General features: G+C 62.9%; 54 protein-coding genes and 1 pseudogene (2 of these 55 running past the window's edge). 15 read left to right on the top strand and 40 right to left on the bottom strand.

What is annotated here, in order from left to right; translation table 11 throughout:
* The 6 genes from RCO31_RS10930 to RCO31_RS10905 form a co-directional block, all read right to left on the bottom strand.
* Nucleotides 1–269, bottom strand: the beginning of a protein-coding gene (locus RCO31_RS10930) for an FCD domain-containing protein (protein WP_308968350.1). It extends 502 nt beyond the left edge of the window; only the first 269 of its 771 coding nucleotides appear in the window; its start codon is at nt 267–269; the stop codon falls past the left edge of the window.
* Between the two features lie 10 nt (nt 270–279).
* Nucleotides 280–1,086 carry an enoyl-CoA hydratase-related protein gene (locus RCO31_RS10925; protein ID WP_308968349.1) on the bottom strand — a complete coding sequence of 269 codons (807 nt, stop codon included), beginning with the start codon at nt 1,084–1,086 and terminating at the stop codon, nt 280–282.
* Nucleotides 1,087–1,114: 28 nt separating this feature from the next.
* The gene (locus RCO31_RS10920) at nt 1,115–2,380 is read right to left on the bottom strand and encodes an acetyl-CoA hydrolase/transferase C-terminal domain-containing protein (RefSeq protein ID WP_308968348.1); all 1,266 of its coding nucleotides are present in this window, start codon (nt 2,378–2,380) and stop codon (nt 1,115–1,117) included.
* Between the two features lie 79 nt (nt 2,381–2,459).
* Entirely contained in the window at nt 2,460–3,332 is an 873-nt protein-coding gene (locus tag RCO31_RS10915) for an ABC transporter permease (RefSeq protein ID WP_308968347.1), read from the bottom strand.
* Nucleotides 3,322–4,062 (bottom strand): ABC transporter ATP-binding protein, encoded by a 741-nt coding sequence (locus RCO31_RS10910; protein ID WP_308968346.1) that lies wholly within the window; start codon nt 4,060–4,062, stop codon nt 3,322–3,324. Before RCO31_RS10910 ends, RCO31_RS10915 begins: the two co-directional genes overlap by 11 nt.
* Before the next feature lie 56 nt (nt 4,063–4,118).
* Complete coding sequence (locus RCO31_RS10905) at nt 4,119–5,543, bottom strand: MmgE/PrpD family protein (RefSeq protein ID WP_308968345.1); 1,425 nt, start codon at nt 5,541–5,543, stop codon at nt 4,119–4,121.
* 202 nt (nt 5,544–5,745) lie between these two features.
* Here RCO31_RS10905 and gcvA point away from each other — a divergent pair, with 202 nt between their 5' ends.
* Nucleotides 5,746–6,669 carry a transcriptional regulator GcvA gene (gene gcvA / locus RCO31_RS10900; protein ID WP_308968344.1) on the top strand — a complete coding sequence of 308 codons (924 nt, stop codon included), beginning with the start codon at nt 5,746–5,748 and terminating at the stop codon, nt 6,667–6,669.
* Between the two features lie 267 nt (nt 6,670–6,936).
* Here the strand turns inward: gcvA and RCO31_RS10895 are convergent, their stop codons facing one another.
* From RCO31_RS10895 to RCO31_RS10865, 7 genes are all read right to left on the bottom strand, one after another.
* Nucleotides 6,937–8,127, bottom strand: coding sequence for a CoA transferase (locus tag RCO31_RS10895; protein ID WP_308968343.1), 1,191 nt, complete (start codon nt 8,125–8,127; stop codon nt 6,937–6,939).
* 6 nt (nt 8,128–8,133) lie between these two features.
* On the bottom strand, nt 8,134–9,636 hold the full coding sequence (locus RCO31_RS10890) for a tripartite tricarboxylate transporter permease (protein WP_308968342.1): 1,503 nt from the start codon (nt 9,634–9,636) through the stop codon (nt 8,134–8,136).
* Entirely contained in the window at nt 9,633–10,097 is a 465-nt protein-coding gene (locus tag RCO31_RS10885; protein WP_308968341.1) for a tripartite tricarboxylate transporter TctB family protein, read from the bottom strand. Before RCO31_RS10885 ends, RCO31_RS10890 begins: the two co-directional genes overlap by 4 nt.
* A 55-nt stretch (nt 10,098–10,152) precedes the next feature.
* Entirely contained in the window at nt 10,153–11,124 is a 972-nt protein-coding gene (locus RCO31_RS10880; protein WP_308968340.1) for a tripartite tricarboxylate transporter substrate-binding protein, read from the bottom strand.
* A 221-nt stretch (nt 11,125–11,345) separates the two neighbouring features.
* On the bottom strand, nt 11,346–12,200 hold the full coding sequence (locus RCO31_RS10875) for a MaoC/PaaZ C-terminal domain-containing protein (protein ID WP_308968339.1): 855 nt from the start codon (nt 12,198–12,200) through the stop codon (nt 11,346–11,348).
* A gap of 38 nt (nt 12,201–12,238) precedes the next feature.
* Complete coding sequence (locus RCO31_RS10870) at nt 12,239–12,688, bottom strand: OB-fold domain-containing protein (RefSeq protein ID WP_308968338.1); 450 nt, start codon at nt 12,686–12,688, stop codon at nt 12,239–12,241.
* Nucleotides 12,685–13,869: an acetyl-CoA acetyltransferase gene (locus RCO31_RS10865; protein ID WP_308968337.1), complete on the bottom strand. Its 1,185-nt coding sequence runs from the start codon at nt 13,867–13,869 to the stop codon at nt 12,685–12,687. Before RCO31_RS10865 ends, RCO31_RS10870 begins: the two co-directional genes overlap by 4 nt.
* Nucleotides 13,870–14,109: 240 nt before the next feature.
* On the opposite strand from RCO31_RS10865, the gene RCO31_RS10860 reads away from it, so the two are divergent.
* Genes RCO31_RS10860 through RCO31_RS10845 form a run of 4 tightly spaced genes read left to right on the top strand, consistent with a single transcriptional unit; the run spans nt 14,110 to nt 17,594 of the window.
* On the top strand, nt 14,110–15,069 hold the full coding sequence (locus RCO31_RS10860; RefSeq protein WP_308968336.1) for an SDR family NAD(P)-dependent oxidoreductase: 960 nt from the start codon (nt 14,110–14,112) through the stop codon (nt 15,067–15,069).
* Nucleotides 15,070–15,080: 11 nt separating this feature from the next.
* Entirely contained in the window at nt 15,081–16,094 is a 1,014-nt protein-coding gene (locus RCO31_RS10855) for an ABC transporter substrate-binding protein (RefSeq protein WP_308968335.1), read from the top strand.
* Between the two features lie 34 nt (nt 16,095–16,128).
* Nucleotides 16,129–16,803: a nitroreductase gene (locus tag RCO31_RS10850; RefSeq protein ID WP_308968334.1), complete on the top strand. Its 675-nt coding sequence runs from the start codon at nt 16,129–16,131 to the stop codon at nt 16,801–16,803.
* Nucleotides 16,800–17,594, top strand: coding sequence for an enoyl-CoA hydratase/isomerase family protein (locus RCO31_RS10845; RefSeq protein ID WP_308968333.1), 795 nt, complete (start codon nt 16,800–16,802; stop codon nt 17,592–17,594). Before RCO31_RS10850 ends, RCO31_RS10845 begins: the two co-directional genes overlap by 4 nt.
* A gap of 151 nt (nt 17,595–17,745) precedes the next feature.
* On the opposite strand, the gene RCO31_RS10840 is transcribed toward RCO31_RS10845, so the two are convergent.
* From RCO31_RS10840 to RCO31_RS10830, 3 genes are all read right to left on the bottom strand, one after another.
* Nucleotides 17,746–18,939 carry a CoA transferase gene (locus RCO31_RS10840; RefSeq protein ID WP_308968332.1) on the bottom strand — a complete coding sequence of 398 codons (1,194 nt, stop codon included), beginning with the start codon at nt 18,937–18,939 and terminating at the stop codon, nt 17,746–17,748.
* A gap of 49 nt (nt 18,940–18,988) precedes the next feature.
* Nucleotides 18,989–21,340 carry an acyl-CoA dehydrogenase gene (locus RCO31_RS10835; RefSeq protein ID WP_308968331.1) on the bottom strand — a complete coding sequence of 784 codons (2,352 nt, stop codon included), beginning with the start codon at nt 21,338–21,340 and terminating at the stop codon, nt 18,989–18,991.
* A gap of 105 nt (nt 21,341–21,445) precedes the next feature.
* Nucleotides 21,446–22,423 carry a tripartite tricarboxylate transporter substrate binding protein gene (locus RCO31_RS10830; RefSeq protein WP_308968330.1) on the bottom strand — a complete coding sequence of 326 codons (978 nt, stop codon included), beginning with the start codon at nt 22,421–22,423 and terminating at the stop codon, nt 21,446–21,448.
* Nucleotides 22,424–22,687: 264 nt separating this feature from the next.
* Here RCO31_RS10830 and RCO31_RS10825 point away from each other — a divergent pair, with 264 nt between their 5' ends.
* The 5 genes from RCO31_RS10825 (at nt 22,688) to RCO31_RS10805 (ending at nt 28,368) form a co-directional block, all read left to right on the top strand.
* Nucleotides 22,688–23,332, top strand: a complete 645-nt coding sequence (locus RCO31_RS10825) for a TetR/AcrR family transcriptional regulator (RefSeq protein ID WP_308968329.1) — start codon at nt 22,688–22,690, stop codon at nt 23,330–23,332.
* A gap of 213 nt (nt 23,333–23,545) precedes the next feature.
* Nucleotides 23,546–24,817: an ABC transporter substrate-binding protein gene (locus tag RCO31_RS10820; RefSeq protein WP_308968328.1), complete on the top strand. Its 1,272-nt coding sequence runs from the start codon at nt 23,546–23,548 to the stop codon at nt 24,815–24,817.
* A gap of 40 nt (nt 24,818–24,857) precedes the next feature.
* The gene (locus RCO31_RS10815) at nt 24,858–25,748 is read left to right on the top strand and encodes a branched-chain amino acid ABC transporter permease (RefSeq protein WP_308968327.1); all 891 of its coding nucleotides are present in this window, start codon (nt 24,858–24,860) and stop codon (nt 25,746–25,748) included.
* A 170-nt stretch (nt 25,749–25,918) separates the two neighbouring features.
* Nucleotides 25,919–27,634 (top strand): branched-chain amino acid ABC transporter ATP-binding protein/permease, encoded by a 1,716-nt coding sequence (locus tag RCO31_RS10810; protein ID WP_308968326.1) that lies wholly within the window; start codon nt 25,919–25,921, stop codon nt 27,632–27,634.
* Nucleotides 27,635–27,636: 2 nt separating this feature from the next.
* On the top strand, nt 27,637–28,368 hold the full coding sequence (locus tag RCO31_RS10805; protein ID WP_308968325.1) for an ABC transporter ATP-binding protein: 732 nt from the start codon (nt 27,637–27,639) through the stop codon (nt 28,366–28,368).
* A gap of 62 nt (nt 28,369–28,430) precedes the next feature.
* Here RCO31_RS10805 and RCO31_RS10800 read toward each other — a convergent pair whose 3' ends face one another.
* From RCO31_RS10800 to RCO31_RS10775, 6 genes are read right to left on the bottom strand one after another with little or no spacing between them, the layout of a single operon-like run.
* Nucleotides 28,431–28,877, bottom strand: coding sequence for a PaaI family thioesterase (locus RCO31_RS10800; protein ID WP_308968324.1), 447 nt, complete (start codon nt 28,875–28,877; stop codon nt 28,431–28,433).
* Nucleotides 28,874–29,638 carry an enoyl-CoA hydratase/isomerase family protein gene (locus RCO31_RS10795; RefSeq protein WP_308968323.1) on the bottom strand — a complete coding sequence of 255 codons (765 nt, stop codon included), beginning with the start codon at nt 29,636–29,638 and terminating at the stop codon, nt 28,874–28,876. The genes RCO31_RS10800 and RCO31_RS10795 overlap by 4 nt, the downstream gene beginning before the upstream one ends.
* A gap of 3 nt (nt 29,639–29,641) precedes the next feature.
* Nucleotides 29,642–31,723 (bottom strand): acetate--CoA ligase family protein, encoded by a 2,082-nt coding sequence (locus RCO31_RS10790; RefSeq protein WP_308968322.1) that lies wholly within the window; start codon nt 31,721–31,723, stop codon nt 29,642–29,644.
* Entirely contained in the window at nt 31,716–33,122 is a 1,407-nt protein-coding gene (locus RCO31_RS10785; RefSeq protein WP_308968321.1) for an MmgE/PrpD family protein, read from the bottom strand. The genes RCO31_RS10790 and RCO31_RS10785 overlap by 8 nt, the downstream gene beginning before the upstream one ends.
* A 2-nt stretch (nt 33,123–33,124) precedes the next feature.
* Nucleotides 33,125–33,919, bottom strand: coding sequence for an enoyl-CoA hydratase-related protein (locus RCO31_RS10780; protein ID WP_308968320.1), 795 nt, complete (start codon nt 33,917–33,919; stop codon nt 33,125–33,127).
* Nucleotides 33,920–33,952: 33 nt separating this feature from the next.
* Nucleotides 33,953–35,179, bottom strand: coding sequence for a CaiB/BaiF CoA-transferase family protein (locus RCO31_RS10775; protein WP_308968319.1), 1,227 nt, complete (start codon nt 35,177–35,179; stop codon nt 33,953–33,955).
* A 245-nt stretch (nt 35,180–35,424) separates the two neighbouring features.
* Here RCO31_RS10775 and RCO31_RS10770 point away from each other — a divergent pair, with 245 nt between their 5' ends.
* From RCO31_RS10770 to RCO31_RS10755, 4 genes are all read left to right on the top strand, one after another.
* Nucleotides 35,425–36,360, top strand: a complete 936-nt coding sequence (locus RCO31_RS10770) for a hydroxymethylglutaryl-CoA lyase (protein WP_308968318.1) — start codon at nt 35,425–35,427, stop codon at nt 36,358–36,360.
* A complete protein-coding gene (locus RCO31_RS10765) occupies nt 36,357–37,103 on the top strand; it encodes an enoyl-CoA hydratase/isomerase family protein (protein ID WP_308968317.1) in 747 nt (248 codons plus the stop codon). The genes RCO31_RS10770 and RCO31_RS10765 overlap by 4 nt, the downstream gene beginning before the upstream one ends.
* 29 nt (nt 37,104–37,132) lie before the next feature.
* The gene (locus RCO31_RS10760) at nt 37,133–37,912 is read left to right on the top strand and encodes an enoyl-CoA hydratase/isomerase family protein (RefSeq protein WP_308968316.1); all 780 of its coding nucleotides are present in this window, start codon (nt 37,133–37,135) and stop codon (nt 37,910–37,912) included.
* A gap of 78 nt (nt 37,913–37,990) precedes the next feature.
* Nucleotides 37,991–38,701: a TetR family transcriptional regulator gene (locus RCO31_RS10755; RefSeq protein WP_308968315.1), complete on the top strand. Its 711-nt coding sequence runs from the start codon at nt 37,991–37,993 to the stop codon at nt 38,699–38,701.
* A 296-nt stretch (nt 38,702–38,997) separates the two neighbouring features.
* Here the strand turns inward: RCO31_RS10755 and RCO31_RS10750 are convergent, their stop codons facing one another.
* The 18 genes and pseudogenes from RCO31_RS10750 to RCO31_RS10665 form a co-directional block, all read right to left on the bottom strand.
* Nucleotides 38,998–40,353 carry an MmgE/PrpD family protein gene (locus RCO31_RS10750; protein WP_308968314.1) on the bottom strand — a complete coding sequence of 452 codons (1,356 nt, stop codon included), beginning with the start codon at nt 40,351–40,353 and terminating at the stop codon, nt 38,998–39,000.
* A 20-nt stretch (nt 40,354–40,373) separates the two neighbouring features.
* Nucleotides 40,374–42,371: an ABC transporter ATP-binding protein gene (locus RCO31_RS10745; protein WP_308968313.1), complete on the bottom strand. Its 1,998-nt coding sequence runs from the start codon at nt 42,369–42,371 to the stop codon at nt 40,374–40,376.
* Nucleotides 42,372–42,380: 9 nt separating this feature from the next.
* Complete coding sequence (locus RCO31_RS10740) at nt 42,381–43,280, bottom strand: ABC transporter permease (protein WP_308968312.1); 900 nt, start codon at nt 43,278–43,280, stop codon at nt 42,381–42,383.
* Complete coding sequence (locus RCO31_RS10735) at nt 43,280–44,200, bottom strand: ABC transporter permease (RefSeq protein ID WP_308968311.1); 921 nt, start codon at nt 44,198–44,200, stop codon at nt 43,280–43,282. Before RCO31_RS10735 ends, RCO31_RS10740 begins: the two co-directional genes overlap by 1 nt.
* Before the next feature lie 4 nt (nt 44,201–44,204).
* Nucleotides 44,205–45,818 carry an ABC transporter substrate-binding protein gene (locus tag RCO31_RS10730; protein WP_308968310.1) on the bottom strand — a complete coding sequence of 538 codons (1,614 nt, stop codon included), beginning with the start codon at nt 45,816–45,818 and terminating at the stop codon, nt 44,205–44,207.
* Nucleotides 45,819–45,942: 124 nt separating this feature from the next.
* Nucleotides 45,943–47,064, bottom strand: coding sequence for an LLM class flavin-dependent oxidoreductase (locus RCO31_RS10725; protein WP_308968309.1), 1,122 nt, complete (start codon nt 47,062–47,064; stop codon nt 45,943–45,945).
* 26 nt (nt 47,065–47,090) lie between these two features.
* Entirely contained in the window at nt 47,091–47,219 is a 129-nt protein-coding gene (locus RCO31_RS10720) for a hypothetical protein (RefSeq protein WP_308968308.1), read from the bottom strand.
* Between the two features lie 367 nt (nt 47,220–47,586).
* Nucleotides 47,587–48,111: an Rrf2 family transcriptional regulator gene (locus RCO31_RS10715; RefSeq protein WP_308968307.1), complete on the bottom strand. Its 525-nt coding sequence runs from the start codon at nt 48,109–48,111 to the stop codon at nt 47,587–47,589.
* Between the two features lie 64 nt (nt 48,112–48,175).
* Nucleotides 48,176–48,363, bottom strand: a pseudogene (locus tag RCO31_RS10710) (LLM class flavin-dependent oxidoreductase); the annotation flags it as partial.
* A 42-nt stretch (nt 48,364–48,405) separates the two neighbouring features.
* On the bottom strand, nt 48,406–49,251 hold the full coding sequence (locus tag RCO31_RS10705; RefSeq protein ID WP_308968306.1) for a CmcJ/NvfI family oxidoreductase: 846 nt from the start codon (nt 49,249–49,251) through the stop codon (nt 48,406–48,408).
* A gap of 130 nt (nt 49,252–49,381) precedes the next feature.
* Nucleotides 49,382–49,747 carry an SDR family NAD(P)-dependent oxidoreductase gene (locus RCO31_RS10700; protein WP_308968305.1) on the bottom strand — a complete coding sequence of 122 codons (366 nt, stop codon included), beginning with the start codon at nt 49,745–49,747 and terminating at the stop codon, nt 49,382–49,384.
* A 272-nt stretch (nt 49,748–50,019) separates the two neighbouring features.
* Nucleotides 50,020–50,547, bottom strand: a complete 528-nt coding sequence (locus RCO31_RS10695) for an Lrp/AsnC family transcriptional regulator (protein ID WP_308968304.1) — start codon at nt 50,545–50,547, stop codon at nt 50,020–50,022.
* Nucleotides 50,548–50,763: 216 nt separating this feature from the next.
* A complete protein-coding gene (locus RCO31_RS10690) occupies nt 50,764–51,624 on the bottom strand; it encodes an ABC transporter permease (protein ID WP_374991462.1) in 861 nt (286 codons plus the stop codon).
* Entirely contained in the window at nt 51,621–52,442 is an 822-nt protein-coding gene (locus RCO31_RS10685) for an ABC transporter ATP-binding protein (RefSeq protein ID WP_308968303.1), read from the bottom strand. The genes RCO31_RS10690 and RCO31_RS10685 overlap by 4 nt, the downstream gene beginning before the upstream one ends.
* On the bottom strand, nt 52,423–53,433 hold the full coding sequence (locus RCO31_RS10680) for an ABC transporter substrate-binding protein (protein ID WP_308968302.1): 1,011 nt from the start codon (nt 53,431–53,433) through the stop codon (nt 52,423–52,425). The genes RCO31_RS10685 and RCO31_RS10680 overlap by 20 nt, the downstream gene beginning before the upstream one ends.
* A 47-nt stretch (nt 53,434–53,480) precedes the next feature.
* Nucleotides 53,481–54,434 carry an aliphatic sulfonate ABC transporter substrate-binding protein gene (locus tag RCO31_RS10675; protein WP_308968301.1) on the bottom strand — a complete coding sequence of 318 codons (954 nt, stop codon included), beginning with the start codon at nt 54,432–54,434 and terminating at the stop codon, nt 53,481–53,483.
* Between the two features lie 199 nt (nt 54,435–54,633).
* Complete coding sequence (gene epsC, locus RCO31_RS10670; RefSeq protein WP_308968300.1) at nt 54,634–55,584, bottom strand: serine O-acetyltransferase EpsC; 951 nt, start codon at nt 55,582–55,584, stop codon at nt 54,634–54,636.
* 12 nt (nt 55,585–55,596) lie between these two features.
* Entirely contained in the window at nt 55,597–56,181 is a 585-nt protein-coding gene (locus RCO31_RS10665; protein WP_308968299.1) for a flavin reductase family protein, read from the bottom strand.
* Nucleotides 56,182–56,632: 451 nt separating this feature from the next.
* Here RCO31_RS10665 and RCO31_RS10660 point away from each other — a divergent pair, with 451 nt between their 5' ends.
* A protein-coding gene (locus RCO31_RS10660; protein ID WP_308968455.1) for an LLM class flavin-dependent oxidoreductase crosses the window boundary here: on the top strand, nt 56,633–57,318 show its 5' portion. Its footprint extends 445 nt past the window's final position; only the first 686 of its 1,131 coding nucleotides appear in the window; it begins with the start codon at nt 56,633–56,635; the stop codon falls past the right edge of the window.

The raw sequence follows: 57,318 nt of genomic DNA, 5'->3' as shown, positions 1-57,318 counted from the left end.
GCAAGCGTTGCAATGCTCGGTCGGCGCAGAATGATGCCGCCGCCGGGGCCCGGCCTGAGCTCCAGCACGCCCTGATGCTCGAGGATTCGCAGGCTCTCGCGCAAGGTCGGCCGGCTGACCTTGTACTGCGCCAGCAATTCAGCCTCGGTGGCAAAGCTCTCTCCCTGCTTGAGGTCCGACGCGATGATCCGCTGCAAGAGCTGGTGCGCGACATGGTCGCCCTTGCTCTTGTGAACAGACTCCGAGGGATCGATCGCTCGTTTATCCACTGGCTCTCACCTAGGCTGCAAAATTCGGCGGGCGCTTTTCCGCAAAGGCGGCCAGACCTTCCGCATAGTCCGCCGAACTGAATATCTCCGAAAGCGCCGTCCGCTCAACAGCCAATCCGTGCTCGATCGGATGCTTGAGCCCTTCATACACAACGCGCTTCAGTAGTTTCGCGGAGCGAACCGAGCGTGAGGCGAGAATGCCGGACAGCCGTTCGACATAAGCGTCGAGCTCCTCCGCCGGCAGCGCCGCGTTGACCAGTCCGATCTGCTCGGCACGCCGGGCCGTAATCGGCTCCCCCGTCAGCATCAGTTCGAGCGCCCGCGAGGCACCAATGAGGCGCGGCATCCGCTGCGTTCCGCCCGCGCCCGGGATTGCGCCGATGCGCGCCTCGGTCAGTCCGATCTGTGCCTCCTGCGCGGCGATGCGCAGGTCGCAGGCAAGAGCAAGTTCGCAGCCGCCCCCGAGCGCAAGCCCGTTGATGACGGCGATCGTCGGCACTGGACACGCCGCGACCGCATCGACGGCGGCATTGATCGCACGATTGTGGCGAAGCCGTTCGGCTTCGCCCATTGTCCTGCGCTCCTTCAGGTCGGCGCCTGCGCAGAAGCCACGTCCGGTTCCGCGGAACAGCACCACGCGCGCGCCCGACGCGATCGCATCCTCGACCGCCCGCTTCAGCTCCTCGACCATACCGAGGCCAAGCGCATTCAATCGTTCGGGCCGGTTCATCCTGATCTGACACACGCCGGGCCGCGGCGCTTCCACGATGACCTCAGAGCCTGCGGCCGGCTGCGTGTCGTTGCTCGTCTGGTTCATTGCGCTTTGAGGCCTTCGTTGCGGGAGATCATCGGCTCACACCGGCAACTGCGGGGCTTTTTGTCTCACCAGCGGGCCGATCGAGGGATTCGCGGTGATCTGGATGAGCGATGGCAATGAGCTTGCGCTTGCGTTCTGTTAACGAGGCGCCGCGCAGTTCCGCGACGCCGAATTCGGTGACGACCGTATCGACGTCTGCGCGGGCGGTGGTGACCGGGCCGCGCCCAAGAGACGTCACGATGCGCGATTGCTTGCCATCCGGCGTGACCGCGCTCATCGCGATGATAGAGCGGCCGCCTTCGGAGGCCTGCGCGCCGCGCACAAAATCCGCCTGCCCTCCGACCGCGCCGAGATAGCGGCCCGCTGCCGATTCCGCGTTGACTTGTCCACTGAGATCGATCTCGATCGCCGAATTGACGCTGTGAAGACGGTTGACCTGCGCCATGACCGCGACGTTATGCGTGTGGCTCAACGCGCGCATATGGATCGCCGGATTGCCGTCCGCGAAATCGAACAGACGGCGCGTCCCGAACAGACCGCCGGTCACCGTGCAGCCCGCGTCCAGTCCCTTGCAGGCATTGGTGACGACCCCCTTCTCGATCAGGTCGGCGACGGCGTCCGAAATGACACCGCTGTGGATACCGAGATCCTTGTGGCCGACGAGCGCCGCGGCTACGGCGGCGGGCAAACCGCCAATACCGAGCTGTACGGTGGCGCGGTCCGGAATCAGACCAGCCACATGGTTGGCGATCGACCGATCGCTCGCCGACGGCAGCGGATCCGGCATCGAGATCTCCGCTCCATCAGCATCGACCAGAATATCGATCGCCGATTGAGGCAGCAGCGCATCCTGCGACGTGACGGGCAAACGCATGTCGAGTTCTGCCACGACGACTCGAGCCGCCTTCACCATTGCCTGGGTGTAGTCACACATCACGCCAACCGTGAAGTAGCCCGGCGTCGGATGCGGTCGGACGCGAAGCAACGCAATGTCGATGGGTACCTTGTCGGCCGCAATCAGCGCGGCAATCGACGAGACATGCGCCGGGATGATGTCGAGAACGTTGGCCGCAGTCAGCCTCCTGTTGGTCCCCGCACCGTTCAAGCCGCGCAGCGTGAAGCTGTCCGCATGTGCGGGAGACAGCGTTTCGCTCGCGCTCAGGCCGATGAAGATTCCCGCGCGCGGCAACTCGTGCCGTTGCGCCACGAGCCGCCCCGTCAGTCCCAAGGGCTCGCCCGGCCCCTGCGGCCACGCGACGACATCACCCTTCCGAATGATGGTCCTGAAATCCAATGCTGAACTTGCTGGCCGGCTCACTGTCTTCGCATTTCTGTCGCTATGTCACTTGTTTGGATATGACGGACGAAACCGGTCACGGCACAACGCCGTCCATCGAATTATGCACCTGCCAACGCAACGCACGCCGCTCAATCAGCTTGAGTGCACCGAGCAGCACGAGACTGATCGCCATCAGCACGATCAGCCCCGCAAACACGCCAGCCGTGTTGAAGAACGCCGTCGATTCCTTGATCCGGAAACCAACGCCGGCCTCCGCGGCGACGAACTCGCCGACGATCGCGCCGATCAACGAATATGGCAGGCCGATCCGGATTCCGGTGAAGACCCACACAGCCGAATAGGGAATTGCGATCTTGGTCCAGATTCCGAAATTGCTCGCGCCGAGCAACCTCGCATTCTCGACGAGTTCGCGATCCACCTGCCGGGTCCCTTGAAATGTCGTAAAGAAGACCATGAAGAACACCAGCATGGCCGAGAACATGATCTTGTTGATCGCGCCGATCCCGAACCAGAGGACGAACAGCGGCGCAAGCGCGATTTTCGGAAGCGTGTAGATCGACAGAATAAACGGCTCGAAGAAATCGCCGAGCCGCCTGATCCAGCCCAGCACGAAGCCGACGAGGCCGCCGAGCGCGCTGCCGATGACGAAACCTATGCCGGCCTCCATCAGTGTCAGCTTCAGATCGGTCCACAAGAGACCGGAATTGGCCCAGTTCACAAGTTCTTGCGCGATCGCCGACGGCCGGCTCGTCCAGAAATCCGTGCCGAAGTAAATCGCCGAGCATTCCCAGATCGCGAACACCGCGATGAGAAAGGCGATCTGCAGATAAATGTCGATGCGCCTCGGATTGAAGAACCGCGTCGATCCTCCGCGTTTCTCCGCGACATTGCCGCTGTCCGCGGACGGACGTTCCAGCTCGTCACCTGTGGCACGCTCAATGGACATCGAGGGCATCCCATAGCTGCTTGAAGTACGCGCCGAACCTGGGATCTGATTGCAGGTCGATGACGTCGCGCGGCCGCGGCAGGTCGATGTCGACGACGAGCTTGATGCGACCGGGTCGCCTGCTGATGACCACGACGCGATCGGCCAGCGTGATCGCTTCGTGCAGGTCATGCGTCACGAACACGAAGGTCGATCCCGTCTGGTGCCAGAGCCGCATGATCTCCTCATGCATCCGCAGTCGCAACTGCGCGTCGAGACTTCCGAACGGCTCGTCCATCAGATAGGTGTCGGGCGCGTAAGCGAGGGTGCGGGCGATCGAAACCCGCTGCAGCATGCCGCCGGATAACTGCCGTGGGTAGGATTTCTCGAAGCCTGCAAGCCCCACCTGCTGCAACACGCTGGTGACCCGGCTTGCAATCTCTCCATTTGGATAGCCGCGGAACTCGAGCGGCAGCCTTATGTTGCCCTCGACGGTTCGCCACGGCAGGCAATGGTTCTTCTGAGTAATGTAGCCGATCTCGCGATTGACGCCGTCCACCGGCGCACCGCGATAAAGCACCTCGCCTCCGGCCGGCTTCAATGTTCCGGCGACAAGATTGAGCAGCGTCGACTTTCCACAACCGCTCGGGCCGATAACGGCAAGAAACTCGCCGCGCTTCACGCTCAGACTGACCGGGCCGATGGCGTCGAGACTGCCGAATCGGACGCGCGTGCCCTTGAATTCGATCATCGGCGCCGTTCTGTCCCGCGACCGCTGCGCCGCATCTGGCATTGACAACACGTTCCTCATTGCAGGGCTGCCGGACGCAAGGCGTGGATCAGCGGCAGGACGCTGTTTGACTGCTCCAACGTATCGACCAGCAGCCGCAGCCGACTGGACGCGTCGGCCGCAAGCGGCTCGGCGCTGAAACCGATGCAATCCGTGAGTTTCGCCTCGACGTCCTGTGCCGTCATCGGAAAGCGGGTATGGCCGCGCGGCAGATCGACACGGGATTCGAAGACCGTGCCGTCCGTCAATTCCAGGAGAACATGCGACGGTGAAATGTTGCGACCCCAGTCGCGCTCAATCTCGTCATCAACGCGCCCGTCGATCCGCGCGGCAAGCGACAACACGTCGGCACGGCGAATCCCCTCCTCGGTGAAGTGTCCGAGACCGACACCCCCGTCGATCAGCGCGCAGGCGACGGTGTAAGGAATGCTGAACTGGGCCTGCACGATCGTCTTCGGCCGTTTGCGCATGTCGAGCGGCGTGCAGACTGCCTCGAATGCCTGACGGTTCATGCCGACCTGCGCGCGACGGACCTTGCCGACATCGAAGCCGTCGCGCGCCCTGATCTGCAGTGCGGCGTCGATCGCCGTATGGTCGAAGCGGCAGCACGGGTACGGCTTGTAGCTCAGCTCGCAGAATTCGTATCGCTCACCGAGCCCATCGCGCAGCGCCTGCGGGTCGACGCGATCGCGCAGATAGGTGCGGAACAGGCCGTCGATTCCATCGAACGTGTTCTGCGCGCCGCGGATGCCACGCTCGGTGAGCTGAACCGAAACGAGCGCCGCCTTCGCGGCAAAGCCGGGCTGCATGCGTTTCGTCAGCGCGGCGTCGCGGGTGACCTGATGCGTGCCCGCGACCTGGCTGTAGGCAACGCCGAGAGCATTGACGGTCTCTTCTGCATCCAGGCCCATCACGCGCGCCGCCGCTGCGGTCGCGCCGAAATAACCGAACAGCGAGGTGTAAATGAAGCCGCTCTCGATGATGCCGATGGTGGTGCCGATCCCAAGTCGCGAAATCAGTTCGAGCCCCACAGCGACGCCCGCAAGCAGATCGGCACCGGTTGCATCGCCCTTCAGTTCGGCGGCGGCCAATGCGGCAGGCACGACCGAGACGCCGGCGTGAAGCACCGCGGCGTCATGCGTGTCGTCGTAATCGCGCGCATGCGCCATCATTCCGTTGACCCAGGCTGCGTGATGTGCCGGCACGCGGCTGTCCGATCCCCAGATGGAGGCTTCACCGGCCCCGCCCCACTTGCGCACGAGGTCCGCGACCTCATCGACGCCCGGCGCCGAAGAGCCGGCGATGGCGCAGGCGAGCGTATCGAGGAGATTGGTCTTGGCGGCGTTGAGCGCCGCCTGCGGCAGGGCATTTGCGTGCAGGCCGGACGAGAAGGCCGCATAGATGCTCGCGAATTCTCCGGAAGCCGGGGTTGTTGTCGTCATGGCAGCTTCCACCATCCCGAACGCCTCCCTTGCCTGAGCTTGTTCTTGACCCGATCGGGCGCTTATCGCACCAATCTCTTATATTCATTTAGATCATTTGCAAAGACCCATTTTTCTCCTATGCTGATGCCCAATCCGACAACGCCGCGCCGGCGCGGTTGATAAGAACAGATCGACGGAGGAAGCAGTTATGAAGCGACGCATGCCGCCCCTGAATCATCTGCGAGCCTTTGAGGCTGCCGCCCGTCACGAGAGTTTCACCAAGGCCGCCGACGAATTGAACGTCACGCAAGGCGCGGTCAGCCGTCACATCCGGACTCTCGAAGACTATCTCGGCTTCGAATTGTTCGATCGCGGCACCAGCGGCGTGCATCTATCGGACGCGAGCCGGCAGTTCGCCGGCGTGCTGACGCGCGCCTTCGACAACATCGACAAGGCGACCGAAACGCTCGCAAAGGATCGCCGCCGGACGATCCTCGAGATCCGCGGATACACGAATTTCCTGGTGCGCTGGCTGCTACCGAGGCTGCCGGATTTTCAATCGTCGCATCCCCATATCGAAATCAAGCTTTCAAGTGGACGCGAGGAGCTCGAATTCGGAAAGGACGGGCCCGACGTCGCGATCCGCTACGGGCACGGCCAATGGGACGGCCTGCACGCAGACCTGCTCTTTGAGGACGAGCTGCTGCCCAACTGCAGCCCGGCGCTCGCCGAGAGCGTGCCGCTGCAGAAGCCGGAGGATCTGCTGAAGGCGACGGTCTATCACTCGCATTTGCGTCGCCAGGAGTGGCCGCGATGGTTCGGCCTGGTGAGCAAGGAACCGTTCATGCCTGCGCAGGAAGTCTATACGGAGGATCTGGCTGTCGCACATCAATGCGTGCTTGCGGGTATGGGCATCGGCCTTGGCCAGCGCGAATACATTGCCGACGACATCGCCAACGGCCGCCTTATCGTCCCCTTCAACATACCGCTGAAGCGAAAAGCGGGCTTCTACTGCGTCTATCCGGAAAGCCGAAAGAACCTGCCGAAGGTCACCGCATTCCGCGACTGGCTCCTGTCGCGCCGCACGCCCGCAGTAAAGCCGCAGATCGTTTCCATTGCGCAGCAACGGCGTCTGGTCGCCTGAAACGTGATGAGATTGGGTTGGGCAAAGTGAACTTCGAGCGCTAACGCTGTGCCCTACATTCGGCGTCGTCCCTGCGAAGGCAGGGACCCATACAAGGTAACGTCAGTGAGACTGGAAATGCCTGTCGCCTCCCGGCAGCAGCCGCCGCGCTCGACAACAGCTCGGTGTTCATAGGTCCCCGCCTACGCGGCGACGACGCTGAAGATGTGGCACTGACCTCATCAACATAGTTTCATCACACCCGAAGCTGCACGCCGCGCGCATCCTCTATTCGGCGGGCGACTTGGCGATGCCGCGCGACAGCAGATCGGAAATCTCCCTCTCTGCGACACCGAGTTCGGCCAGCACCTCACGGCTGTGCTGGCCAACGCGCGGAGACGCAGACAGCGAACCATACGCGGTCGCACGCAACGTGCCGGGGATGTTGGGGATCGGCACCTCGGCATCGATGCCACCCTGCCGCATCCAATCCAGATAACCGAGATCCCGCATCTCCTGGTCCTGAAGCAGGTCGTCATAGCTACGGATCGGAGCGTGCAGCACGTCAGCGTTCGTCAGCCGTTCGACCCATTCCGCAGTGGATCGCTGCAGGAACTCCCGGCGGATCAGCGCCATCAGTTCCTCCTCATGCTGCACGCGGCCATCGCGAGTGGCATAACGCGGATCGACCGCGAGCGTCTCATGACCGATGGCCCTGCAGAAAGCGACGAAATGTTCATCACGATTGACCGAAATGCTGATGAAGGAATCCTTCGTCTGCAGCACGCCGAGCGGCACGTACATTACTTCGGGAAGGCCGCCTTGAAAGTGATGCTCGATGAGCCGCGCCGCCTGAAACGCCGTCGCGCATTGCAGCAGGCTGCAATCGATGTACTGTCCCCCGCCGAAACGAAAACGCCGCATCAGCGCGGCCATCACCGCCTGGCAGGCATAGAGTCCCGTCACCACGTCGATCGCGACCATCGGAAACCGCTGCGGCAAGCCGTTGCGGTCCTTGTTGAGGCTCATCAAGCCCGAATAGCCCTGGATCACCGCATCAGTCGCGGGCCGTTCGATGTTGGCGCCGGTCTGGCCGAAACCGGTCACCGAGAGAAACACGACGTTTTCATTCAGGCGCTTGACGCTGTCGTAATCCAATCCGAACCGCTTCATCACGCCGGGCCGGAAGGCTTCAATGATCACGTCGGCCCGTGCAACCAGCCGCCGCGCGATGTCCCGGCCTTCGCCACTCTTCATGTCCAGTGCGAGCGATCGCTTGCCGCGGTTGTAGTAGATGGAGAACGCGGAGGAGTCGCCGTAGCTGCGGCCGAGCGCTCGCGACCAGTCGCCCCGCTCGGTTGGCTCGATCTTGATCACGTCCGCGCCATGCATAGCCATCAGAAGCCCCGCATGCGGACCGGCGACGCCTTGCGAAAAATCAACGACCTTGATTCCCTCGAATGCCAATGGAACGGACATGACGGCTTAATCCTCTTCGAAAGTTTTTGCACGCATGAGGCTCACGGACGGAATGACCGCAAAGGCGAACAGCAGGACGGCGATCAGCAGCAGCACGGCCGACACCGGGCGCGTCACGAAAACGCTCGGGTCGCCGAACGATATCAGCATCGCGCGACGCAGATGCTCTTCCATCAATGGCCCCAGAATGAGGCCCAGTAAGAATGGGGCACCCTCGCATCCGCTCTTTCGCATCGCGTAACCGAACACGCCGAAGCCTGCCATCACCACAACCTCGAAGATGCTGTTGTTGAGGGTGTAGACGCCGACGCAGCAGACGATCAGGATCGTCGGAAACAGGATGCGATACGGCACGTGCAGCAGCTTGACCCAGATGCCGATCATGGGAAGGTTGATGACGACCAGCAACAGGTTGCCGATCAGCATGCTGGCAATCAGTCCCCAAAACAGCTCGGGACGGCTGGTCATCACCTCAGGGCCGGGCGCTATTCCCTGAACCATCATCGCGCCCATGAGCAGCGCCATGATGCCGTTCGAAGGAATGCCGAGCGTCAGAAGCGGAATGAACGAGGTCTGCGCAGCCGCGTTGTTGGCGGATTCCGGACCGGCGACGCCCTCGATCGCGCCATGTCCGAAGCGCGCCGGGTCTCGCGACACCCTTCGCTCCAGCGCGTAGCTCGCAAACGAGCCCAGCACGGCACCGCCTCCAGGCAATATGCCCAACAGGCAACCGATTCCCGTCCCTCGCAGGACCGCGCGATAGGCCTTCGCGACATCGTCTCTGGTCAACCACAGCCGCCCGACCTGGCTGAGAACCTGCCGTTTACCCTGCGTCTGCTCGAGATTGACGGCGATCTCGACCAGACCGAACACGCCCATCGCGACAGGCACGAAGCCGATCCCGTCGAACAGTTCGGGTTGTCCGAAGGTGTAGCGGGCAACGCCGCTGGTCCGGTCGATTCCGATCAGACCGATGAACATGCCCATCATAATCGCCGCGATCGCATTCAGCAGCGAGCCTTGTGCCAGCACGATGGCGGCGACCAGACCGAGCACCATGAGCGCAAAATATTCCGGTGAACTAAACCCGCGGGCGAAGTCCGCGAGCACCGGACCCCAGAGCGCAATCACAAAGCTTCCGACGATCCCGGCAAACAGCGATCCGAGCGCGGCGATCGTCAGCGCGGTTCCGGCCCGACCCTGGCGCGCCATCTGGTATCCGTCGAGACAGGTGACGACGGATGACGCTTCGCCGGGAAGGTTGATCAGGATCGCAGTGGTTGAGCCTCCGTACTGCGCGCCATAATAGATTCCGGCGAGCATGATAAGCGACGTCACCGGATCAAGCCCGAACGTGAACGGGAGCAACAAGGAGATCGTTGCCGTGGGGCCGAGCCCCGGCAGAACGCCAATCAGCGTCCCGAGCGTGACGCCGAGTAGACAGAACAACAGGTTCGACGGCGTCGCCGCGACCGAAAACCCCGCCAGCAGGCTCTCGACGAGAGTCATTCCAGCCACCACCAGAGCCGGATTGGCTGCCCCAGCAAGAAAACGAACACGACCGTACTCGCGATCGACAGCGTTGCCGCCAGCACCAGCCGCTCGCGCAGGGAGGAATCCGCCGACGCGAATGACGCAAGAACGGCGACCACGAAGGTCGTGCAGACGAGTCCGAGCCGCTCCAGCAGAAATCCGAACAGCAGGCTTGCCGCAGTAATGACCGCCAACGGCCGCAGGTTCATCGCCGGCAACTTCCGTTTCGGGCCGAGATACGCTCGCGCGCCCAGCAGCAATGCAATGGTTATCAGCAGCCAGCTGATGCCGAGCGGCAGGTAGCCCGGCCCCATCGCCGAGGCCTGCCCCCAGGCGAGACCGCGTCCGAACCAGAGGCCCGCAAGTCCGACCGCGCCGACAAGCAGCGCGGCCAATACATCCTGTCGATCGACTGCCGCCGGCGCCTTCGAGGTCATCGCGAGTCCGGGGTCCGAAGATTGAAATGTGTCATGATCACCACGCCGCCGTTCCTCACTGAACGACAGGAATTCCGGCCTTCGTCACCAGCATCCGCCACTTCACCTTGTCCTCGGCGATCACCTTGCCCAGTTCCTCCTGCGATACTGGCCAGACGGTCATCCCAAGCCCGTTCAGGCGGGCGTAGATTTCGCCGTCCTTGAGCGCATCCGTGAACAGCCGATTCAATGTTGCCACCGTCTCGCGCGGGACACCGGCCGGTGCCACCAGTCCCTGCCAGGCGATGAACGAATATCCTGCAACGGTGTCGCCGATGACCGGAACGTCCGGCAGCTCCGGCTCGCGCGCCTGCGACGATACGCCGAGCGCCTTCAGATCCTTGCGCTTGAGGTAAGGATTGCTCGTCATGACGCCGTTGAACATCATCGTGATCTGACCATTCACGAGGTCAGACATCGCCTGTTCGGTGCCTTGATAGGGAATGTGCAACAGCTCCACACCCGTCATCGTCTTGAACAGCTCGGCCGCCATCCGGCTCGATTGATTGCCTGAACCGAAGCTGAGTTTACCCGGCGATTTCCTGGCCAGCTCCACGATATCCTGCACCGAATTCGCCGGATAATCCGGCTTCACCACGAGCACGTACGAATTCAGCGCCACGCCAGTGACCGGCGTGAAGCTCTTGACCGGATCGTAAGGCAGGTTCGCATTCATTGACGCGGCAGCCGACATGGCAGTCGTTCCGGCCATCAGCAAGGTGTACCCGTCAGGGCGTGCCCGCGCCGCTTCCGACGCGCCGATGATCGCATTGCCCCCGGGCTTGTTCTCGACCACCACGGTTGCGCCGCTCTGCTTCTTGATCTTGTCGGCAAGCAGGCGGACAATGATGTCCGCGCTCTGTCCTGGCGGAAACGGGACAATCACGCGAATGGGCTTTGACGGGAAATTGGCTCCCGCTCCTTGTGCGCTTGCCGCGGATACACCGATACAAGCAGCCGCCACAGCAAGAAGTACATTGCGCAGCATCACGACATCCTCCCCCTCGATTCCGTGAGATCGTCATCGACTTCGTCGTGACGACGCAGTCGCCCGTGCATTCTCAGCGTCGTCCCCGCGAAGCGGGACCCAGTCTCCAAGCCTCAGATCTCTGAACTGGATGCCCGTTTACGTGGGCATGACGGCAGAGATTCGGCTTGTCTCCGCAGCATTGAAGGCCAGCGACCCGGATCGCAGCAGAAGCAAATCCGTCAGGCGTTCAGCAGACATCTGCCGTTGTTGAGAACGGTCACGTTCCGCGCCGGTACGCGGCAGCGGAATGAAACGATGTTGCCGTCGACCCAGATGTCGGTCTCGATCGTCTCTCCGGGATATACCGGCGAAGTGAACCGCACGCCGAATTCACGGATTCTCGTGTGATCGTATTTGCACACGTGCTTCAGGACTTCCCGGCACGCAATCGCATAACTGCACAACCCGTGCAGGATCGGCGCTTTGAAACCCGCCCGCTCCGCCAGCGCAGGGTCGGCATGCAGCGGATTGCGATCGCCGTTCAGTCGATAGAGCAGCGCCTGGTCCGCGCGCGTTTCCGTCACACCTTTCAGGTCTGCGGCGCGGCTCGGCACTTCATGGGGCGTCCGCCCCGCGCCGTTCGGCCCGCCGAAACCGCCGTCGCCTCGCGCAAATGTGGTGTTGACCAGAGTGATCAGCGGCGTGTCCTTGCCCACCTCCTTGATCACGCTCTCGACATAGATGATCGCTCCTTTGCCCGGGCCCTTGTCATAAGCCTCGGCGATGCGCGCGCTCGCCACCAGCCTGGCCGATGGCGGCAATGGTCGATGCAGAGTAAGCCGCTGCTCTCCATGCAGAACCTTCGTCCGGTCCAGACCGACATCGAGCAGCAGATTGGGACGTGCAACCACGCAGGCCTGCGTCGGCACTGTCTTGATCCCGCCCTTCTCGAACACGTAAGCCAGTTCGTCCTGGTTGAGCGGATCGCGCCCCATCCCGATGCTCAGCGCATAGAGCATGCTGTCCCGTTCACTGTATTCGAACGTGGCACCGTCGAGCTTCAGGCTCATCAGCTTTTCATAGGTGACAGGCATGCGAGCACTCTCCAGTAAGATATCCGGCGGACCTCAGCTCAATCTGCGACCTTCCAGTGCAGCAGGGCGTACGCCGGCTCAGTGCCATCGTGCTGTTCGAACACACCGACGACCTTGGCACCGATTGTCACAGGTTGTTGCGCATCGCCCAGGAGATTGCCGATGACCCGGACGCTGCCGGCGTGCGGCAGTTCGACCACGACGACGATGTAAGGCCCGCGATCATTGAGGACGGTGTGCGTCGGATGCCACACGCGGGTCCAACTGTAGATCGTCCCACTCGGCTCCACGGTCTTCCAGTCGATCTCGAAGGAATGGCAGGCATGGCAGATCCATTCCGGACCCCATTGCCAGGTGGAGCACTTCTTGCAGCACTGAATGCGGAGCGTGTTCTGACGCAGGCCCGCCCAATGCGGGGCACTGAGGCCATCGGCTTCCGGAACGGGAATCGGCAATCCTTCGGGCAGGTAAGAGGATCGAGCGGTCATCCGAGTGCAGCCTCCGAACCGTAGATTGATGTACTCACCGGCGTCACCATCGGGCCAGCGACCACGAGCGCCACCTCGGCGTCCTTGACCTGGTTGAACGACGTGCCACGCAACTGCCGCACAGCCTCGGTATGAAGCTCGAGGCCATGCATGTAGCATTCGGCAAGATTCCCGCCGCTGGTGTTGAGCGGAAGCTTGCCGGTTTCCGCCGTCAGGTTCGGCAGCTTGAGCACGTCGTTGGCTTCTTCCGCCTTGAACAATCCGTGCTCGACCAGGCTCATCAGCACGCCGCCAGTGAAATTCTCGTAGCACTGCACGACATCCACATCCTTCGGCGTGACCTTTGCCATGTCATAGAGATGCGGAGCCACGGTCGTGAAATGCGAGCTGCCGAAATCCGGCGTGTTGGCCGCGGCGGCAGCGGCGCGATAGGGGCCACCGGCTGCCGCACCGAGCAGGAAGGCAGGCTTCTGCCGCATATCCTTCGCACGCTCGGCGGAAACGACAATCACAGCAGCGGCACCGTCGTTCTCCTGGCAGCAATCGTACAGGTGGTGCGGCTCCGCGATCCAGCGCGAGGCGTCGTATTTCGCCTCGTCGAGCGGACGGCCGTGCATCACCGCACCCGGATTCTTCTGGGCATGATGGTAGGATGCGAGCGCAATGGCGCGAAGCGCTTCCTGCTTGATCCCATGCTCGTGCATGAAACGCATCGCCTTCATGGAATAGCGCTGCGCCGGCGTCATCGCGCCGTATGGGACGGACAGAGACATCTCGCCCGTAACGGTCTTTGCGCCTGCGCTGCGCCCAAAGCGGGCGAATTGTCCCTGGGCGAGCGAGCGATAGGCCACGACACAATCGGCCATTCCGGTGGCGACTGCCGCTGCCGCATTGGCGATCGCCGCTGCGCCTCCGCCGCCTCCGCCGCCCCATTGCATGTTGGAGAACCGCAATTCCCTGCAGCCGAACGCCGCCGCGAGCCTGGGCGGCTCGTTGCGATCGTTTGAATAGGAGGAGAAGCCGTCGATGTCGCGAGGGTTGATTCCCGCATCCTCGCAAGCCGAAAGGATCGCCATCAGTGCGAGCTTGAACTCCGGGTCGGGCGACTTTCCGTGCTTGTAATACTTGGTTTCGCCGACACCGGCGATTGCCGTCTTGCCGCGAAGCGTTCGCTCGCCCATCTGCGCACCTGCTCTGTCGGTTGCCCTTGACGCGATCGGCGCGACGTTTTGTCCACCAACCGGCCGGCTACATCGGCACGAAACTAACGGGCGCTCTCAACCGCGGGCAAATTAGGAATCCTATCGACCCTCGTGCAGAAAAGTCATTCGGCCGTCTCGATGCCGCTCTGCTAGCCTCATCTGTGAGAACGATTGCTTGGGCCGCACGCAATGATCGCGACGGCAGCACAGGAGACGGCCATGCATCTCAAGGGGAAAACAGCCATCGTAACCGGCGCCGGCCGGGGAATCGGGCGCGACGTCGCTCTCCTCCTGGCCAGGGAAGGCGCAACCGTCCTGGTCAACGATCCCGGCGTCGGCCGCAGCGGCGAGGCGACAGGTGAACGTCCGGCCGACGATGTCGTCGCCGAGATCAGGGCCTCGGGCGGCAAAGCCATGGCAAATTACGACTCTGTCGGCGACCATCAGAAGGCCGGACAGATGGTCCGCAAGCTCGTCGAGGACACCGGCAAGATCGACATTCTCGTCAACGTTGCGGGCATGTTACGCGAGCGCATGATCTGGAACATGTCCGAAGAGGACTTCGATGCCGTGATCAATGTGCACCTCAAGGGACACTGGAGCATGTCCCACCACGCCATCAAGTACATGCGCCAGGCAGGCTACGGGCGCATCGTCAACTTTTCCTCCGACGCGTTCAAAGGTTCGGTCGGCCAATGCAATTATAGTGCGGCGAAGGCCGGCATCATCGGCCTCACACGCTCGATCGCCAAAGAAACTTCGAAGTTCGGCATCACCTGCAATGCAATCTGCCCGATGGCAGACACGCGCATGGTGATGAACGACGCGGTGATCGCCAACAGAAAACGCAAACTCGAAGCCGGCCTGATGACCAAGGCGGAGTACGACCGCGCTTCCGAACCGCGCGGACCGGAACATATCGCCCCGATGGTCGCCTTCCTTACCACCGATCAGGCCGACACGATCAACGGCCAGGTCTTCCATGTCGAGAAGGGCCGCATCAGCACATATTTCTATGGCGAGGACATGAAAGCGATCGTCAACGACGGCACGCTATTCACGATCGATCGGTTGACCCAGTTGATTCCTGGCACGTTGATGAGCGGTATCGTGCCCGTGGTGCCACCGGTCCGGATGCAGGACGCCGTCAAGTCCACCGATGCGAAGAAAGCCGGCTAGGACTCGATGAGATGAGATTTGCATCAGCCATCACACGCACTCATTTTCTCGCGACTGCTTTCGGTGCGATGCTGCTGCAATCTGCCGCGCAGCCCGTCGCAGCGCAGACACCGACGGAGGTTTCCGTGGCGGTGAGTTCGACGAGCTTCGTTCTCGGTGGCGTACGGATCGCCGAGAATGCGGGGATCTTCGCAAAGCACGGCGTACGACCGAAGATCATCGTCATGGAGAGCGGCAATGCGGCGATGTCGGCGCTGATCTCGAAATCGGCGGATTTCGCGATTGCGGGCCCGCCCGAGGCCCTCGCAGCCCGTGCCCGCCGGCAAGACATCGTGATTGCTGCGAACCTTTATCGCGGCCTGGCGGGATCCATCGTGGTGCTGAAGACCAAAGCCGCGCAGCTCAACATCAAGGCCGATGCGCCGATCGCGGACAGGCTGCGTGCGCTGTCCGGTCTGCGCGTCGCCTTCCCGAGCGCAACATCGTCGTTGCTGGGTCCGATCCGAAGCGCGGCCGACACCGTGGGTGCAAAGATCCAGTACACCTATATGGCTCAACCGGCGATGGTCGCCGCCCTCGAGACCGGCGCAATCGACGCGATGATGGCAAGCTATCCTTTTGCGGGCGTAACGGTGCTCAAGGGCACCGGGCTGATCTGGATCGACGGCCCGACGGGCGAGCTCCCCGAGGCGGCGCTGCCGACCAGCTCGTCATCGCTGCTGACGAGCGGCGCCTACGCGAAGGCCAACGGCGACGTCGTCAAGCGCATGCAGCAGGTAATCGTCGAGAGCGGTGAGTTCATCAAGAATAAGCCCGACGACGCCAAGCGCGCGCTTGCCGCGGGCTACAAGGATCTCGACGACAAGGCGATCGACATCGCCTTTGCCGAGCAATGGCGAAACTGGACGCACCCCCGTTTCTCTGCAGCCGATATCACCCATGAAATCGGTCTGTTGGAAAAATCGGGACAGGTCCCGGGCCTGAAAGATATTGATCCGGCGGCGATGCTGTTGCAAATGCCCTGACGGACCATCGCCTCGAACTGCAGTGAAGCATCTCATGAACGTGACCGAAGCCGTGCTGAAGCGTCAGGCCATACGCGCATTCCTGCCAAAACCCGTATCCGCAGACGTGGTTCGCACGCTGCTCGATACCGCCAGGCATGCACCCTCCGGCGGCAATCTTCAGCCGTGGCACGTCTACGCGCTCAGCGGCGCGCCGCTCGACGACTTCATCGCCGAGATCGCGGCTAAGCTGGCGCGTAACGAACGCGAGACAACCGAGTACGAAATCTACCCGCGCAATCTGTGGGAACCCTTACGCGGCCGCCGCAGCAGGGCCGGCGAACAGCGGTACCGTGCGCTCGGCATCGGCCGCGAAGCGAACGGACAGGCCGTCCTCGAGGAGCGCAACTTCCGGTTCTTCGGCGCGCCGGTCGGCCTGTTCTTCTGTCTCGACCGGCGCGTCGGACCGCCGCAATGGTCCGACATCGGCATGTACATGCAGACGCTGATGCTGCTCGCGACCGAGCGGGGCCTTGCCACCTGTCCGCAGGAAGTCTGGGCCAACTGGCCGAAGACCATCCGCGCCTTCCTCAAGCTGCCGGATGAACTGATGCTGTTCGCCGGCATGTCGCTCGGCTACACGGACGAGACGTCAGCGATGAACAGCTATAGAACGGAGCGGGAAGAACTCTCAAAATTCGCAACGATGATTGGATTCGGCACCCCATGAGCGACACAGCCAACGGCGTCATCGACACCCTGGAGAACGGCATCGCCGTCCTCACCCTCAACGCGCCTGCTCGAAAGAATGCTCTTTCCACCGAGGTCAGGTTCGCGCTGCTCGCCGCGATGGAGAAGTACATCGCCGATCCAGCTTGCCGAGCGATGGTGCTGACTGGCGCGGCGCAGACATTCTGCGCCGGCGGCGACATCTCGCAGATGAAACCGCCTCCGGGCGTGACGCCGCGCGACTACTCGCTCACGCGGATGAAGGCGCTGCACGATTCAGTCCGCCATATCGCCGCCGGTCCCAAGCCGGTCGTCGCCGCGGTGGAAGGCCATGCGGCGGGGGCCGGTATGTCGCTTGCGACGGCTTGCGACTATGTCGTCGCCGCAGAGGACGCACGTTTTGCGGCCTCGTTCGGCAGGATCGGCCTTGCCGCCGACTGCGGGCTGCTTTGGTCGCTGCCGAACCGCGTCGGCCACGCGAAGGCGCGCGACCTGCTGCTGACCGCGCGCACCGTTGCGGCCAGCGAGGCGCTGCGGCTCGGACTTGCGGACGAGGTTGTGGCCAAGGGTGCCACCCTCGCGCGCGCCATCGAGAAGGCCGCCAGCTACGCCACCACCGCGCCGCTGGCGATCGCCCTGACCAAGCGCGTCATGGCCGGAGAGCTCGACGACCTCAATCTCGCCCTCGAAAACGAGATCGAGTGGCAAGCCGAGCTGCGCGCAACCGCCGACCATCAGGAAGCCCGCGACGCGTTCCTGCAGAAGCGATCGCCGAAGTTTCAGGGACGCTGAAAATTCCCGGACAGCGGGGCTGATCGAACGTGTCACCGCACCGATCCAGCCCTGGTCTAAGGCCGCCAACAGCTGCGACCACGCACATTCAAGCGGCCCACGCACCTCGTCGCGCGGTTGATGTGTTGCTCAAGATCCACTCAGCCGCGGATCATCTCACAATGCCTCGCAGTCGCATGCTGTCGATGGCGTCGTGATCCAGGCCGGCGGCGGTGAGGACTGCATCGGTGTGCTCGCCTAACCGGGGCGCGGGCCTGGGTGCGACCTTCTCCTCACCGTGTATCCAAAAGGGACTCGAGACAGTCATTGGACCAGCCTCGGTCGGTACCAATGCCCCGGCAAGTGCGACCTGACTGTCTGCGCACACTTCGGACAACGAGGCTACTTCAGCAAAAACGACACCGTGACCGTCGAGAAGATCCCGCCATGCCGGCGCGCGCTTGAGCGAAAATATCCGGTCGAGCACTTCCGTCAGGGCGAAGGCATTGGCCTTTCTGTCTTCGACTGTCTGAAAACGAGGATCGTCAAGCTTGCTCGTGCCAAGAGCGCGCCGAAGAACATTCCATTGACGCTCGTTGTGAACGACGGAGAGGAGGATCCATTTCCCGTCCAGGCACTTGTAGATGTTTCGCCACGGCGCTGCGGACTTTTCACGCTCAATCGGACGCTCGACCTCCTCGCCGCATAGAGTCGTTTGAATCGAGCACGCATTGGCCCACACGCCGTTCATCAACAACGATGATCCGACATAGGCGCCGAGCCCGGTTCTTTCGCGACGGTAGAGGGCGGTGACGATCGCGGAATAGACGCCCATGGCCGAACAATGATCACCCATGCCTTGCGGAAGACGTACCGGCGGCGCATCACCCGCGCGCACCAGATCCATCATTCCCGTTCGCGCCCACCAGGCCGTCGCGTCGAACCCCGGCTTGTTCGCTTCCGGGCCTGCTTCACCGAAGCCGGTAAAAGACGCGTAGATCAGTCGCGGATTGTGGCGGGAGACGTCCTGATACGTAAGACCGAGCTTCGCGCGCACGTTGGGCGGATAGTTCGTTATGAAAACGTCCGCTGTTGCGACCAGCCTGTAAAGGATGTCGAGGCCCTCGCGCACCGTGAGATCGACGGCGAGGCTCCGCTTGTTGCGCGCATCGACAAACCAGTGCGGATTGACCGGCGAGCTCTGAACCTTCGGCGGCTGGTTTCGCGTACGGTAAGGATCGCCGCTGGGCGGCTCGATCTTGATCACGTCCGCTCCGAAGTCCGACATCACGGTCGCCGCCGCCGGGGCTGCAATATAACTCCCACAATCGATGACCTTCAGGCCGCGGAACACTGCGTCAGTCACTCAGTTCGCCTCCGTACACGGCTACAGGGATAGGAAAACGCCATCCCGGCTACATTCCGAGAATTCGCTTGGCGATGATGTTGCGCTGGACCTCGGAGGTTCCGCCGTAGATCGTCACGGCGCGCGTGAGCAGGAACGGCGTCAGCGCTTCCGTCACGTAGCCGTTGAAATCCTGAGCGCCCGACACCACCCCGGCATCGCCCAGCACTTCGACAAGCGCCTGACTGACGTGCTGTTCAGCCTCCGTCGCGAGAAGCTTCAGCGCGGATGCTTCGGGACCCGGCGCCGCTCCACTTTTCGCCGTATCCGCGACTTTCTCGAACAGCGACGCCAGGTCGCGTACGTCGCAGATCAAGCGCGTGAGCTTGTTGCGGACCAGCGGATCCGCGGCGAGATCCAGGCGGCGCGCGACTTCGAGCAGGCGCTGAAGGAAGCGCATCGCGATTCGCGGCGACCCGACCCGCAGCCGTTCAAAACCAAGGACAGCACGAGAGACCGCCCAGCCGTCGTTGAGATCACCGACGATATTGCTGCGCGGCGTGCGGGCACGATCGAAGAAGACCTCGCAGAACTCGACGTGACCGACGATGTTCGTGATCGGTCTGACGGTCACGCCTGGCTGACGCATGTCGATCAGAAGAAAGCTGATCCCCTCATGACGGGGCTTCGACTTATCGGTTCGAACCAGCGTATAGATGTGGTTGGCGTGATGCGCAAAGGTGGTCCAGATTTTCTGGCCGGTAATGACGAACTCATCGCCCTCAATGTGCGCTTCGGTGCGAAGGCTCGCCAGATCCGACCCCGCATTCGGCTCCGAGTACCCCTGGCACCAGAGATGCTCGCCGCTCAGCACTTTCGGCAGGTAGTGCCTGCGCTGCTCCTCCGAACCCCGCGTGAGCAGGATCGATCCCACGTTATTTATGCCGTGATCCATCAGGCGCGGACTTCCGAGCCGTTCCATCTCCTCGTCGTAGATGAGAAGCTTCGCGGCGTTCAACCCCATGCCGCCATAGGCCGGCGGCCAGGCCGGCGCGAGCCATCCCTCGCGGGACAGGCACAGGTACCAGTCCTTCATCTCCGCCCAGCCGATACGCTTGGGCAGAAACCGCAGGTCGCGAGGCAGATTGGCTTCGATGAACGTTCGCGCGCATGCCCGAAAATCGGCGTCCGACAAGCCGTTCCAGTCGCGCCTCTCGATCGGGACGCCGCTCATGCGGGCAAGCATATCGGCGCCATTGCCGGCGATGCGATCGTCGTCGCCCGCCACGGCGTTGAACGCCTCGTGCGACGACAGTCGCGCATGATGCGTGGCCGCGGATCCAAGCCAGGCGGACAGCACGAGCGCGCGCTTCAAATACAGCCCGACGTCGCACTCATCGGTGAACCCGATGGCGCCGTGAAGTTGGATCGCCTCGCGCGTGACTTGAAGCGCAACCTCGCCGCATCGCGCTTTCGCCCGGCTGCTCGCCATGGCGAGATCGCTTGCCGAAGGCGCGCCGTCGGCGACGCGTAGCGCGTGGCCGAGGGTGGACTTCGCGAGTTCGTGCCGCACGAACAGGTCGGCCGTGCGGTGTTGCAAAGCTTGAAACTTCGAGATCGTCTGGCCGAAGGCGACGCGGGTCTTCAGATACTGAACGGTGATCGCGAACGCCTCGCGCATCACGCCGACCAGTTCTGCCGCGGCAAGGATGGCGGCTTCGTCCAGAGCGCGTCGCAGCGCCTGAGAGGCGCAGGCCGGCCCGGCGATGACAGCGTCGGTGCGAACGTGCGCGAGTTCGAGCGCACCGGCCGGACTTCCGTCCGCACGCCACTCCTGCGACAGTTTCAATCCCTCTGCGTCAGCCGCCACGTGGAACAACTGCATGCCGGCAGTGGTGAGCGCACTGACGACGAAGCCGCCGGCCGCCCACGCTCCCGCGACGAAGCGCTTGCGGCCGTCGAGGTGCCACGAGCTTCCGTTCTGGGTCGCTCTGGTGGTGATGGCGGTCGGATCGCTGGCATCCTCGTTGCTCTCCTGCCAGGCGAGAGCCGTGAATACGGTGCCGCTGGCGATCTCCGCGAGAAGACGTGTCTTCACCGCCTGATTATCGCCGTGCAGGATCGCCCGGGGCGCGAGCACGCCCAGTGGGATGAGCGGCTCCGCGAGCAACGCGCTGCCGAGCTCTTCGCAAATGGCCGACATCTCGGAGAAAGTGAGGCCGCTTCCGCCGAACTCTTCCGGGATCACGGCGCCGAACCAGCCCAGACCGGCCAGTTCCGCAAGCCGCGCCTGTTCATGCCATGGAAGCTTGAACCGCTCTTCGCGCAGCACCTTGTGATCCTTGACCCGGGCGGCAAACGCCCGCGCGCTATCCTGCACGAGCGCCAGGGAGGGATCGGCGTCGTTCGTCTTTACATCCATCCGCAACTTCTTCCTTGTTCTTGTTATTCGTTGCACAATGCCAGCGGCGCTGAGCGGTTCGACGCGCGCCTGGACGAAGCTTCAAAGCGAGCTGTTCCGCGCTCACTATTCGATCTTGATATCCGCGAACTTCGCGACCTCCGCAAACTGGGCGGTTTCGGTCGTCAGCATCTTCATAAATTCATCCAGCCCCATGGGGGCTGGCGCCGAACCGATCGTGCGGTAGATCTTTGCCATCTCCGGCGTCTTCAGCAGATTATTGATGGCTCCGTTCAACAGCGTGCGGACTTCCGCAGGTATGCCGCGCGGGCCGAGCATGGCCCACCATGACGTGACCTGATAGTCTAAGCCGGTGTCCTTGACGATTGGCGCCACCGGAAATCCTTCGGGGATTCCCGGTGCCGTGTATGCGACGACCCTGATCGAGCCATCCTGGATCTGCCCCGACGCGCTCGCAGGCGTCGTGATCATCACGTTGACGTCGTCGCGAAGCAACCCGATCAGCGCCGGACCGATGCCGCGGTATGGCACGTGTTGCATGCGGATTCCCGTTCGCATGCAGAAGTATTCCGTCGCGAAGTGCGTCGAGCTGCCGGCGCCGGCTGTGGCGTAGGCAAGGTTCCCGTTCTTCTCACGGGCAAGCTTGACGAGGTCGTCGATTGTCCGGATCGGCGATTGTGCGGTCACCAGGATCGTGAACGGACTTTGCGTCAGCATGGCAACGGTATCGAACGACTCCAGCGAATAGGTTTGCTGCTGCGCGACCATCGTCGTGACAAACGAGGCAGTGGTCGACAGCAGCGTGTATCCGTCCGGCGGCGACGTTGCGACCTGCGCGGTGCCAACCACACTGCCGGCGCCGCCGCGATTTTCGATCACGAAGGGCTGACCAAGCTGCCGATGCAGCGCTTCGAGCAGCGGCCTGGTGACGGCATCCGTGCTGCCGCCCGCAGCGAAAGGAATAATCACCTTGACCAGTCGGTTCGGATACCCTTGAGCCACCGCACGGTCCGCGGCAAAGCCGCTCGCCAGCATTGCTGCCAGCCCGCCGAACTGCAGCTGCCGTCTCGATATTTCTCCCAATACGGTTTCCTCCGCTTGCTTTTGAACGCGCGGGCTGCCTGCCCGTAGAGCATCGCAGGCGCCCGGGCTTTACCGGGTGCGAGCTAAACACATAATCTAATATTTGAACAGTGGGTCGAATTTCCGTCTTCTTGGTACTATTGATTACCAATGATTGAGATATTGACTGGGAGAATCGGTGATGCGATAGCATCGTCGGCCGATCCGTTGCCGTGGAGCACGGCGACTCCACGGTGGGCAGCCGACAATGACAGGAAACGCCTAGTGGCCCCTCACACGACCACGCGTCAGGCAAAGCCACGAAGCGCTTCGGCTCCGAGCAAGGCCTTCGACAAGAAGGCGCAGCATCGGCAGAAGCGGATGGCGCTCATGCAGGAGGCTGCGCGCCTGATCAACACGCGCGGCATGGCGGCCGTCTCGCTGGACGAGGTCGGCTCGCGCTTGAACATCAGCAAGACCGCTATCTACTATTACTTCAAGAGCAAGCAGGAGCTGATCTACGAGTGCTACGCGATGTCGTTCGAGGTCTGGCAGACGGCGCTGGATGAAGGTCAGCGCCGCGGCGAGACGGGCCGGCAGAAGCTCGAGATCTTTCTGCGCGAATACCTCGATCGCGGATTGAACGAACTGCAGCCCATCGTCGTGGCCCGCGAGCAGGAAGTGCTTGAAGGCCCCTTGTACCAGAAGGTTGCGGGCCGCCGCCGCGCGCTCAGAAACGGTATTCGCGCGTTCGTCGACGAGGGCATCGCCGATCGCAGCCTTCGTCAGTTGAACGCGAAGGTCGCTACAACCATCATCGGCGCATCCATATCCTGGCTGCTGCGAACGTATCAACCGGGCGCCGGCCTCGATCAGCAGGCCTTTATCGACGAAGCGGTGAATCAGCTGCTTTGCGGGCTTAGCAGCTAGCTTCTCGCTCTTCTCCGGTTTCACGCGCAAACGTCTCGCGCGCGTTTCCGCATGCCGGCATCCTCACGCGCGACGTTCATCCTTCGCCTTGCGCATGCTGCGGCAAGGGATCCGCATTGCGTCACTGCGGACATTGACAAGCAACGCCGCTTAAGTCTTCATTTGAAGAAATTCGACAATTATTAAAACCGATCCGAGGGCGGAGACATGACGATGCAGCCCGAACACGTTTCTGACAGGACCGCAGAGAACGCGATGGCGCGCGTAAGCGGGTGGAAGCTCAATCGCCTGCGGTCGCGTACTCTCGCCTTGACGGCGATGGTCGCCGCAGCTCTCTCGTGCGCAGCGGCACCCGCACTTGCGCAGGCCAGGCAGAAGTTCAATTTCGCGGTGACCTTCCCGCTGACCGGCATTGCCGCATCGCAAGGCGAGACGGCGAGCAAGGCCGTCAAGATCGCGCTACAGGAAATCAACGACCACGACTATATCGGCGGCGTCGAGCTCGTGCCGTTCATCCTCGATTCCGAAGCGAAACCCGATATCGGCGTGCGCGCGCTCGAGCAGGCCATCACCGTCAACGGCGCTGGCTACGTCATCACCGGCTACAGCAGCGTGTCGGCGGCACAGGCGCCGATCGCGGAACGCAGCCGCGTCGTACTGGTGAATGTCGGTGGCGCATCGCCTGTGCTGTCCAACCTGTCACCCTGGTTCTTCAATGCCATTCCCCTCACCCACCTGCAGATTCCGATCCTGCTCGAGGAAATTATCGAGGTTCAGCACAAGAAATCGGTCGCGCTACTGTTTCGCGACGACGATCTTGGACGTGGCATCCGCTCGCTGTTCGGCGCATCCGCGCAGGCACTTGGCGGCAAGCTCGTCGCGGAGGAATCCTACCTGCCCGGCACGAACGATTTCCGTCGGCAGCTTGCGCGCATCCGCGCGGGCTCGCCCGATATGGTTTATATCGCAGGCGTTGCGACCGAGATCGGATCGATCATCGGCCAGGCCGCGAGCCTCGGCCTGACGCCGCTGTGGACCAGCTACGGCGCCTATAATCACAAGGCGACGATCGAGCTCGGTAAGCAGGCGGCGGACGGCGGCATCTACACCAATCCCGCCAACTTCGGCGCCAACCTGAAGACACTGCCGCGCTACGAGCAGATGCTGTCGGCCTGGCGGACGGCCTATGGCAGCACGAGCGACCTCGATTACATCGCCGGTCAGATCTATCTCGGCGTCTACCTGCTCGCGGACACGCTGAAGACGCTGAAATCGTCCGGCAAGGCGCTGACCCCCGAAAACATCCGCGACGCCATGCGCACCACCAAGTATGAGACGGTGACCGGGCCGATGACGTTCGACAAGCATCAGGACGCGCTCACCAGCATCGCGATCTACCGGCTGGAGAAGAGCGAGTTCAAACCGTACAAGGTGTATTCGTCCGACGACGTGTCCGCCATCAATGCAAGGGTCGTGAAGCAATAGCCTGCCGAAGGGCGGCTATCTTCGAACTTAGGCGGTCGTGGTGGTTGATCTCTCATTGCAGCTTCTGGTGGTCGGCCTGTCGCAGGCCGCCATCTACATGTTGGTCGCGACGGGCTTCGCTCTGATCCTGTCGGTGAGCCGCATTTTCCACTTCGCCCATGCGGCGGTGTTCGCGCTGTCGGGATTTCTGGCCTTCCTGTTCGCTCAGCAGGCTGGCCTTCCGTTCGTTCTCGCGGTGCTGCTTTCGGCGGTGCTGTCCTGTCTCGTCGCCGTTGTGATCTATCTGCAGATCTACACACCGCTTCAGCAGCGCTCGGGAAACAGCTTCATCATCGTTCTGGCCTCGATCGGACTTCAGTTCGCCATCGAAAACTCGCTGGCGCTGATCTGGGGGACGGGAGGCCGATACCTGGACAATCCGATGGCCGCCGCGACCTTCAAGGCCGGCAACGTGTTCATCGCGCTGACCGACATCGTCGCGATCACGGTGGCCGTGCTTGGCACGGCCGCAACCATCGCCTTCCTCAACATGACCCGTCTCGGCCGGGCAATGCGGGCCTATTCCGAGAACCCGGTGATGGCGCGAGTCGTCGGCATCGAGCCGAAGCTCGTCGGCGCCGTCGCCATGGCCATCGGTACCGCGCTGCTCGTCCCCGCCGCCGTCATCACGGGATGGTACTCGAGCCTCGTGCCAACCATGGGCATGGGTCCGCTACTCTATGCGGTGGCAGCCGTCGTTGTCGGTGGAATCGGCAGCGTCAAGGGCGCAGCGTTGGGCGCGCTGATGCTCGGGCTGCTCAGCGCCGCCATCAGCTTTCACTTTCCCGCCTTCTGGTCAGATGCCGGCGCGTTCCTGATCATGATGGTGTTCGTGATCTGGTTTCCTGCCGGATTGTTCGGCATCCGCGCCAGGAGTCAGGCTGCCCGATAGAGAACAACGCCGCGATCCGAACGCTTTTCGCCGGCCGGCCCCACGCCCGCTACGGAGCCTTCGGTTCGAAGCATCACTGGGATCACACGTTGCTGCCGCCCCCTGCTCCGGAAGTTCGAGCACGACGGGCGCCGATCGATCACGAACTTCGGGAGCGGGGGCGCCAGCCCATGAACTACCTCGCCATCGTCGTCAATCTCGTCTGCATCTATACGGTGCTTGCCACCTCGCTGAACCTGATCATGGGATACGGCGGGTTGTTCTCGGTCGCGCACGCCGCGTTCTTCGGCATCGGCGCCTACGTCTTCGCGCTCTCCACGATTCAGCTTGATGCTCCCTTCGTAGTGGCGCTGCTGCTGGCGTTTGCCGCAGCGGCGCTCGCGAGCGCCGTGATCTCGGTGCCATCGCTGCGGATCTCCGGCGACTATCTGATGCTTGCGACCTTCGCGATCCAGATTCTGGCAACGTCGCTGTTTCTGAACCTGCCGATCACCGGCGGTCCGGCCGGCATCCGCAACATCCCGTCGGCGCAGTTCTTCGGCTTCCCGCCCAACAGCCGCGTCGGCACGCTGGTGGGCTTCGTCGCCGTTACGGCAGTCTGCTGGTACGTGATGTTCGAGATGGCCCGCTCGCCATTTGGACGGGTGCTGAAGGCGATCCGCGAGGACGAGCTGGCGACTGCCACCGTCGGCAAGAACGTGATGTGGTTCAAGATATCCGCGTTCGCCGCCGGCTGCGGCTTCGCCGGCATCGCCGGCGGCATGTATGCCTCGCTGCTGTCGTTCATCAATCCGGACAGCTTCGCCATCTACATGTCGTTCACTATTCTCGTGATGGTGCTGCTGGGCGGACTGGCGAATCCGTTCGGCGGGCTCGCGGGTGCGCTGGCATTGACACTGCTTCAGGAGGTGCTTCGCCTGATGCTGCCGTCGGCCGTCGGCGCGCACGTCTCGCAGGTGCTGCTCGGCGTCATCCTCGTGGCTGTGGTGATGAAGCGGCCGCAAGGCCTTCTCCCCGAATTCGCCAGTCAAGGCGCGTTCGCCACTGCCGACACGCTGACGGAACGCGGCCACGCAGACACGCGACAACTCTCGTTCGGCCGGCGCCACGCCTCGTCGCCGGCGCTGTTGCCGCAGCCGATCCTGCAGGCAAAGGCGCTCGCGAAATCCTACGGCGGCGTCCGCGCGGTTCGCCGATTCGACATCGATGTCCGCGCCGGTGAAATCGTCGGCCTGATCGGACCGAACGGCGCCGGCAAGACCACGGTGTTCGACATGATCGCAGGAGCAGTGATCCCGGACGGCGGCACGATCAGCTTCGACGGCAAGAACGTAACCCGTCTTGCGATCCACCGCCGCGGGCAGCTCGGCATCGGGCGCCTGTTCCAGGACGCGCGCCCGCTGCCGAACATGACCGTGCTCGACAACGTCCTCATGGCCTTCGACGATCTGCGCCGCGAGGCGCCGCTGCTGAGCTTCCTGCCGATCGACCGCGAGCGGGAGCATCAGCGGCTCGAACAAGCCCACGACTGCCTGCGTTTTGTCGGCCTCGCGGAACACGCCTCGGAGCGCGCAGGCTCTCTGAGCTTCGGCCAGCAGAAGCTGCTGGGCTTCGCCCGGCTGATGGCGCAGGACGCGCGGTTGTGGCTTCTCGACGAACCCGCCGCCGGCGTCGATCCCACCATGCGTGAGGAGATCAAGACGGCTATCGCCCGTTGCCGGCGGGAGCTCGGGATCACGGTCGTCGTGGTCGAACACAACATGGACTTTCTGCGCGATCTCGCTGACCGGGTCGTCTTCATGGCCGACGGGGAGGTGCAGCGCGAGGGCGCGCTCGCCGAGATCGCCGCCGATCCCGAACTCAGTCGTCGCTATCTTGGAGCATGACGATGCAGTCCTCCGATCCGGTGCACGAGCCGATCCTCGACGTGACAAATCTGTCGGCGGGATACGGCAGCAAGCGCATCCTCGACAACGTGAGCTTCGCGGTGAAGCCCGGCGAGATCGCGCTGTTCGTCGGCCACAACGGTGCGGGCAAATCCACGATCCTGAAAGGCATCATGGGCCTGTTGCCGTGGACGTCGGGCACATTGCGGATGGACGGCGTCGACCTCGGGATGCCTGACGTGAAGCGCAACGTCCGCAACGGCATCAACATCGTCCTGCAGCATCAGGGCTTCTTTCCGAACATGTCGGTCACCGAGAACCTTGGCCTCGGCGTCTACTCGCTCAACCTCGGCGCCGCGGCCGAGCGCAGCCGGATCGAGCGTGTGTTCGAGATCTTTCCGCGCCTGTTCGAGCGGCGCGACAGCCGCGCGCGGCTTCTGAGCGGCGGTGAGCAGCGCATGTTGTCGATCGGCATCGCACTTATGACCGAGCCCCGGCTGCTTTTGATCGACGAGCCTTCAGCCGGGCTTGCCCCCAATCTGGTGGACGGCGTGATGACGCAGCTCCAGCGCCTGAACCGCGAATGGGGCTCGACCATCCTGCTGGTGGAGCAGAACGTCCGCGCCGGCCTGCAGATCGCGACCAGCGTGCTGGTCGTCCGGCTCGGCACCATCGCAGCTCATCATAACGCGGACGCTGTGCGCGAGCGCGACGAGATCTGGAGCCTGCTCTAGGCAGGCACGATCGGCCACGGCGAGCGTCGGGCTCGATCTGAAGCCGCGGGCTCTCCCGAGGCTCAGCCTTTCGGCTTCCGGCGAATGAAGATCGTTCCCATGCCGCCGGCGACTGCGCTGCCGTCCTCGGCCGTGACGACGGCCGAGGACACGCCGGTCGAACCGCCGGCGCGGATCACGTTGGCCTCGCATGTGAACCTCGACCCCTTCGCCGGCGCGAGGAAGTTGACCTTGATCTCCAGGGTGGTGAGGAAGTCGCCCGAGGCGCATTGAGTGCGCACCGCCTGAAGCAACGCAGAGTCGATCATGCCGGTGATGACGCTGCCCGCCATTACGCCGTGCGCATTGAGGAATTCACGCTTGCCGTTCATGCTCACGACGACCTTGCCCTGCTCGACGACATCGAGCGCTAGTCCGAAATGCGCATGCAACGGCGAAACCAGATAAAGCTCGCGGATTTCATCAAACCACGCCTTCGTTGCCACGCCAGCCGCCGCCATCTCCGTCATCGTCCACTCCACACCGGTTGGCGACGTTCCTTGAACGCGCTCATTCCTTCCTTTGCATCTTCTGTTTCACGACCGACCAGCACCGCCGCCTCGCCGGCGCGGTAGCTCTCTTCGGACGTCATGTCCTTCATCTGCTGCATCAGCTTCTTCGTCAGCCGCATCGCCGTCGGGCTGCCGTGCATCAGTCGCCTGGCGAGCGCCTCGGACGCTTCTGCAAGCCCCCCAGACGGCACTACGGTACTGACCAGCCCAAAACCCCTCGCCTGCTCCGCCGTCAGCTTGTCGCCGATGAACAGGAGCTCGGCGAGCGCACGTTCCGACACCAGCGGACGCACCGCGGCAGCGATCACGCCGGGCACAAGGCCGTGGTGCACCTCAGGGAAGCCGAGCTTTGCGGTTTCGTCGGCGATCACTAAGTCGCCGCACATGGCAAGGCCCGCGCCGAGCCCGAGTGCATAGCCGTGTATGGCCGTGATGACGGGACACGGCATCGACTTGATCCGTTGCAGCACGGTCGACACCGTCCGCACCCAGACTTCCGCAGGCTGCTCGCGCGCTGCCGCCAGATCGGCGCCGCCGCAGAACGCGCGGCCGCGACCGCTGACGATGATGCAGCGAGCGGTCGACGACGCATCCACCTTCTCACAGGCATCGAGCAGCTGCCTGGCCATCAGGTTGTCGACCGAGTTCATCTTATCGGGGCGATTGAGCTCGAACCTGACAATCCCCTCGGCCTCGCTGATGACGACATGTTCAGCCATGTTCTAGTCCCTTGCGTTGAGTGTTCGCACCACCGCGTCGACCGCGAGGGCGCCTGCGTTGCGGCCGGGCGGCAGAATGATCGGATTGACGTCGATCTCGGTGATATCGTTTCGCTCCGAGATCAGCCGCGACAGCGCAGCGACGGTCTCGGCCAGCGCATCGATGTCAACGAGCGCCCGTCCGCGGGCACCGTCGAGCACCGGAAAGCCTTTCAGTCTCCGTAGCGCGGCGACGACCCGGGCCGGCTCCGCCGGCGCCAGCAGCATCGCCACGTCGCGGAAGAGTTCGACGAAGATTCCGCCGAGCCCGACCATCACCACCGGCCCGAAGACCTGATCGAGCTTGGCGCCGGCGAACACTTCGACGCCGCTCAGTTGCGGCTGGCAGACGATCTGCCCCTTGAGCCCATGCCTGGCGCCTACCGCTTCGAGGTCATCGAAGGCGGCCGCCACGTCGGCCGCATGGCGCAGGCCGAGCCTGATCACGCCGAGCTCCGACTTGTGGACCAGCCCTTCCGCCTCGACCTTCAGCGCGACCGGAAAGCCGAGCTGGGACGCAACCTCGGACGCATGCGCCGCCGACCGAACCTCGTGTGTCTGTGCAAACGGCAGCGCCGACAACAACCTCTGCGCCTGCAGGCCGGTGTGAATCGTTTCCGAAGTCTGTTGCGGCGGCGACCAGTCCACGACCGGCCGGCTGAGCGCCGTCGGCTCGTTCAGCTGCACGGCCATCGCCAACGCCTCGATTGCGCGGGTCGGAAAGGCCAGCACTGGAACGCCGGCCGCCCGCAGCCGGTCGCGCAGCTCGGGCATCGCCATGCCGCAGATCACGACAGGCTTGCTGGTTCGCCTCGCTGCCGCGATCACCGCGTCTGCCATCGGCGGTCCGACGATCGGCGAGAGCAACGCGTAAGCGAGCCACACGACCACGACGTCGATCTCGTCATGGTCAAGCATGTGCTGCAGCAAAGGATCGAGCAGCTCCGGCGTGTTGGCCATCGAGCCGGAGGCGTCGAGCGGATTGCCGAAATGCGTGAGCGGCATCTTCGCCTGCAGCGCGGGATCAGCCGGACGCACCGCCGGCATCGACAGACCGAGCGCATCGGAGGCGTCGAGGATCACGGTCGCGACGCCACCGGAAAGCGTGACGACACCGACGCCCTTGCCACGCGGCCGTCGCCCGGAATCCAGAAGATGCAGCAAGTCGAGGAACTGAGCCTCATCGCGCGCCCGCAGCACGCCCGCCGCTTGCAAGGCGGCATCCCACACCTGCAGCTCTCCGGCGAGCGAGCCGGTATGCAGCGCCACCGACTGCGCGCCGGCGGCGCTGGTGCCGACCTTGAACAGCACCACAGGAATCCCGCGCTCGCGCGCGGCGAGGCATGCGTCGAGCAGTCGCCGGCCGCTGCGGCAGCCCTCCAAAATCAGACCGATCACGCTGACGTCGGGATCACGGCAAACGGCTTCGAGGCACTCGGCGGCATCGATGTCCGCCTCATTGCCCGTGTCGATCAGATAGCCCGCGCCGACACCGAGATCGGTGAGCTGGGCGCCGCCGAAGTAGCCGCCGAGGCCGCCGCTCTGGGTGATGATCGCGACGCGTCCGGCGAGACGACGGCTGTCCAGATCGGTCGCGAAGGTGGCATAGATGCCCCGCCGTTGATCGCGATAACCGAGCGTATTCGGACCAAGCAGCCGGATGCCGAGCGAACGGGCGGTTGCGGCGAGTTCGCCCTGCCTGGCGCGTCCCTCGGCACCGGCTTCGGCAAACCCCGATGCCATTACCACCATGGCGCCGACGCCCTGCCGACCGGCCGCCTGCACGGCAGGCAGGACCTGCGCGCTCGAAAGCATGCAGACGGCGAGATCGACATCCCGCGGCAGGCTGCCGATGTCGGGAAAGCACGGCACGCCGCCGATATCGCGGTAATTCGGGTTGACCGCATAGAGCTTGCCATCGAAGCCGAATTCGCGGAGATAGCGCAGCGGCCGCCCGTTGATCCGCTTGCCGTCCGCACTCGCGCCGATCACCGCGATGCTCTTCGGCTGCATCATCCGCAGCAGACCTGAACGCTGCTCAGGCATCGGAGCGTCCGGCATCGACGATCGGCAGGCGGTTGAACAACGGCACTGCGTCGGCGGTCGACGGAAGCGCGTCGAGTTCGGCGAGCAATGATGATGCCGCGGCAGTTGCGATTCCGCCGTGGCCGCAGCAGTCGATCAGCTTGCGGCGGATGAGGCCGGAGGTTCCGGAATCCCGGCCGGTGCCGGTCGGCACCAGCACCTCGCTCTCGACGTGCTGGCCGTCGTGCATCATCACGCTGACGCGCGCCGGCGAAATGCCGCGGCTGCCGGACGCCGACCAGTCGTCGATGGCTCCAACGCTGACGCGCTCCGCCAGCGCAACGATATGCGGGCGCGCGATCGCGTTCGGCTTGAAATCATCCAGGCCGACCCGGCCCTGATTGAAAGCCAGCGACACCGCATAGGGGATGCTGAATTGCGACGTCACCACATTCGCAGGCCGCTGCTTGTCGGCCAGCGGCTGGCCGGTGCTCATGTAGGCCTGGTGGTTCACAGCGACATCGATGCGAGCGACCTTCTCCGGCAACACGCCGCGCTTGCGCAGGTCCATCGCCGCCTCCAGCGCCGCATGCGTCCAGCGGCAGCAAGGATACGGCTTGTAGCTCAAGTCGCCGACCGCAAGCTTCTCGCCAAGCCCGTCGACCAGCGCGGAACGGTCGTACTCGCCGCGATGATAGACCTTGTAGTAGCCGCGCGTTCCCTCGAACACGTTGCGCGCGCCGGTCAGGCCGGCGCTGGCCAGCACGGCGCCGAGCAGGCCGGAGCGGGCGGCAAAGCCCGCCTGCATGCGCTTGCTCAGACCGCCGTCAATCGTCGCCTGGCCGTTGCCAGCGACCTGTGCATACGCAAGCCCAAAGGCGTGGACCGTCCGCTCGGCATCGAGACCCAGCGCGCGAGCCGCGCCCGCCGCGGCTCCGAACGTGCCGCAAAGCGGCGTCAGCAGCCAGCCGCTGACGCCGGGACCGATCCGCGTGGCGAGCGCAAGACGGCACGCGACCTCCACGCCCGTGGCGATGGCGGACAGCAGCTCCGCTCCGCTCAGCCGCTCCCGGCGCTCGGCGGCGGCGATCACCGCCGGAATGACCGTCACGCCCGCGTGCAACACGCCGAGATCGTGTGTGTCGTCATACTCGACGGCATGCGACAGCATGCCGTTGTAGAGCGCAGCCGCGGGGCCAGGCATGCGCAGACCGGTGAACCACAGTGCAGCCTCCGCCTTCCCGCCCCAGTCGCGCGTGACCGACAGAAGCTCCCGCACGCCCTCGGCGTCGGCGCCCGCCGCACCGCATGCGAGCGTGTCGATCAGGTCGAGCAGCGTCGCTTCGGTGAAGGCCGCGTCCCGCGTCACATCGAACGTTGCGGTGAAATCCGCGAGCACCGCCGCAGCATCGTTCGCCATGGCTATTCTCCCGTATAGGCCGGCTTCCGTTTCTCGCGGAAAGCGGCCAGACCTTCGGCGCGGTCGGCCGATGCGAGGCAGGTCTGATACGCCTCCGCTTCGTATTCGAGGCCGACATCGATCCCGAGGCTGAGCGATGCGTTCAACGCGCGCTTCGCCTGCGCCACCGCCATCGGCGCGTTCGCCATGATCTCCTGCGCCAGCGCCGCCGCCTGCGGCATCAGCTCGGAATCGGCAACCACGCGATTGAGGATGCCGAGATCGAAGGCCTGTTGCGCCGTGAGGCGCCTGGCGGTGAAGATGAGCTCCTTCGCCCGATGCGGGCCGATCATGCGCGGCAGCCGCTGGGTCGCGCCGCCCGCCGGAATGATCCCGAGGCTCGTCTCCAGCAACGCCACCTTCGCCGACTCTGCCGCGAGGATGATGTCGCAGGATAGCGCGATCTCGAAGCCGCCCCCCAGCGCGAGACCGTTGACCGCCGCGATGATCGGCCGGCGGCAGCGGCCGAATGCGCCGAACACCTGCGGCGCAAGTCGTCGCCGTCGACGGACGTCGGCGACCGTCATCGTCTGCCGCTCCTTGAGGTCCGCGCCTGCGCAGAACGCGCGGCCGTGTCCGGTCAGGATCATCGCCCAGATCGACGGATCATCCTCGATCTGTTGGAAAACCGCTTCGAGGTCATACAGCATCTGCATGCTGAGGGCGTTCATTGCATCCGGACGATGCAGCGTCACTGTCGCGACATGATCCCTCACGTCGAGCAGGATGGTCTCGAAACTTCTTGTCTTCGATGTCATGGTTGCACCGTCTTCATCGCGCCCGGCGACCGATCAGAGCACGGTCTGGGAGCGCAACGCCGCGATCTGCGTCGCCGGCATGTCGATCAGCGTTGCGAGCACTTCATCGGTATGCTCGCCGAGATGCGGCGGTCGCGAGCGCATGTAGACAGGCGTATCGGAGAAGCGGAACGGCAGATCGATGCCGCGCACTGTGCCGGCACGGTCGTCCTCGAACTGCAGCGCCATCTTGCGGGCGATGACCTGCGGGTCGGCAAACAAGGCGTCGAGCTCATTGATCGGGCCGGCCGGAATGCCTGCCTTCACGAATGCATCATCCCAGTACTTGCTCGGCTGCTTGCGCATCAGAGCGCGCACAATCGGATAGAGCGCATCCTGATTGGCCACGCGCGACAGATTGTCGGCAAAGCGCGGATCGTCGACCAGCTCCGGGCCGCCGATGATCGTGCAGAAATCCTTCCATTGCCGCTGGTTCGGCACAAGCTGGATATAAACACCGTCCGAGCATTCGAACGCCGCCGATGGCGTACGTGCCGGATTCTCGGTTCCCGAGCGCGTCGGCACGATCCCCGTGTTCAGGTAAGCCGTGCCGACAGTGGTCTGCATCGACACCATCACGTCGAGCATCGACATGTCGATGTACTGCCCCGTTCCGCGCCTCGCATGGTTGAACAGCGCGCCAAGCAGCGCCATCGCCGTCATGTGCCCGACCGAGATGTCTGCGATCGGCACCATGGATTTGATTGGGCCACCACCCTTCTCGCCGGTGACGCCCATCAGCCCGCCCATCGCCTGCAGCACGGGATCGTAGCCCTTGCGCTCGCGATAAGGACCGTCCTGGCCGAAACCTGAGATCGAGCAATAGATGATGTCCGGCCGAACCTTCTTCACGTCCTCATAGGCCAGCCCAAGGCGGCCGGCGACACCGGGCGTGAAATTTTCGACGAACACGTGGGACTTCGCGGCGAGCTGCAGAACGATGTCGCGAGCCTGCGCGGCCTTCAGGTTGAGCGCGACTGAACGCTTGCTGCGATTGAGCGACGAGAAATAGCTGCTGACCCCGCCCTTCAGCATCGGCGAGAAGGTTCTGGATTCGTCGCCGGTCGTCGGCTCCTCGATCTTGATGACATCGGCGCCCATCTCCGCAAGGATCATCGTAGCGAGCGGCCCGCCAAAGGCGCGGGTCATGTCGATGACGCGTATTCCGCCAAGTGGACCGTCGCGACGCACGTTCGGGCTCGATTGTTCTGATTGTTTCATTGTCGTCTCTTCGAGCGGGTCGGCTGGTTCCGCTGGCCTTTTCATTCTTTGTCTTCGTCCCGGTCGGCGTCGTGGACTCGATCCCGAACGCGCCCTATTCGCCCGGCGCACGTGCACATCCCGCGTGCTCCGAACTTGGAACGTTGTTGACGTCGAGTCAATAATGTATTTTAAGAAATTGGCTTAATCGTAAAATTAAGAAACGCACGGATTCGAAGAATGAACCAGCCGGAAAGGATATCGAGATGAGCGATTCGGTTGTTCTGAGCGAATGCTTCGTGCGCGACGGACTGCAGCACGAAACCTGCTTCATGCCGACGCCGCTCAAGGTTGCCCTGATCGAGCGATTCTTGTCGCTCGGCTTTCCGCGGATCGAGGCGACGTCGTTCACGCACCCGGGCAACGTACCGCAGTTCAACGACGCCGATGAGGTGTTGCGTGCGATCCCGCGCAGCAAGGGCGTCGGCTACAAGGCGACCTGCATCAACATGCGCTCGGTTGAGCGCGCCATGGCTGCCAGCGACGCGGGCCACGGTCCCGATGAGGTGAGCGTCATCCTCTGCCCCAGCGACATGATGAGCCAGCGCGCGTTCCGCCGCACGCGCGCTGTCCAGCACGATCTGATCCGCTCGATGGTCGACGGCTTTCAGGGCCGGTTCACGGTGATCGGCACGATTTCATTCGCATTTGGTTCGCCGGTGGAAGCGGTGGCCCCGCAGAACGTGATCGACGACGCGATCTGGCTCTACCGGAACGGCGTCCGGCATCTGGCGGTCGCCGATACGGCGGGAATGGGAACGCCGCGTTCGGTGGCGGAGATCTTCAAGGTGCTGCGCCGGGAATTGCCCGACGCCATCCCGATCGCGCATTTCCACGACACACGCGGCCTCGGACTGACCAATTGCCTCGCGGCCTATGAAGAGGGTGTCCGACATTTCGACTGCGCGTTCGGCGGCGCTGGCGGCAGTCCCGCCAAGATCAACTACTTCGAAGGCTACACCGGCAACGTCTGCACGGAAGACCTGATCAACATGTTCGAGACGATCGGCGTCCGGACCAATATCGATCTGGCGCGATTGATCGAAACGGCGAAATTCTGTGAGGAATCGATCGGGCGCGAACTGCACGGGCGGGTGACGCGATCGGGTTTGGGACAGCACACGGAAGAGAAAGCAGCATGACCAACGTACTCCTGAGCGAAGATATCGGCGCCGTCCGGCGGCTCACGATGAACCGGCCCGACAAGCTCAACGCACTCAACAACGAGCTCACGGCGGCGCTGCTTGACGGCCTGCTGGCTGCAGACGCGGCGTCGCACATCAACGCGGTCATCCTGACGGCAACCGGGCGCGGCTTCTGCGTCGGGGCCGACGTCACCGAATTCAAGGACATGACGGCGAACAATCCCGACATTGCTCTCGCCCGCGGGGCCTTGACCACGAAGCTGCACGCGGCCTTCGTCCAGATTTCCGTGCCGGTGATCTGTGCGATCAACGGCTTCGCGGTCGGCGGGGGCTGCGGCATCGCTGTCGCGGGTGACATGGCAATTGCCTGCGAGAGCGCCAAGTTCGGTTACCCCGAGGTCAAGCGAGGCGCGGTCGCTGCTGTGGTCATGTCGAATCTGGTGCGGCACGTCGGCCGCAAGATGGCTTACGAACTGGTGGCGCTCGGAGAGCATTTTTCCGCGGAGGAAGCTCGCAAGCTGGGACTGATCAATCGCGTGGTGCCTGATGAGCGGCTGCAGGCCGAAGCTCTCGGCATCGCGCAGCGGATTGCCGACGGTGAGCGCCACGCCCAGCGCGCAACCAAGCGATTGTTCCATCGCGTCGCCGACATGAAACTGCTGGATGCTCTGGAAATCGGCCGCGACGCGAACATGATCATGCGCAGCTACACCATTCGCGGTACCGCCAAGGCGAACTAGGCCCAAGCCTGCAACCCGGGACAAAGACGATGCAAAAAACCTACGAAACCGTTGCACTGACGACCGAGAATGCAGTCGCGACGATCCTGCTCAACCGGCCGGACAAGCGCAATGCGCTGAACTACCAGATGTGCCTCGACCTGTTGGATGCCGTCCGCGCGGTCGACGCCGACGACTCCATCCGCCTCGTTCTGGTTCGCGGAGCTGGTCCGACATTTTGCGCCGGTGCCGACGTCGCAGAACGGAAGGGCGTCAGTACCGAATGGTTGCGTAATCGCCGCATGCGGGCTTTCGCAGCCTATGACGCGCTTCAGGACTGCGGCAAGCCGTGTATCGCTGTGGCGCATGGTCCGGTCATCGGCTCAGGTGCCGAGATCGCCACCGCATGCGATTTCGTCCTAGCCTCGGATCTCGCGTCGTTCCGCTATCCCGAAACCGTGCGCGGATCGGTTGGCGCTGGGCAGCGATTGCTTCGCATCGTCGGCAAGGCAATGGCGAAAGAGCTGCTATTTACCGGAAGGACTATTCCTGCAGCAGAAGCACTTCGTATCGGTCTGGTCAACCGAGTGGTCCCCATGGCTGAGCTCGAAGGTCTCGTGGCCGAGACCGTGCAGCAGATCCTTGGATCATTTCCGTTGTCCGTCTCGCTCATGAAGCGATGCATCGATTGGGGTGCCGAATCCGACCTGCGGACGGGAATGGCCTACGAGCGTCTGGCAATCGATCGCCTGCTTGCGACCGGCGAATGGAAGCAAGGAGTGGACAACTTCATCACCGAGATGGCCACGCCGCGCGATCGCAAGGGCTGACGTTGCTCTGGCGGGCGCGGTTCTGATATGCGATAGCAGGCGTGCCGTCACAGCTCGGCTGAAGACAGGAAAATCTGCTTGCCAAGAGCAACACTGCCCCAGAACGATCAATATCAGCAGAAGCGCCGCGTCTTTCTGGATGCCGCTGGCCTGCTTCTCACCGAGTCCGGGGTCGAAAGTTTCTCTCTGGCAAAGCTGGCGGATCGCCTCAACATCACGTCGGCGGCGCTCTACTACTACTTCAAGAACAAGCACGATCTTATCTTTGAGTGCTACGCGCTGTCCTTCGACCTAGCCGAGCGGGCGCTGGACGAAGCTCTTGCTTCGGGCGGTGACAGTGCGGCGCGATTGCAGTATTTCATTCACCGTTACATGCTGATGGCGCTGCGCGAGCTGCAGCCAACCATGTCTTTGCGTGAAACCACTTCGCTGAAGGCCTCCTATAACGAACGCATTCGTCAATTGCGCAATCGACTTCACAAGCGCCTGCGCAGCCTCGTGACTCAAGGGATGTCCGATGGTTCGATTGCGCCGTGCGACCCGGCACTGACGATTATTGCAGTCATTGGAGCGTTGAGCGACCTGCTTCGCGTTTACGATCCCAGAAAAAAGCTGCAGCCCGAGGACATTGCCGCGCAGATTTCCTTCCAGCTGGTAAGCGGCATCGCTGCACGAGATGCGACCAGAAAAAAGCGGGCGCTCCTGAAACCGGCGACGAGATCTCGCGCTTCGAAATCACCGCGCAAAAGCGCGCGCAAAACGACGAGAGAGATCCACGCCTCCAGATAACGGAGCATGTATCTGCCTCAATGCGCGGTGCTTTTCGCGTCTGCTGGGCAAGTAGCCATATTTGCCATTGGCGCGTCGCGCTCGATTTAGGCTATGGAGCGCTACCACCTTTCCCCACACCAACCGGACCAGCGATTTCTCATTCAATCGTTCGCATGAATGCTGCAGCGAACTCAACTTTTGCGGCCCAGCCAAAACCGTTAGGCAGAACTTGTGCAGCATGAAGCCGAGCCAGCAGCTCGCGTGGAAGGTGAATTCCGTCGTAGCGTCCACGCTTCGTCTCTTGCCGACGCCCGCTAGACAATCAGGGGAACGAGCGCAGCGGAAGTCCGGTTGTCCAGATCGAGGATCGCCGCGATAGCGCTGTCCACCGTCGCCGCCGCGATGGGGCGGCTCGCATTTGCGGCGCAGTCGCGAAACTTGGCAGCAAGCTCGGCATCGCTGAGCGGTCGTTCTGGCGAACCCGATGGTTGCTCCGCCTCCTGTGTCGCGCTCCGGCCACTCTCGGTGCGAACGGCGATGCGCAGCCGGCCAGGCAGCCAGGACGGCTCGGGCCCGCCGTCGATGCGCGCGGCCAGGTCCAGCACCGCGGGGTCTCCGATGCCAGCGACTTCGCCGATGCCGACCCGCCCCTTCGCCAAGGCCGCGGCGATAAGGAACGGCAGCGCGAACTGCGCCTCGACGATCTGTGTCGGCCGGCGCTTGACGCCGGCGGCAAATTGGTCCTGCCACGTATTCGTCCCGGTTGTCACCTCGACGGTGACCGGCCTGTCACGGTCAAGGCCGAGCTGCCGATGCAGCGCGATCGCCGCATCAAGCGCAGCGTGCTGGGGACGCCCGCAGGGATAAGGTTTGAAGCTCAGCTCATCGCCGCGGAAAGCGATGCCGAGGTTGCTCGTCAGAGGTGCCAGCTCATAGCCGCCGGGCTGATAAAGTTCGAAGAAGCCGTATCGGCCTGCGAAGATGTCGCGCGCGCCGGTGAAACCAGTCTGTGCCAGGATCGCCGATTGCACGCCGGCTGCAGCGGCCTGCCCCGCTTGCAACCGCTTCGTCAGCGCACCATCCAGGATGCATTGCCGGTTGCCGGCCGCTTGGCTGTAGGCGATGCCGAGGGCATTCAGCGTCTGGCTTTCGTCCAACCCCAGCAGCTTCGCCGCCGCGGCTGCAGCGCCGAAGATGCCGATGACGGCCGTTCGGTGCCAGCCGCGATCCAGAGTCGACGCCAGCGCGATGCGGCAGGAGACGTCCAGGCCGAGTGCAACGGCGAGAATGACATCCCGTCCCGTTGTCTCCGGCCGCAGATCAGCCACCGCCATGCAAGCCGCCAGCACTGAGGCGCCGGGATGGATCGAACCACCGTGGTCGAGCACATCGTCATAGTCCAATGCATGGGCCATGCTTCCGTGCAGGGCGGCGGCCTGCGGCGCGGGTAGACGCCGGTCGAGGAAAACGACACTGCTCTCCTCGAGGCCTCCCCATCGCAGAGCAAGGTTCGTCAGCTCCGCAATGCCGGGTTCGGCCGTGCCGCCGAGCAGGCAACCGAAAGTGTCCAGCAGGTCGCGCTTCGTCGCGGTGACAGTGGCAGCCGGCAGGTCAGCGAAGCGTGTGCGGTGAATATGCGCGGCCAAGCTCAGCGCAGGATCGTTACTCATCAGGAAAGCGCCTCGTCGCGTCAGAGTGGGAAATGGCAGGCCACCGCGCGCCCCGTTCCAACCGGTGTCAGTACGAGGTCGTCGGTGCGACAGCGTGCTTGCGCGATCGGGCAGCGCGTGTGGAAGCGGCAGCCCGAAGGCGGGTTACTGGGAGAGGGAATTTCGCCAACGATCGGCACGAATTCACGCCGTTGCGCGGGGTCGGGTTCAGGAATCGCGGCGATCAGGGCCTTGGTGTAGGGATGCGCCGGGTCGCGGAACAGTGCCTCGGCAGGCCCGGTCTCCACGATCCGGCCGAGATACATCACGCCGATCCGGTCAGAGATATGCCGCACGACATGCAGCCCGTGGCTGATGAAGAGGTAGGTGAGGCCGAGCCTTTCCTTCAAGTCCTCCATCAGGTTAATCACCTGCGCCTGCACTGAGACGTCCAGCGCCGAGACTGCCTCGTCTGCCAGGACGAAGCGCGGACTGACGGCAATGGCACGCGCGATGGCGATGCGCTGTCGCTGACCGCCGGAGAGCTGGTGTGGATACCGCCCGCCCCAGCCAGGATCCAACCCGACCCGCTCCAGCAACTCGCGTACCCGTGCCTCACGTCGCGGACGGGTCAGCTTCTCATGCACCCGCAGCGGCTCGCCGATGATCTCGCCTACCGTCCAGCGTGGGTCAATCGAACCATAAGGATCCTGGAAGACCATCTGCATGTGCCGCCGCGCGCGCCGCAATGCCGTGTGGCCGAGCCGCGTCAGGTCTTCCCCATCGAAGCGGATCGCACCCGCGCTGGCGCGTTCGAGCTGAAGCAACACCCGCGCCAAAGTGGATTTGCCGCAGCCGGATTCGCCGACCAGCGCAAATGTCTCGCTCCGATGGATGTGGAGGTCCACACCATCGACCGCTCGCACCACGCTGCGCCGCACGCCGGGCCAGGACAGGCCAATCGGGTAGTGCTTGTGCAGTCCCTCCACCTCGATCAACGGTGTTTGCGCCGAGCTCTTTGTCGGAGCTTCAATCGTGACGCTCTGCGCAGCCAAAGCCGGCAGTGCATCCTCATGTGGGTGCCAGCAGGCGGCGCGGCCTCCTCCGGGCCGCTCCTCCAAAGGCGGAGCGGCCTGAGTGCAACGGTCGCTGGCGCGCGCACAGCGCGGATGGAAGCTGCAGCCTGAGGGCGGCTCGGCGAGACTTGGAATGCCGCCGGGAATGGCGGTTAGCCGTGTCCCCCGCGGCAGATGCGCGCCGACGACCGAGCGAAGCAGGCCGCGCGTGTAGGGATGGACCGGATTGGCGAAAAGGCGCTCGACCGGAGCATCCTCCACGACCCGTCCGGCGTACATCACCACAACGCGGTCAGCCATCTCCGCCGCGATACCAAGGTCATGGGTGATAAGCAGGATCGCCATGCCCGTCTCGGCCTGGAGCTGCTGGAGCAGCTTCAGGACTTGCGCCTGGATGGTTACATCCAGGGCAGTGGTAGGTTCGTCGGCGATCAGCAGTCGCGGTGCACAGGCGAGCGCCATCGCAATCATGGCCCGCTGGCGCATTCCGCCCGAGAGCTGATGCGGAAACTGGTCCACCTTCATATGCGCGTCCGGAATACGCACCCGATCAAGCAAGTGTATCGACTCTTCGCGCGCCGCGGCCCGACCTAGGCCGCGGTGACGGCGCAGCACCTCGCCAATCTGCTCGCCGATGCTCCAGACCGGATCGAAGGCCGTCATCGGCTCTTGGAAGATGATGCCGATCCGGTCGCCTCGCAGCGCACTCATCTCTTTCTGCGACAAGGTTGCCAGATTGCGTCCGTCGAGCCGAATGCTACCGCTGGCAATAGTCCCGCCACGATACTCGACGAGGCGCATTATTGCATGCGCCGTCATCGTCTTGCCGCTGCCGGATTCGCCGACGAGACAGACAGTCTCACCCTCCCCAATACCAAGGTGCACCGAATGCGTCACCTGCAGCGCGCCGCTGGTTGTCGCTACGAAGACAGAGAGGTCATCGATGTTGAGCAATGCGGTCACGGCCTTGCCTCAGCCTCCACGCTGGTGCGGATCGAGCCGGCTCCGCAGCCCGTCGCCGAGCAGGTTGGCCGAGATGACGAGCGCCGTGATGGCGAGCCCGGGAAAGGTCGCGAACCACCAGGCCACCGTGAGATAGCTGCGCCCCTGGCTGAGCAGGAAGCCCCAGTCCGGTCGGTCGTCGATGACGCCAAGGCCGATGAAGCTGAGGCTCGACCCGATCAGGATCGAACTGCCGATGCCGAGCGTCGCCATGACGAGCATCTGCGACACGGTATGCGGCAGAATGTGATGCAGCACGATTAGCGTATGAGAACTCCCGATGGAGCGCGAAGCCTCGATGAATGGGCGGCTCCTGATGGCCAGTACCTGGGCTCGCATCACGCGGGCATATCGCGGCACCGTGACCAGCCCAACGGCGATAATGGTGTTGGTGAGGCTGGGGCCAAGCGCTGCGGCGATGATGATAGCGAGCAGAATGTCCGGCACCGCCATCCAGATGTCGAGCAGGCGCATCAACACGAGATCCACCCCCCTTCCTCCATAGCCGGAGACAAGGCCAAGCAGCCCTCCAGCCAGACCGCCGACGAAGACCGCGCAGGCGCCCATCAGCAGCGATTGCCGCGCGCCATAAATGACGAGGCTCAGGACATCTCGCCCGAAATGGTCGGTGCCGAACCAATGCTCCGGGCCGGGCGGCGCGAGAATGGCATCGGTCATGTCGGTCGGATCAAAGGGCGCGATCCATTCAGGGAAAAGACCACAGGCTAGCATCACCAGCATGATCACGCCCGGTAACAGCAGCGGTCCGGGCCGGAGCCAGGATAGCAGCATCAGCCGCCGACGCCCTTCATCCGCGCGCCACGCCGGAACACGGGCCACGAAGCTGGCCGTCCGTTCGGTCATCGCCATCACCCCTCCACCCGGACGCGCGGATCAATGACGGAATAGGAGAGATCGACCAGCAAGTTGATGATGACGAAAGAAATCGAGGCAATCAGCACAGTCCCCTGGATCACAGGAACGTCCTTTACACCCACCGCATCCACCAGCAACCGCCCGATTCCCTGGCGGGCGAAAAGCGTTTCCACCACCACCGTACCGGAAAGAAGCTCCCCAACCAGAATGCCGAGCAGCGTCACCACCGGGATCAAAGCGTTGCGCAGCACGTGACGGAACAGCACCTGCCATTCCACAAGCCCCTTGGCACGCAACGCGGTGACGAAAGGTTCATCCAGCACGTCGAGCACGCTGTTTCGTACCATCCGCATCAGCCGCCCCGAAGCGATGAGGCCGAGACAGGTTACGGGCAGGATGAGCTGCGCGAAGCTGTCGCTGCCGATCGCCGGCAGCCATTGCAGCGTGACTGAAAAGAGCAGGATCAACAGAATGCCGAACCAGAACGATGGCATGGACGTCAAGAACAGCATGACGGACTGGATCGCCTGGTCGAGCCTGTTACCGCGGTTCACCGCCGCAATCACGCCGAACAGCACGCCGGTGACGATCGCCACGGTGCTGGCGAGGAGCGTCAGCGCGACGGTTGAGGGAAACTGCGCCCAGAGCCGGATGGTTACCGGCTCCTGCGTCGCGAAAGAGGTGCCGAGATCACCCTGCGCGAGCCCCGAGAGGTAATCGAGGTACTGTGCCCAGAGCGGCCGCTCCGTACCCAGCAGGGTGCGGATGCGGGCGATGGATTCCTCAGTGGCGTTCTCGCCGGCAACGAGCACCGCCGGGTCGCCGGGCAACCAGTAGAGGATCGCAAAGACGAGAGTGATCGTGCCGAAGATCACGAAGACCGCGCCGGCCATCCGGCGAAATATGAAGAGCATGACGCTACGCCCTCAGCCACGCCCCGTGAAACTGCGGGAAGCCATGCGTGTCTATGACGAGGCCCTGCAACTGGTCGCTTGCGGCGATAGTGTAGAGCAGTACATAGATCGGGATAGCGTAAACCTTCTCGACCAGCTTCCGCTGCGCGCGGACGTAGTATTCGGCGCGCTTCTCCGGATCGCCTTCACGCCGGCCCGCGCGCAGCCATTCGCTGATATCCGGATCGTTGGTCTTGGCGACGGAGGCACGGGTGCGGCCATCGGGCAGATGCAGCCGGCTCAACACATCCGGATCGGGCGCGAACTGACTGGCGCCGGAGAGGTCGTAGTCGCCGTCGGTAAGCTTCTGGCGGTAGGTCGCGTTGGGCTGGCTGTCGATGCTGAGGTCAAAACCGCTCCGCGCGAGCTGGCGGCGGAGGAACTGGATCACGTCCAGCCGCTTTTCGCGGTTGCCCTGGGTATCGGCGAAGCTGACCGTCAGCCGCTCGCCATTCTTCTCCCGGATACCACGCGCACCAACCTTCCATCCCTTAGCCTCCAGGATCTGCTGGGCACGCGCGAGATCAGGGCGCCAGGATCCCTTCAGCGATGCATCCGCCGAGGCGAAGATCGAAGGCGAGAGCGGCGCCCAAGCGCGCGGCGTGGTGCCCAGATAGATGACGCGCACTGCCGCATCGAGATCAAGTGAGGCGCGGAAGGCCTGGCGGATTTCCTCGTCGTTCCACGGGGCCTTGGTGACGTTCAGGTAGATCGTGTAGTTGTTGTTCAGCAACTCCTTCTCCAGCATCTGGAAGCCGGAGGCCGACCTGAAGGCGACGACGTTCTGCGGAGGAATGCCGTCCGCCGCGTGGACCTGGCGGCTCTGCACCGCGGCGACGCGCGTCGCTTCCTCCGGCACGTTCTTGAAGGTCAGCCGTTCCAGATAGGCAGGGCCCTGGTGCGCCGCACCCGCTGGCGCCCAGTTGTAGTCCGGATTGCGCTCCAGCTTGATCTCGACGCCCTGGACCAGGGAGACGAAGCGGAATGGCCCGCTGCCCACCGGGTTCTGCGCGATGGCCGCTCCGTGCTTGGCAAGCGCAGCAGGCGAGATGATGCCGAGTGTCGTCTTGGACAGATTCCGCAGGAGCGGCGCAAAGGGCTCCTTCAGCCTGATGCGTACTGTATCGGGCGCCAGCACCTCGGTGCTCTCGTAGGACCCAATGTCAGGCAGCGCGGTCAGCGGCCTTCCCTCACCGTTGCCAATGCGGTCGAGATTGGCCTTCACGGCCGCGGCATCGAACTTGGTGCCGTCATGGAAGATGACATCGGTGCGGAGCTTGAAGGTGTAGTTCTTCTGGTCGGGCGAGATCTCCCACGACGTCGCCAGCCAAGGGCCGACGGACTGGTCGGGACGCAGCACCACCAAGCCATCGTAGATGGAACGGAAGACGCGGTTATGCGGAGCGAACCCGGAATCGTGCGGGTCGAGGACAAAGCTCGCAACCGCTGCGCCGTCGAGGCCGAACAGAAGCTCTCCACCTCGACGCGGCGTAGCTGGCTGACGCTCTTGCGCGAAGGCACGCGCGGGAAGGATCAGGGGAGCGCCGAGCAGCAGCGCAGCGTGACGTCGCGTGATCATGATGGACGTGTCCTTGATTATGCGCGAAAGACTGACGATCGGCGAGACGGATCAGGCGCACGCTATAAGCTCGCAAGCCCGACGCGTTGAAGATCGCGCCGGGCTTCAGTAACTTTGGCATCCGTCATGCAGCCGATCGGTCGGCCTGCGCGTCGCGCGCCGCTACCAGCTTGCGCACGCGCGGCAGCAGTTCCCGCCCGTACTGGATGGCATCCTCGAGCGGGTCGAAACCGCGGATCAGGAAGGTGGAGACGCCCAGGTCGTAATAGTCGAGCAGCGCCTCGGCCACCTGGTCCGGCGTACCGACCAAGCCGGTGGAATTGCCTTGCGCACCGGTCAACGCGGCGATCTCCGTCCAGAGGTACTTGTCGAGACGTTTGCCTTGCGCTGCGGCAGCGAGCAGACGGCGCGAGCCTTCGTTCGGTGGCGGCGCATTACCGCGCGTCGAGCGAGCATTGTTCGGCGAGCGCCCGCTGCCGCCCGCTGCCCGCAACGCTTTGGCGCGGGCGAGGATGTCCTCAGCCTTCGCCCAGGCCTTTTCCTCGGTGTCCGCAAGCACGGGGCGGAGCGAGAGGCTGAAGCGCGGCGAACGACCGTATGGCGCAGCCGCAGCGCGGATACGGACGACCAACTCGCGCACCTGGTCGTAGGTTTCGCCCCACAGTGCATAGACATCGGCGTGCTTGCCAGCCACCGGGATGGCCGCGGCGGAAGCGCCGCCGAAGAAGACCGGAATTCCCTCCGGCCGGTATGGCTTCACGTCGCCATAGCCGCGGGCGACCTTGTAGTAATTGCCCGTGTAGTCGAAAGGGGTGGCGGAGGTCCACTCATGGCGTACCACGTCGAGGTACTCATTGGTGCGGGCATAACGCTCATCCTTGGTCAGGTGATCGCCATCCTGCGCAAGTTCCACATCGTCGCCGCCCGTGATGATATGGACCGCGACGCGCCCCTTCGAAAACTGGTCGAGCGTAGCGAGCTGTCGGGCCGCCAACGTCGGCTGAGTAAATCCCGGTCGGTGAGCGATCATTAGCCCGAGGCGTTCGGTAACATGCGCAATATGCTGGCCGATCAGGATGCTTTCAGCCGAATTGGAGTGGAAGGCGACCAGCACCCGGTCGAAGCCGACATACTCGTGCGCCTTGGCTACCGCTTCGATGTGCGGAACATCTACCGCGGGGCCGGTGCGCGGTACGCTCTCCGAGGAGTTGAAGTGGCCGACATAACCGATGAATTCGAGGGACATCGCTCTCTCCAGTCGCGTGCGAAGGGTCAGGGTTGCAGGGCAGCACGGCCGGCGGCCGTGCTGACGGACTCGTCTTGTCGCGTGTGAATGCGCCCGCACAGCATGTTGCGATAGTGGCGCTCGTTGATCACGACCTCCTGATCGTCAAACGACATGTCAGTTGTCCCTTTCGACTTGGTCGAACGAATTCCGTTCGCGCGAAAGCTGCGCGTGATGACGGTGATGCCGCAGGATCGTTCGGTGGAAAGAAACGCGAAGCGAAACTCGCTTCGCTCCCGTTAGCTGATGCAAGAAATGATGAGCGCGACCATGCGCTGCGTCAATGAAATGAATTTCCGAATGTTCTGCAGCGCGGAGATGATGCGCCCTTAAATTTCTCTGACTGCAACAGCTATTTTTACTAGAGAATGCCTTGCTGCATCACCCGGGTTGAGAGGAAGAAATATCCCGCTGAAAGCTGAAATGAAGTGATGTCATCGGACACGCCTTGAGTCGATGCGACCGGGCGGCCTTTGCCGGTTTCTAACGTCGTCGTATCGACCTACGGGTCCGCTTCACCGCAACCGCCCCCACGCGCCGGGTCCTCGCGAGTTGCAGGCGCCTCCGCTCGGCGTCGGAAAGCGCCTCGCCATCCTTGATGTGGATCATGTCCGCAATCGATAGCTGATCGAGGATCTCGGCAGTCGCGTCGCGCACAAGCGACATTGTTCGCCGCACTTCACATTGCTGGACGCTCGTGCAATCGCGGCAAGGCTTGTAGGCCATCCGGCTCGCGCAAGCGATAGGGGCTAGCGGACCATCAAGAATACGAATCACCTCACCCGCAGTGACGAGGTGCGCCGGACGGGCCAGCTTGTACCCGCCGGTTGGACCACGCTTGCTCTGCACGATGCCGCCTTTGCGCAGCTCCGACAGGATCGCATCGAGAAACTTCTTCGAGATGTTGTTGGCTTCGGCAATGTCCGCAGCCTGCGCGCTTGCCCCTTGCTTCAATCGCGCCATATGGACGAGCGCCTTGAGCCCGTACTTTCCCTTCGCCGTGAGCATCGTTATCCTGTCGATGGATCTGCCGCGACGAGACGGCGGGCTATCGTTAGCATCGATTTGGGCGGCCAACAAAGCTCATCCCGGGCAAGATCCGGATATGATCCGGGCTGCGGTCATACGCACGGGCCTGGCGCTCATATCTGCGTGAAATTCTCGCGCGCTGGCGTACGTTTGATGTGCGGTGATGGATTCGGCAAGACGGGCGGCGAATCCGCGCCCGTCGTTCGACGCGCCGGCTTGAACAGAAACCGGGTGGCTGCCGTCCCGACCGCAATTCGGTCGGTCTTCGAGGACTCATTCCTTGTGAAAGACCAATGCGCGCAACTCGATGCTTTCCCGAGGCCGCGCATCAGCAGGACTCGTCGGATCGGTGAAAGCGCTGTGTGGCGCAAACCTTGCGCGGCCATCAGTCTTCGAATCGTAGCACTTCAAAAGAAGCACCTCACTCGCTGTCATGTCCGGAAAATAAAACCACTGATGCTGGGGACTGAATCTCACCGCATAGGTTTCGCCGACGCGGTGAGGATATACGAGATCGGCCGGTACCAGTTCCTCGAACGCGACCGTTCTTGCGTCACACACAGCAAGTGGCGCGTCCTTAAGCGGCCCCCGTATAGGGCGCCAAAGATTGATGACTTGCACCCGCCCCTTCAATAGATCATCCGCGGCGTCCGGAATGAGATCGCGCACCCGCTGTGGCCCGGATTTGGCGGTGTGATCGACATGCACGCGCCCGACTGGCTGCCGCGGCTCGTCATTCCGCCGGTCCGCTGCACCTTCGATACGCTTACGCACGGTGTGATCGAAAATGAACACCCTGCTCGCTCCCGTAAGACCTTTCAGGAGCTGCTCGGCCTCCGGATAGTAGACGCTCTTGACCTGGTCCTCGTCATAGAAGTTCGTCACGCGGCTCTGGTGTCTGACGAGCGCGAAACCCGCACTGTCCAGCGTCAGGATCCCGCTGATGGCACGCGCGTCGTGAATCGGAAGAAGATGTGGTTCCGGCAAGACGTTCGACCGAGCCTCCCCCGTGGGAGGGTCGTAGGTATACGTGCGCGGCCGCACGGAGAGTGGAGCAAGGTAGTTGAGCTCCGCCGTCACTGACGATAACGCTCTGATCGTCTCATTCTGCAAACCCATGCTGGACTCCTGCTTTGCTGTCGAAAGCCCCCTGCCACTTCGTCCGGGAAGATTTCGCGACCGGACGCAGATCGAGTTCGTGCGTCCATGCATGACGCGGTTCTGTATGGATGTTCCAGCAGACGTTTTGCTACCGCCTCCGCGCCGAACAGCGCCAAGCATGCTCGAACAGCTGCACCGGGCTCAGGTTCGATGCGTATCGGACTCCCTCACCCGCATCGAAGGCAATCACTTCGAGTGACCCGCCGTCATCCGCATAGTCAAACAATGATACGAGCTCTCGTTCGATCGTCGCATCGGTCACGATCGGGACCACATCTCCGCCTGCCTCAACAATGTTCTGAGCCACGCGCACAAGCCCATCAAGAGATTGCCCAGCTATGAAGACGCGAAAACCTTCGCGCGAAAACCTTTCGGCAAGCCCTGCGCCGAGTCCTTGCTCGGCACCTACTCCGATGACGATTGCGCTTCGTTGCCTTTTGATATCTGCCGCCATCCTGCAAATTTGCGTCCCGATGAGGCTGCCGCCAAGGGCTTCAGAGAAATAAGATGCCTCATGTCGTTTTTGGCAAATTGAAGTGTGCTTCCTGCTATCGATCGATCAGGCGCGCGAATGCTCTTCTCACAGCACCGGTTGCGTCTACCTGAAGCACAGAGCTGCTATGAACGCGAAGGATGCGAACAGCGAGAGCCGAAGGGCCAATAACTCGAGTTGATCGCGCCTGGCCGGTCGATACCGAACTGCAGCGTGCCTGCTTTCATGACCCATCACCTTACAGATGTCCTCTCAGTATACGTCTGTTCGGGTATGGGCAGAGCCGTCACCGACTTGATTTTCTCCATCGCGAAGCGCGACGTTACATTCTTCAAGGGGACCGCACCGATCAGCTTCTTGTAGAAGTGATCGTAGTTTTGCATGTCCGCGACGACGACACGCAGCATGTAGTCGACGTCTCCGGCCATCCTGTAGAACTCCAGCACTTCAGGCATACTGCGCACTGCTTGTGCGAATCGGCACAGCCATTCCTCCGAATGATCGCTACTTTCAATCGAGACGAAGACGGTAATCCCAAGCCCGATCTTGTCCTGGTCGACCAGCGCAACACGCCCTGTGATCACACCATCCAGCTCCAGGCGCTGAATCCGTTTCCAGCAGGGCGTCGACGAGAGTCCGACCCGTTCGCCGATATCGGCGATTGAAAGCGAAGAATCTTGCTGCAGCACCGTGAGGATCTTGCGGTCGATCGCATCAAGGCGACGCGCCTGGTCGCGCGCAAGCACTTCGACTTCAGTCATCGGAAGCTCCGCCATACGAATTGTCTATAAGAATGATAGAAAATCATTCTCGAAAGAAACAGGGGTTTCCGAATGAGGCTTTTCCAAAGATTGTGCGGGCTGGAAAAGGATATTTTGTCTCGAGGCTGAAACTCGGAACGTTTAGCGACGTCGGCGGGAACCCTGATCATCGCGAACGGTGACGCGTAAATTTTTCGTCCCGTCACGCACTGGTATCTATCGCTGCTGACCCCAGCGATGAACCGTGGACGACTCCAGCGCACGGAAGATACCGAACTCCACGACAAGGCCGATCGCGATGACGGTGATGAGCCCGGCAAACACCTTGTCGGTGAAGAGCTCGTTTCGATTTCGGAAGATGAACCAGCCCAATCCGCCCGAGCTCGAGCTCACGCCGAACACCAGCTCGGCCGCAATCAGCGTTCGCCATGCGAACGCCCAGCCGATCTTCAAACCCGAGATGATGGAAGGCAGCGCCGAGGGAACGAGAATGAGGGCGATGTATCGCACCCCGCGCAGGCCGTAGTTGCGGCCGACAAGTCTCTGCGTTTCCGGCACACTTTGAAAGCCGGTCAGAGTCGCAAGCGAAAACGGCCAGGTTACGGAATGAAGGAGCACGAAGATCAAGCTCTTTTCACCGAGGCCGAACCATAGCATCGCCAGCGGAAGCAATGCGATCGCAGGCAGTGGGTTAAACATGGCCGTCAGCGTCAGCAAGGCTTCGCGCAGAAAATTGTTCAGTGTGGCGAACGACACCAGGATCAGTGCCAGCCCTATGCCCAGCAGATAGCCTTTCAACAGCACCAAGACCGATGCAAACGCATACTGCAGCAGGTTCTCGCTCCAGACCGCCTCCGCGAGCGCACTCACCGTCTCGGTAAAGCTCGGAAAAAGGATCGGATTGTGCGCCAGCGCAGCCGAAAACTGCCAGATTGCCGCCAAACAGACCAGAACCAGCAACCGGCGAACGAAAACCGACGATGTCGCACTTCGGAGCCAGCCATTACGTTTTGCCTCGCGCACGATTCGCGGCTGCACGTCCCGCACTCTCTCCAACGACCGCACCTGTTCGCTCACGCAGCTTTCTCCGTCCCTTCAGACTGCAGGTAGCCGTGGATGTGGCGAACGATATCCTGGAACTCGAAGGTCGTTCGATCCTTGAGCTGCGGCGCGTCGACCGAGATGGTCGCCACCGTGCGGCCTGGCCTGCCGCCGAGGACCTGGATGCGCGTGCCGATCAGCACCGCTTCCTCGACCGAGTGCGTCACAAACACGAGCGTGAACTTCAGCTCCTCGGCGAGCGCGAGAAGATCCGTTTGCAGCCGGTTGCGCGTAAGGGCATCGAGGGCTGCAAACGGCTCGTCCATCAACAGAATCTCGGCCTGTGTAACCAGTGCGCGCGCGATGGCGACGCGCTGCTTCATTCCGCCCGAAAGCGTGTGCGGAAAGGCGTCCAGCACATGGGACAGACCGACCTTGCGCAGCGCGTCGTCCGCATACCGATAAGCCTCCTGGCGCCCGATTCGCTTGGCGACCAGCAGCGGAAAGGCGACGTTCTGGCGCGCCGTCTTCCACGGCAACAGTTGATCGAACTCCTGAAACACGACGATGCGATCCGGTCCAGGTCCAGTGACCGGCTGGCCGCGAATCAAGATGTGCCCCGAGGCGGGCTGCAGGAACCCGGCCACCGCTTTCAAGATCGACGATTTGCCGCAGCCCGAGGGCCCCAACAGCACCAGCCGCTCGCCGGCCTCCAGTTTGAAGTCGACCTCCTCGACGGCCCTGACCGGCTGCCCCTCGCGCTCGTAGACCAGCGACAGCTCCGCCGCCTCGAGCACCAGACCGGTGCGACCGCCGCTCGATCGCGCCGCCACGTCAGCTGCCCGGCGATCCATGCAGCTCTTCAAACGTATAGTCCTTCCAGCTCGCAGGCTTGTTCTTGATGGCACCGATCTTCGCCAGGAACTCGGCGTACTTGAACGTTCCTTTCGGCACCGTGGTGAAGCTGACTTCCGGATTATCGATGATCGAGCGAATGAAATTCTTGTCGAGTTTCGAATTCTCGACCCGGATGTAGGTTTCCGCAGCCTGCTCCTTGTTGGCCTCGATCCAGCGCGCCGCTTCATTGAACGCCTCGACAAAGGCCTTGTAGGTCTTAGGATTTTCGTTCCGGAACTTCGAGGTCGCGTAGATCAGCGTCGGCGTGATCCGCTGGCCGACGATGTCATAGGAGCTCAGCACCTTGTGGACCGATTTGTTCTGCAGCGCTTGCTCCTGGAACGGCGGATTAGAGAAGTGCGCGGAGATCGTCGCCGAACCGGCAAGCAACGCCGCCGTCGCGTCTGGATGCGGCAGGTTGACGGTGATGTCGTCGAGGGCCGCATGCTTGCCCACACCGAATTCCTTTTCCGCGGCCATCAGCAGCAGCCGCGCCTGCTGCGAGACCACCGCGGCGGGCAAGGCGATCTTGTCCGCCTTGGTGAAATCCTTCAGCGTCTTGACGTTCGGATTGTTGGTGATGAGGTAGTTGGGCTGCTCGCCAAGCGCCGCAACCACCTTCACGTCCGCCGAGCCCCTGGTGCGGTCCCAGAGCACCAGAACCGGGCCGGCGCCTGCGGCGCCGATGTCGATGGCGCCGGCCAGCAAGGCATCGTTCACGGCGGCGCCGCCGCTCAGCTTCGCCCATTCGACTTTGATATCGACGCCGGCGAGTTTGCCGTGCTTCTCGATCAGCTTCTGGTCCCGCAAAACGTGCAGCGGCAGGTAGACCGTGCCGAACTGCTCGACGATCCGCAACCTGCCTTCGGCCTGGGCCGCACCAAGGCCCAGAAGCAGTGCAAGCGCCGTCGCCGCAAGGCGGGCCATTCCGTGCTTTACGATCGTCATTCACGTGTCTCCGATGTTCATCAACGCCTCGCCGCCCGCGCCCTGACTCACGGCGCGGGAACAGCCCAGATCTTGACGCTCGCGGTATCGACGCGGACGGGGATCAGCTTTTCCGCGAAGAAAGCGTCAGCGATGCTCTGTTGTTCGGACAGCTTGTCCCGGGTGACCGCGTCCACCGCGTAGCTGCGGTGGCTGTTCGCCTCCTCGACCGTCGCAGCATCGATGCTCCACAGCTCGGCCAGCAACGCGGCCGCCTCCTTCGGCTGCGCTTTCACCCAGCGCCCCGTCTCCTGCAACTTGTCGAAGATGACATTCAGCACGTCGCTGCGCCGTTCGACGAAGGCCTCTGACGCCAGGTAATAGCGCTTGTAGCTCGCAAGGCCGTTGCTGCCGTCGGCCAGCACGCGTGCACCGGTCTGCTGCTGTGTGCTCGTGAGGAAGGGATCCCACGCTACCCAGGCATCGACGCTGTTGTTGACGAACGCAGCCCGGCCGTCTGCAGGAGCGAGATAGGCCGGCGAAATGTCCTTGAAGCTGAGGCCTGACTTCTTCAGCGCTGCAAGCAAGAGATAGTGACTGCCGGCGCCCTTGGCGACCGCCACGCGCTTGCCCTTCAGCTCCGCGAGCGACTTCACGGGCGAGCTCGCAGCCACCAGAATCGCCTGTGCCGCGGGCGACGCCGCCTCTTCGGCAATGAAGGCCAGCTTTGCACCGGCGGCTTGAGCAAAAATCGGAACGGTGTCGGCAACATCCGCGCTGATGTCGAGATTCCCGACGTTGAGCGACTCAAGAAGCGGCAGTCCGTTGGCAAATTCGTGCCACGTCACGCGCACGCCGAGCGGCACCAATGCCTTTTCCAGTTCGCCGTTGGTCTTCAGAATCGCCGTCAGCGTCGACGATTTCTGATAGCCTATTCGAACCGTTTCGATCGGCTTGCGCTCCTGGGCCTGGGCCAGGCCGCCATGAGCGCTCGCTGCCAACGCGAGCAATGCCGCTGTCATCGAGCGCCTTGAGAACTTCAGATGTCCCGACATCGCGTTCGGCCTTCCGGTAAATGCGTTCGCAATCGAAGGCCGATTTATTCAAAGAAGCGCACCTTGATCCATTCCGCATTTTGCGGAAAGTCGCAGCAAACTATCTCTGCGACCGCACGCGGCTTAGAAACTTTCGCTCTTTGGCGCGAAGACAATACGATCTGCTTCAAGGTTCGGTCGACTTGCGACTGCGCGCTGTGGCTTGAGTGACAAAACTGCCGGGCGCCACGTCCTGGGTCAGCCAGACATTGCCGCCGATGATGGAGTTTCGCCCAATGACGACGCGACCAAGAATTGTCGCGCCCGCGTACACCGTCACATCGTCCTCGAGGATGGGGTGGCGCGCATTGCCCCTGACGGCCGCACCGTTCTCATCGGTCGGAAAGTTCCGAGCACCGAGGGTTACGGCCTGATAGATGCGCACCCGTGCGCCGATCATCGAGGTTTCTCCGATCACGACGCCGGTGCCGTGATCGATGAAGAAGCTGGCGCCGATGCTCGCTCCCGGATGGATGTCGATACCGGTGCGTGAATGTGCGATCTCCGACATGAGCCGGGCGACAATGGTCGCACCGGCTCTGTAAAGCACATGCGCCAGCCTGTGATGGATGATCGCCAGCATGCCGGGGTATCCGATTAGGATTTCCGGAAAGCTGGAAGCTGCCGGGTCGCCCACGTAGGCGGCCCGCAGATCTTCAACGAGCAGTCCCCTGATCTCAGGCAAGCTCGTCGCGAAGGTGCGGACGATCTCGGCGGACCGAACGTCGTGTCGCCCATCGTCCTCTTCGTCGGAAGCGAACAGCGCTTCCCGGCGAACTTCCTCGAACAGCAGGTTCAATGCGCCGTTCAAAGCGTTGCCGACGAAGTAGTCGATGCTCTCGTCATCCAAGTCGGCCTGGCCGTGGTGTCGCGGAAACAGCGCCGCAATCACCCCCTTCAGCAGCTCGTCCACGGCCGGCCGCGACGGTGCCCGGCGTGTCGGCAAATCCCGGCGCAGGTTATGCGTGACGTCCCGGGATTCCCGGAGAGCGGTTACGACCTTGCTTAACTGCCAGCGGGCGGCGGCATTGTCTGATGCCTCGCCGGCCGACTGCCACAGTAGCGATCTGCTGTTCATCCGCCCCTTCTTTCAGATTTCCCACAAGCCGCGCGAGCTCGGGCAACCGACCTCAGCCCATAACCTGATGTCCTCCTCGCCTTCGAGCCCGGAATAGTTGCCGTTCCAGTAAGTCAACACGCCGCCTCCGGCCGACATGCGCACCTCGACGACCTGTGCGATGACGATGGAGTAAGAGCGATGATCGACGACACGCTCCACCTCGCAGTCAAACGCCGCCAGGGCATCTCGCAGGATCGGCGCTCCGGTCGACAGAACTGTCCACGCCTTGCGATCAAATCGGCGCGGAGCGCTTAGACCGCGACCACCGCTGAAACGCTCGGCGAGGGCTACATGATCCGAACGAAGAATGCTGGCGCCGAAGACACGCTCGTTCTGGATCAACGGCCATGACGAAGCACTCCGGTTGACGCTCACCATGACGGTAGGCGGATCGAACGATAGCGAGACCAGCGAAGAGACGGTCATGCCGGTGACGACGTCGTCTCTGCCAGCGGTGATGATGGCAACACCGCCGGCAAGCTGCTGCATGGCCTGCTTGAACTCGGCGACCGACGCCGTGGGCGAGGGATCCGCGACGAGGGCCGGATGGATCATGGCAGCCTCCTCTCTGGCCGGCGCCATAGCGCGCGCATCGCCGGTCTGCATCAATCTGCGACCACGATCTACAAACGCCAAGTCCGGCGAGAAAATAAGACGAACATCATCCTTCAAGACAGGCTGGAGCCGACTTTCGTTCTACGGCAAGCCGTCGCACGAAGATTCTTGTTCTTCCGATAGGAAGAAATTGGTCAGGCATCGGCGGCATTTATCGGCCCGCAAACGCATCGCGCTTTGCGAGAAGCGCGACAATGGTCGGCATCTGCGGTGATTTTTCCGGAAGAACATTTTGCGTTTGCGTTTTCGCGGATGACGTTCATGCCAGCGTCCTGCGCTGTTCAGTGCACTCGTTTCAAACTTCAATCGCGCGACTCAATTCGTTGGACTTTCGGAGCGCGCCTTGAAAGAACCGTTGCAGCACGCCAATCAAACAAACCCGACGATCACGATGAACAGCTCGCAAATCCGCTTCGGCGTCTGGGCACCCGTTCATGGTCCGCGCGCTGCCCTGCAGGATCCGACTGAGCCGTTCGATGCATCGTGGGATCACAACAAGAAAATCGTGCTTGAGGCGGAAGCGCTTGGCTTTGACTCGACGCTTGTCGCGCAGCACACCGTCAATCCGCATCTGCCGAAATCCGATCAGCTGGAGGCCTGGACGGGTTCTGCGGGGTTGGCCGCGCTGACAAAACGCATCGAAATCATCGCCGCCGTCAAACCACTTCTTTATCATCCCGTCGTGCTCGCCAAGATGGCGCTGCAGATCGAAAACATCAGCAGGGGGCGATTTGGACTCAATCTCGTTAATGCCTGGAACCGGCAGGAATTTGCGAAGGCCGGCATGCCGTTTCCGGAGCATGACGATCGTTACGCCTACGGCCGCGAATGGATCTCGATCGTCGTACGACTTTTGCGCGGCGAGACCGTCAATCATGAAGGGCCGAACTTCCAGATTTGCGATTACACGCTGACCCCACGGAGCCTGCATCGAGAGCGGCCGCGGATCTATGTGGGTGGCGAATCCGAGCCCGCACGCGCTCTGGTCGCGGACCACGGTGATGTCTGGCTCATCAACGGTCAACCGTTGCCGGATGTTACGTCCCTCATCGCCGATGTGCGCCGACGCCCGCGACG

The organism is Bradyrhizobium sp. LHD-71, from assembly GCF_031157255.1.
GTDB lineage: Bacteria > Pseudomonadota > Alphaproteobacteria > Rhizobiales > Xanthobacteraceae > P52-10.
This window is presented reverse-complemented; position numbering and strand designations above follow the sequence as displayed.

Bases quoted from the DNA above. Each gene is read 5' to 3' on its own strand.
- RCO31_RS10790 (WP_308968322.1), bottom strand. From the start codon at position 31,723: ATGCCTGAGCAGCGTTCAGGTCTGCTGCGGATGATGCAGCCGAAGAGC.
- RCO31_RS10695 (WP_308968304.1), bottom strand. From the start codon at position 50,547: ATGACTGAAGTCGAAGTGCTTGCGCGCGACCAGGCGCGTCGCCTTGAT.
- RCO31_RS10845 (WP_308968333.1), top strand. From the start codon at position 16,800: ATGAGCGACACAGCCAACGGCGTCATCGACACCCTGGAGAACGGCATC.
- RCO31_RS10720 (WP_308968308.1), bottom strand. From the start codon at position 47,219: ATGTCGTTTGACGATCAGGAGGTCGTGATCAACGAGCGCCACTATCGC.
- RCO31_RS10925 (WP_308968349.1), bottom strand. From the start codon at position 1,086: ATGAACCAGACGAGCAACGACACGCAGCCGGCCGCAGGCTCTGAGGTC.
- RCO31_RS10880 (WP_308968340.1), bottom strand. From the start codon at position 11,124: ATGCTGCGCAATGTACTTCTTGCTGTGGCGGCTGCTTGTATCGGTGTA.
- RCO31_RS10860 (WP_308968336.1), top strand. From the start codon at position 14,110: ATGCATCTCAAGGGGAAAACAGCCATCGTAACCGGCGCCGGCCGGGGA.
- RCO31_RS10895 (WP_308968343.1), bottom strand. From the start codon at position 8,127: ATGTCCGTTCCATTGGCATTCGAGGGAATCAAGGTCGTTGATTTTTCG.
- RCO31_RS10785 (WP_308968321.1), bottom strand. From the start codon at position 33,122: ATGGCGAACGATGCTGCGGCGGTGCTCGCGGATTTCACCGCAACGTTC.
- RCO31_RS10730 (WP_308968310.1), bottom strand. From the start codon at position 45,818: ATGATCACGCGACGTCACGCTGCGCTGCTGCTCGGCGCTCCCCTGATC.
- RCO31_RS10795 (WP_308968323.1), bottom strand. From the start codon at position 29,638: ATGGCTGAACATGTCGTCATCAGCGAGGCCGAGGGGATTGTCAGGTTC.
- RCO31_RS10705 (WP_308968306.1), bottom strand. From the start codon at position 49,251: ATGGGTTTGCAGAATGAGACGATCAGAGCGTTATCGTCAGTGACGGCG.
- RCO31_RS10800 (WP_308968324.1), bottom strand. From the start codon at position 28,877: ATGACGGAGATGGCGGCGGCTGGCGTGGCAACGAAGGCGTGGTTTGAT.
- RCO31_RS10685 (WP_308968303.1), bottom strand. From the start codon at position 52,442: ATGGATCGCCGGGCAGCTGACGTGGCGGCGCGATCGAGCGGCGGTCGC.
- RCO31_RS10915 (WP_308968347.1), bottom strand. From the start codon at position 3,332: ATGTCCATTGAGCGTGCCACAGGTGACGAGCTGGAACGTCCGTCCGCG.
- RCO31_RS10665 (WP_308968299.1), bottom strand. From the start codon at position 56,181: ATGATCCATCCGGCCCTCGTCGCGGATCCCTCGCCCACGGCGTCGGTC.
- RCO31_RS10820 (WP_308968328.1), top strand. From the start codon at position 23,546: ATGCAGCCCGAACACGTTTCTGACAGGACCGCAGAGAACGCGATGGCG.
- RCO31_RS10855 (WP_308968335.1), top strand. From the start codon at position 15,081: ATGAGATTTGCATCAGCCATCACACGCACTCATTTTCTCGCGACTGCT.
- RCO31_RS10760 (WP_308968316.1), top strand. From the start codon at position 37,133: ATGCAAAAAACCTACGAAACCGTTGCACTGACGACCGAGAATGCAGTC.
- epsC (WP_308968300.1), bottom strand. From the start codon at position 55,584: ATGAACAGCAGATCGCTACTGTGGCAGTCGGCCGGCGAGGCATCAGAC.
- RCO31_RS10765 (WP_308968317.1), top strand. From the start codon at position 36,357: ATGACCAACGTACTCCTGAGCGAAGATATCGGCGCCGTCCGGCGGCTC.
- RCO31_RS10835 (WP_308968331.1), bottom strand. From the start codon at position 21,340: ATGGATGTAAAGACGAACGACGCCGATCCCTCCCTGGCGCTCGTGCAG.
- RCO31_RS10740 (WP_308968312.1), bottom strand. From the start codon at position 43,280: ATGGCGATGACCGAACGGACGGCCAGCTTCGTGGCCCGTGTTCCGGCG.
- RCO31_RS10770 (WP_308968318.1), top strand. From the start codon at position 35,425: ATGAGCGATTCGGTTGTTCTGAGCGAATGCTTCGTGCGCGACGGACTG.
- RCO31_RS10735 (WP_308968311.1), bottom strand. From the start codon at position 44,200: ATGCTCTTCATATTTCGCCGGATGGCCGGCGCGGTCTTCGTGATCTTC.
- RCO31_RS10865 (WP_308968337.1), bottom strand. From the start codon at position 13,869: ATGGGCGAGCGAACGCTTCGCGGCAAGACGGCAATCGCCGGTGTCGGC.
- RCO31_RS10750 (WP_308968314.1), bottom strand. From the start codon at position 40,353: ATGAGTAACGATCCTGCGCTGAGCTTGGCCGCGCATATTCACCGCACA.
- gcvA (WP_308968344.1), top strand. From the start codon at position 5,746: ATGCCGCCCCTGAATCATCTGCGAGCCTTTGAGGCTGCCGCCCGTCAC.
- RCO31_RS10810 (WP_308968326.1), top strand. From the start codon at position 25,919: ATGAACTACCTCGCCATCGTCGTCAATCTCGTCTGCATCTATACGGTG.
- RCO31_RS10715 (WP_308968307.1), bottom strand. From the start codon at position 48,111: ATGCTCACGGCGAAGGGAAAGTACGGGCTCAAGGCGCTCGTCCATATG.
- RCO31_RS10850 (WP_308968334.1), top strand. From the start codon at position 16,129: ATGAACGTGACCGAAGCCGTGCTGAAGCGTCAGGCCATACGCGCATTC.
- RCO31_RS10870 (WP_308968338.1), bottom strand. From the start codon at position 12,688: ATGACCGCTCGATCCTCTTACCTGCCCGAAGGATTGCCGATTCCCGTT.
- RCO31_RS10775 (WP_308968319.1), bottom strand. From the start codon at position 35,179: ATGAAACAATCAGAACAATCGAGCCCGAACGTGCGTCGCGACGGTCCA.
- RCO31_RS10910 (WP_308968346.1), bottom strand. From the start codon at position 4,062: ATGATCGAATTCAAGGGCACGCGCGTCCGATTCGGCAGTCTCGACGCC.
- RCO31_RS10890 (WP_308968342.1), bottom strand. From the start codon at position 9,636: ATGACTCTCGTCGAGAGCCTGCTGGCGGGGTTTTCGGTCGCGGCGACG.
- RCO31_RS10875 (WP_308968339.1), bottom strand. From the start codon at position 12,200: ATGCCTGTCACCTATGAAAAGCTGATGAGCCTGAAGCTCGACGGTGCC.
- RCO31_RS10675 (WP_308968301.1), bottom strand. From the start codon at position 54,434: ATGACAGCGGCATTGCTCGCGTTGGCAGCGAGCGCTCATGGCGGCCTG.
- RCO31_RS10885 (WP_308968341.1), bottom strand. From the start codon at position 10,097: ATGACCTCGAAGGCGCCGGCGGCAGTCGATCGACAGGATGTATTGGCC.
- RCO31_RS10780 (WP_308968320.1), bottom strand. From the start codon at position 33,919: ATGACATCGAAGACAAGAAGTTTCGAGACCATCCTGCTCGACGTGAGG.
- RCO31_RS10805 (WP_308968325.1), top strand. From the start codon at position 27,637: ATGCAGTCCTCCGATCCGGTGCACGAGCCGATCCTCGACGTGACAAAT.
- RCO31_RS10905 (WP_308968345.1), bottom strand. From the start codon at position 5,543: ATGACGACAACAACCCCGGCTTCCGGAGAATTCGCGAGCATCTATGCG.
- RCO31_RS10700 (WP_308968305.1), bottom strand. From the start codon at position 49,747: ATGGCGGCAGATATCAAAAGGCAACGAAGCGCAATCGTCATCGGAGTA.
- RCO31_RS10680 (WP_308968302.1), bottom strand. From the start codon at position 53,433: ATGACGATCGTAAAGCACGGAATGGCCCGCCTTGCGGCGACGGCGCTT.
- RCO31_RS10725 (WP_308968309.1), bottom strand. From the start codon at position 47,064: ATGTCCCTCGAATTCATCGGTTATGTCGGCCACTTCAACTCCTCGGAG.